At 70.3% G+C, this 57042-nt stretch carries 49 protein-coding genes and 3 pseudogenes (1 of these 52 only partly in view); 25 read left to right on the forward strand and 27 right to left on the reverse strand.

What is annotated here, in order from left to right:
- Positions 1-22 precede the first annotated feature (22 nt).
- A pseudogene (locus tag A5705_RS27550) lies at positions 23-181 on the forward strand (hypothetical protein); the annotation flags it as partial.
- 62 nt (positions 182-243) lie between these two features.
- Here A5705_RS27550 and A5705_RS24910 read toward each other — a convergent pair.
- Positions 244-882 (reverse strand): annotated as a pseudogene (locus A5705_RS24910) (FAD-dependent oxidoreductase); the annotation flags it as partial.
- 225 nt (positions 883-1107) lie between these two features.
- Between A5705_RS24910 and A5705_RS24915 the strand changes: the two are divergent.
- On the forward strand, positions 1108-1560 hold the full coding sequence (locus A5705_RS24915) for an Hsp20/alpha crystallin family protein (protein ID WP_068280641.1): 453 nt from the start codon (positions 1108-1110) through the stop codon (positions 1558-1560).
- A gap of 59 nt (positions 1561-1619) precedes the next feature.
- Here the strand turns inward: A5705_RS24915 and A5705_RS24920 are convergent, their stop codons facing one another.
- Positions 1620-2159, reverse strand: a complete 540-nt coding sequence (locus A5705_RS24920) for a DUF302 domain-containing protein (RefSeq protein WP_068280645.1) — start codon at positions 2157-2159, stop codon at positions 1620-1622.
- Positions 2160-2263: 104 nt separating this feature from the next.
- On the opposite strand from A5705_RS24920, the gene A5705_RS24925 reads away from it, so the two are divergent.
- Entirely contained in the window at positions 2264-2761 is a 498-nt protein-coding gene (locus A5705_RS24925; protein ID WP_068280648.1) for a helix-turn-helix domain-containing protein, read from the forward strand.
- On the opposite strand, the gene A5705_RS24930 is transcribed toward A5705_RS24925, so the two are convergent.
- A complete protein-coding gene (locus A5705_RS24930; protein ID WP_068281028.1) occupies positions 2758-3516 on the reverse strand; it encodes an isocitrate lyase/phosphoenolpyruvate mutase family protein in 759 nt (252 codons plus the stop codon). The two genes, A5705_RS24925 and A5705_RS24930, sit on opposite strands and share 4 nt — an antisense overlap.
- Positions 3517-3609: 93 nt before the next feature.
- Between A5705_RS24930 and A5705_RS24935 the strand changes: the two genes are divergently transcribed.
- From A5705_RS24935 to A5705_RS28295, 5 genes are all read left to right on the forward strand, one after another.
- On the forward strand, positions 3610-3915 hold the full coding sequence (locus A5705_RS24935; protein WP_067874744.1) for a hypothetical protein: 306 nt from the start codon (positions 3610-3612) through the stop codon (positions 3913-3915).
- A gap of 78 nt (positions 3916-3993) precedes the next feature.
- A complete protein-coding gene (locus A5705_RS24940) occupies positions 3994-4821 on the forward strand; it encodes a hypothetical protein (RefSeq protein ID WP_067874747.1) in 828 nt (275 codons plus the stop codon).
- A 40-nt stretch (positions 4822-4861) separates the two neighbouring features.
- Complete coding sequence (locus A5705_RS24945) at positions 4862-6793, forward strand: fumarate reductase/succinate dehydrogenase flavoprotein subunit (RefSeq protein ID WP_067874750.1); 1932 nt, start codon at positions 4862-4864, stop codon at positions 6791-6793.
- Complete coding sequence (locus A5705_RS24950) at positions 6793-7539, forward strand: succinate dehydrogenase/fumarate reductase iron-sulfur subunit (RefSeq protein WP_067874752.1); 747 nt, start codon at positions 6793-6795, stop codon at positions 7537-7539. Before A5705_RS24945 ends, A5705_RS24950 begins: the two co-directional genes overlap by 1 nt.
- A gap of 30 nt (positions 7540-7569) precedes the next feature.
- Complete coding sequence (locus tag A5705_RS28295; protein ID WP_197516896.1) at positions 7570-7725, forward strand: hypothetical protein; 156 nt, start codon at positions 7570-7572, stop codon at positions 7723-7725.
- A 91-nt stretch (positions 7726-7816) separates the two neighbouring features.
- On the opposite strand, the gene A5705_RS24955 is transcribed toward A5705_RS28295, so the two are convergent.
- Both A5705_RS24955 and A5705_RS24960 read right to left on the reverse strand, forming a co-directional pair.
- Entirely contained in the window at positions 7817-8305 is a 489-nt protein-coding gene (locus A5705_RS24955) for a flavin reductase family protein (protein WP_067874755.1), read from the reverse strand.
- A 48-nt stretch (positions 8306-8353) separates the two neighbouring features.
- Entirely contained in the window at positions 8354-9379 is a 1026-nt protein-coding gene (locus A5705_RS24960) for an isopenicillin N synthase family dioxygenase (RefSeq protein WP_369829623.1), read from the reverse strand.
- Positions 9380-9537: 158 nt separating this feature from the next.
- On the opposite strand from A5705_RS24960, the gene A5705_RS24965 reads away from it, so the two are divergent.
- Positions 9538-11373: an acyl-CoA dehydrogenase gene (locus tag A5705_RS24965; RefSeq protein WP_067874758.1), complete on the forward strand. Its 1836-nt coding sequence runs from the start codon at positions 9538-9540 to the stop codon at positions 11371-11373.
- Positions 11374-11652: 279 nt separating this feature from the next.
- Here A5705_RS24965 and A5705_RS24970 read toward each other — a convergent pair whose 3' ends face one another.
- Positions 11653-12963 carry an acetyl-CoA C-acetyltransferase gene (locus A5705_RS24970; protein ID WP_068280651.1) on the reverse strand — a complete coding sequence of 437 codons (1311 nt, stop codon included), beginning with the start codon at positions 12961-12963 and terminating at the stop codon, positions 11653-11655.
- 140 nt (positions 12964-13103) lie between these two features.
- Between A5705_RS24970 and A5705_RS24975 the strand changes: the two genes are divergently transcribed.
- Together A5705_RS24975 and A5705_RS24980 are read left to right on the forward strand one after the other, a co-directional pair.
- The gene (locus tag A5705_RS24975; RefSeq protein ID WP_067874779.1) at positions 13104-14468 is read left to right on the forward strand and encodes a 3-oxoacyl-ACP reductase; all 1365 of its coding nucleotides are present in this window, start codon (positions 13104-13106) and stop codon (positions 14466-14468) included.
- Positions 14469-14487: 19 nt separating this feature from the next.
- Positions 14488-15333 (forward strand): MaoC/PaaZ C-terminal domain-containing protein, encoded by an 846-nt coding sequence (locus A5705_RS24980; protein ID WP_067874764.1) that lies wholly within the window; start codon positions 14488-14490, stop codon positions 15331-15333.
- Between the two features lie 6 nt (positions 15334-15339).
- Here the strand turns inward: A5705_RS24980 and A5705_RS24985 are convergent, their stop codons facing one another.
- The 3 genes from A5705_RS24985 to A5705_RS24995 form a co-directional block, all read right to left on the reverse strand.
- Positions 15340-16587: a chloride channel protein gene (locus A5705_RS24985; protein ID WP_068280665.1), complete on the reverse strand. Its 1248-nt coding sequence runs from the start codon at positions 16585-16587 to the stop codon at positions 15340-15342.
- A 25-nt stretch (positions 16588-16612) separates the two neighbouring features.
- A complete protein-coding gene (locus A5705_RS24990) occupies positions 16613-17233 on the reverse strand; it encodes a TetR/AcrR family transcriptional regulator (protein WP_067874770.1) in 621 nt (206 codons plus the stop codon).
- 65 nt (positions 17234-17298) lie between these two features.
- The gene (locus tag A5705_RS24995) at positions 17299-18447 is read right to left on the reverse strand and encodes a glycoside hydrolase family 3 N-terminal domain-containing protein (RefSeq protein ID WP_068280669.1); all 1149 of its coding nucleotides are present in this window, start codon (positions 18445-18447) and stop codon (positions 17299-17301) included.
- 96 nt (positions 18448-18543) lie between these two features.
- On the opposite strand from A5705_RS24995, the gene A5705_RS25000 reads away from it, so the two are divergent.
- From A5705_RS25000 to A5705_RS25015, 4 genes are all read left to right on the forward strand, one after another.
- Complete coding sequence (locus A5705_RS25000) at positions 18544-18750, forward strand: DUF2613 family protein (protein WP_068280672.1); 207 nt, start codon at positions 18544-18546, stop codon at positions 18748-18750.
- A 72-nt stretch (positions 18751-18822) separates the two neighbouring features.
- The gene (locus tag A5705_RS25005) at positions 18823-18996 is read left to right on the forward strand and encodes a DUF2613 domain-containing protein (RefSeq protein ID WP_065443914.1); all 174 of its coding nucleotides are present in this window, start codon (positions 18823-18825) and stop codon (positions 18994-18996) included.
- 19 nt (positions 18997-19015) lie between these two features.
- Positions 19016-23254: an alpha-(1->3)-arabinofuranosyltransferase gene (locus A5705_RS25010; RefSeq protein ID WP_156763226.1), complete on the forward strand. Its 4239-nt coding sequence runs from the start codon at positions 19016-19018 to the stop codon at positions 23252-23254.
- Between the two features lie 56 nt (positions 23255-23310).
- Positions 23311-24759, forward strand: a complete 1449-nt coding sequence (locus A5705_RS25015; RefSeq protein ID WP_068280678.1) for a lipase maturation factor family protein — start codon at positions 23311-23313, stop codon at positions 24757-24759.
- A 30-nt stretch (positions 24760-24789) separates the two neighbouring features.
- Here A5705_RS25015 and A5705_RS29080 read toward each other — a convergent pair whose 3' ends face one another.
- The 3 genes from A5705_RS29080 to A5705_RS25030 form a co-directional block, all read right to left on the reverse strand.
- Positions 24790-26604, reverse strand: a complete 1815-nt coding sequence (locus A5705_RS29080) for a PE domain-containing protein (protein WP_068280683.1) — start codon at positions 26602-26604, stop codon at positions 24790-24792.
- Between the two features lie 120 nt (positions 26605-26724).
- Positions 26725-28371, reverse strand: coding sequence for an acetolactate synthase large subunit (locus tag A5705_RS25025; protein WP_067883735.1), 1647 nt, complete (start codon positions 28369-28371; stop codon positions 26725-26727).
- Positions 28372-28414: 43 nt separating this feature from the next.
- Positions 28415-28849 (reverse strand): nitroreductase family deazaflavin-dependent oxidoreductase, encoded by a 435-nt coding sequence (locus tag A5705_RS25030; RefSeq protein WP_068280688.1) that lies wholly within the window; start codon positions 28847-28849, stop codon positions 28415-28417.
- 149 nt (positions 28850-28998) lie between these two features.
- Here A5705_RS25030 and A5705_RS25035 point away from each other — a divergent pair, with 149 nt between their 5' ends.
- Positions 28999-30417 carry an NADP-dependent succinic semialdehyde dehydrogenase gene (locus A5705_RS25035; protein WP_068280693.1) on the forward strand — a complete coding sequence of 473 codons (1419 nt, stop codon included), beginning with the start codon at positions 28999-29001 and terminating at the stop codon, positions 30415-30417.
- Positions 30418-30503: 86 nt separating this feature from the next.
- Here the strand turns inward: A5705_RS25035 and A5705_RS25040 are convergent, their stop codons facing one another.
- The 3 genes from A5705_RS25040 to A5705_RS25050 all read right to left on the reverse strand — a co-directional run bounded on the left by A5705_RS25040 (position 30504) and on the right by A5705_RS25050 (position 33900).
- Entirely contained in the window at positions 30504-31445 is a 942-nt protein-coding gene (locus A5705_RS25040) for a R2-like ligand-binding oxidase (protein WP_068280699.1), read from the reverse strand.
- On the reverse strand, positions 31442-32125 hold the full coding sequence (locus A5705_RS25045; protein ID WP_067883741.1) for a TetR/AcrR family transcriptional regulator: 684 nt from the start codon (positions 32123-32125) through the stop codon (positions 31442-31444). The genes A5705_RS25040 and A5705_RS25045 overlap by 4 nt, the downstream gene beginning before the upstream one ends.
- Before the next feature lie 65 nt (positions 32126-32190).
- Positions 32191-33900 (reverse strand): acyl-CoA dehydrogenase, encoded by a 1710-nt coding sequence (locus tag A5705_RS25050; RefSeq protein ID WP_067884207.1) that lies wholly within the window; start codon positions 33898-33900, stop codon positions 32191-32193.
- 92 nt (positions 33901-33992) lie between these two features.
- Between A5705_RS25050 and A5705_RS25055 the strand changes: the two genes are divergently transcribed.
- Together A5705_RS25055 and A5705_RS25060 are read left to right on the forward strand one after the other, a co-directional pair.
- Positions 33993-34973 (forward strand): phosphotriesterase, encoded by a 981-nt coding sequence (locus A5705_RS25055; protein WP_067883744.1) that lies wholly within the window; start codon positions 33993-33995, stop codon positions 34971-34973.
- Complete coding sequence (locus A5705_RS25060) at positions 34966-36447, forward strand: AMP-binding protein (RefSeq protein WP_068280702.1); 1482 nt, start codon at positions 34966-34968, stop codon at positions 36445-36447. The genes A5705_RS25055 and A5705_RS25060 overlap by 8 nt, the downstream gene beginning before the upstream one ends.
- On the opposite strand, the pseudogene A5705_RS25065 reads toward A5705_RS25060, so the two are convergent.
- A pseudogene (locus tag A5705_RS25065) lies at positions 36413-37610 on the reverse strand (acyltransferase family protein). The gene A5705_RS25060 and the pseudogene A5705_RS25065 overlap by 35 nt on opposite strands.
- A 99-nt stretch (positions 37611-37709) precedes the next feature.
- Here A5705_RS25065 and A5705_RS25070 point away from each other — a divergent pair.
- Together A5705_RS25070 and A5705_RS25075 are read left to right on the forward strand one after the other, a co-directional pair.
- On the forward strand, positions 37710-39008 hold the full coding sequence (locus A5705_RS25070; protein WP_068280710.1) for a DUF3068 domain-containing protein: 1299 nt from the start codon (positions 37710-37712) through the stop codon (positions 39006-39008).
- A gap of 4 nt (positions 39009-39012) precedes the next feature.
- Positions 39013-40698 carry a hypothetical protein gene (locus A5705_RS25075; RefSeq protein ID WP_068281040.1) on the forward strand — a complete coding sequence of 562 codons (1686 nt, stop codon included), beginning with the start codon at positions 39013-39015 and terminating at the stop codon, positions 40696-40698.
- Here the strand turns inward: A5705_RS25075 and A5705_RS25080 are convergent.
- Entirely contained in the window at positions 40682-41836 is a 1155-nt protein-coding gene (locus A5705_RS25080) for a glycosyltransferase family 4 protein (RefSeq protein WP_067883753.1), read from the reverse strand. The two genes, A5705_RS25075 and A5705_RS25080, sit on opposite strands and share 17 nt — an antisense overlap.
- A gap of 184 nt (positions 41837-42020) precedes the next feature.
- Here A5705_RS25080 and A5705_RS25085 point away from each other — a divergent pair, with 184 nt between their 5' ends.
- From A5705_RS25085 to A5705_RS25095, 4 genes are all read left to right on the forward strand, one after another.
- Positions 42021-42788 (forward strand): class I SAM-dependent methyltransferase, encoded by a 768-nt coding sequence (locus A5705_RS25085; RefSeq protein ID WP_068280715.1) that lies wholly within the window; start codon positions 42021-42023, stop codon positions 42786-42788.
- Positions 42789-42882: 94 nt separating this feature from the next.
- A complete protein-coding gene (locus A5705_RS25090; RefSeq protein WP_067883756.1) occupies positions 42883-44352 on the forward strand; it encodes an aldehyde dehydrogenase in 1470 nt (489 codons plus the stop codon).
- A gap of 262 nt (positions 44353-44614) precedes the next feature.
- Positions 44615-44746: a hypothetical protein gene (locus tag A5705_RS28930; protein ID WP_255383006.1), complete on the forward strand. Its 132-nt coding sequence runs from the start codon at positions 44615-44617 to the stop codon at positions 44744-44746.
- Entirely contained in the window at positions 44743-45378 is a 636-nt protein-coding gene (locus A5705_RS25095; protein ID WP_369803395.1) for a TetR/AcrR family transcriptional regulator, read from the forward strand. The genes A5705_RS28930 and A5705_RS25095 overlap by 4 nt, the downstream gene beginning before the upstream one ends.
- Positions 45379-45407: 29 nt before the next feature.
- Here A5705_RS25095 and A5705_RS25100 read toward each other — a convergent pair whose 3' ends face one another.
- From A5705_RS25100 to A5705_RS25135, 8 genes are all read right to left on the reverse strand, one after another.
- On the reverse strand, positions 45408-45704 hold the full coding sequence (locus A5705_RS25100) for a hypothetical protein (protein WP_067883758.1): 297 nt from the start codon (positions 45702-45704) through the stop codon (positions 45408-45410).
- On the reverse strand, positions 45701-47194 hold the full coding sequence (locus A5705_RS25105; protein ID WP_068280725.1) for a class I adenylate-forming enzyme family protein: 1494 nt from the start codon (positions 47192-47194) through the stop codon (positions 45701-45703). Before A5705_RS25105 ends, A5705_RS25100 begins: the two co-directional genes overlap by 4 nt.
- A gap of 68 nt (positions 47195-47262) precedes the next feature.
- Positions 47263-48054: a crotonase/enoyl-CoA hydratase family protein gene (locus A5705_RS25110; RefSeq protein ID WP_068281043.1), complete on the reverse strand. Its 792-nt coding sequence runs from the start codon at positions 48052-48054 to the stop codon at positions 47263-47265.
- A 108-nt stretch (positions 48055-48162) separates the two neighbouring features.
- A complete protein-coding gene (locus A5705_RS25115) occupies positions 48163-49572 on the reverse strand; it encodes a wax ester/triacylglycerol synthase family O-acyltransferase (protein WP_068280728.1) in 1410 nt (469 codons plus the stop codon).
- Between the two features lie 44 nt (positions 49573-49616).
- On the reverse strand, positions 49617-50819 hold the full coding sequence (locus A5705_RS25120; RefSeq protein ID WP_068280730.1) for an alpha/beta hydrolase: 1203 nt from the start codon (positions 50817-50819) through the stop codon (positions 49617-49619).
- 105 nt (positions 50820-50924) lie between these two features.
- Positions 50925-51455 carry a hypothetical protein gene (locus tag A5705_RS25125; RefSeq protein ID WP_068280733.1) on the reverse strand — a complete coding sequence of 177 codons (531 nt, stop codon included), beginning with the start codon at positions 51453-51455 and terminating at the stop codon, positions 50925-50927.
- A gap of 1 nt (position 51456) precedes the next feature.
- Positions 51457-52755: a molybdopterin-dependent oxidoreductase gene (locus A5705_RS25130; RefSeq protein ID WP_067883770.1), complete on the reverse strand. Its 1299-nt coding sequence runs from the start codon at positions 52753-52755 to the stop codon at positions 51457-51459.
- A complete protein-coding gene (locus tag A5705_RS25135; protein WP_067883773.1) occupies positions 52752-53405 on the reverse strand; it encodes a class I SAM-dependent methyltransferase in 654 nt (217 codons plus the stop codon). Before A5705_RS25135 ends, A5705_RS25130 begins: the two co-directional genes overlap by 4 nt.
- A 201-nt stretch (positions 53406-53606) precedes the next feature.
- Between A5705_RS25135 and A5705_RS25140 the strand changes: the two genes are divergently transcribed.
- Positions 53607-54554 (forward strand): alpha/beta hydrolase, encoded by a 948-nt coding sequence (locus A5705_RS25140; protein WP_067883775.1) that lies wholly within the window; start codon positions 53607-53609, stop codon positions 54552-54554.
- Positions 54555-54561: 7 nt separating this feature from the next.
- Here the strand turns inward: A5705_RS25140 and A5705_RS25145 are convergent, their stop codons facing one another.
- Both A5705_RS25145 and A5705_RS25150 read right to left on the reverse strand, forming a co-directional pair.
- The gene (locus A5705_RS25145; protein ID WP_067883777.1) at positions 54562-55866 is read right to left on the reverse strand and encodes an amidohydrolase family protein; all 1305 of its coding nucleotides are present in this window, start codon (positions 55864-55866) and stop codon (positions 54562-54564) included.
- Positions 55860-57042 carry the 3' portion of a CoA transferase gene (locus A5705_RS25150; protein WP_068280740.1) on the reverse strand. Its footprint extends 8 nt past the window's final position, so only the last 1183 of its 1191 coding nucleotides appear in the window; its start codon lies off the right edge, out of view; the stop codon is at positions 55860-55862. Before A5705_RS25150 ends, A5705_RS25145 begins: the two co-directional genes overlap by 7 nt.

The following is a 57042-nucleotide window of genomic DNA, read 5'->3' on the forward strand; positions in this document are numbered from 1 at the left end:
CGTCGAGATGATGCCACGGCTGATGGCCCAGCAGATCGACGAGGCCGGCGGCGCGCTGCTGGCCCGGATGGTCACCGAGCTGGGGATCGCGGTGCACGTCGGGACGGGCACCGAGTCGATCGAAGCCGTCGAGCACTCCGACGGCTCGGCCTCGGTGCGCGTGCGCCTGACCGACGGCGAGGTCATCGACGCCGGAGTGGTGATCTTCGCCGCCGGCGTCCGGCCGCGCGACGAGCTGGCGGTGACCATCCGGGCCAGCAGCGCGCCGCCGGCCTCGTCGATCTGCTGGGCCATCAGCCGTGGCATCATCTCGACGACGTGGGTGTGCAAACCGAACTGGCGCAACGCATTCGCCGCTTCGAGCCCCAGCAGGCCGCCACCGATGACCACCCCGCCGGGCACCCGGCCGGCCTCCAGCGTGCGCCGGGCGTCGGCGCGGATGGCGTCGAGGTCGTCGAGCGTGCGGTAGACGTGGCACAGCGGCAGGTCATGGCCGGGCACCGGGGGGACGAACGCGTAGGACCCGGTGGCCAGCACCAGGGCGTCGTAGCTGTGCCGCCGGCCGTCGGCGGTGACCACCGACTTTGTCGCCCGGTCGATTTCGGTCACGCGCGCGTTCAGCAGCAGCCGGACCCGCTCGTCGCCGGCGTAATCGTTGCCGGGCAGCGCCAGCAGCGCGCGGTCCCAGCTCTCGGTGTAGGAGGTCAGGCCGACGCGGTCATAGGCCGCGTCGGTTTCCTCCGCCAAAACCGTGATGCGCCAGGCACCCTCGGTGTCGCGGGCACGCAGCGCCTCGACCAGCCGGTGGCCCACCATGCCGTGTCCGACCACAACGACGTGACGCTCGGCACAGTGCTCGCGCCAGGTTTCGGATTGGGGCATGCCACGAGGGTAGGGGCCCCAAATTAAGGCGAAATCGCGGAATGTGACGCGGGCATGACGGCGCCCTCACACCTCACAACGGCCGCTGTGAAGGTGTTCGCTGCGGGCGAACGCCCGGGTGGAACTTTAGCCGGGTCGACTCAAGTTTCTAGAAATAGCCGTCCGGCAGCGCGCCGGTCACAGCAAACTCACAACGAAGCACAAGGAAGCAGAAGGAGAAAGCCCATGAGCAACCTCGCATTGTGGTCGCGACCGGCCTGGGACACCGACCGGTGGTTGCGCGACTTTTTCGGCCCCGCGGCCACGACCGACTGGTTCAAGCCGGTTGCCGGCGGATTCAGGCCGGCCGCTGAGATCGTCAGGGACGGCGACGACGCCGTCGTCCGCCTCGAACTGCCCGGCGTGGACATCGACAAGGACGTCAACGTCGAGGTCGACTCCGAAAACGGGGTAGGCCGCCTGGTGATCCACGGCGAACACCGCGACGAGCACGCGGAGGAGGAGAACGGCCGCACCCTGCGCGAGATTCGGTACGGATCGTTCCGCCGGTCGTTCCAGCTGCCCGCGCACGTCACCAGCGAGGCCATCGCGGCCTCCTACGACGCCGGTGTGCTGACCGTGCGGGTCGCCGGCGCCTACTCCGGGACGCAGGCGCAGCGCATCGCGATCACGAAGTAGTTCGCGACCGGTAGCGGCCAGGTCCGGTGGGGCCGACGGCTCCGCCGGATCTGGCGCGTCTAGCACCCGAAGGCAGCGGCGGCATCGATTCCGATGAGCCGCAACAGGTTTACCACCTTGCGATCGAGATCCTTTCCCACCGCGGCGACCGCGGCGATGCCCAGGCTGGCGAACGCGGCGCTGGGCTGGTCCATCGAAAAGACCGCGTTGCCGTCGGCGTCCTCGTAGAGGAGCACCCGCAGCGGCGCGTACAGCAGCGCCCTGGGATCGTGGCGGAACATCGTCTCGGCGATGGTGTGGTTGCCGAGCAGGTACTCCACCGCCTTGGTGGTGTGGCCGGCCAGGCAGAACAGGGGAAGCGCGTCGATGGTGGCGTAGACCATCAGCCCGTTCGGTGCGTTGATGGCGGCGGCCGCGCGCACGTCGTCCCAGCCGCCCCCGCCCTCGCTGATCCGCTGCACGGCCGCCCGGTCGACCGGCGGCGCCGCTCGCTCGAAAGCGGTTCTGAATTCGTCGAATTCCACCCCGGTGACGACGTCGATGCGGTTCATCGGGTGCTGGGCCGCGGTGAATGCGGCCGGTGCAGCGCTGGTCGTCATTGCGACTCCTCACGGTTCGACGGCCCATCCTGGTTCGGTGAATGAACTCCGCACCGGCGAGTGTATGGTTCAGTCAACGAACCCGCAAGGCGTAACATCGGGCCGTGGCCCTTCCCCGCGAATATCCGGCCGAAAGCTGCCCCATCGCGCGGTCCCTGGAGATCGTCGGCGAACGGTGGACGTTGCTCATCCTGCGCGACGCCTTCTACGGGGCCCGGCGGTTCAGCGACCTGCAACGTCATCTCGGCATCCCGAAGGCGGTGCTGTCCGAACGGCTGGGCTTCCTCGTGGAAGAGGGTGTGCTGACCAAGGATTCGGCCGGGTACCGGGTGACGGCCAAGGGCAGGCAGCTGTGGCCGCTGATCTGGTCGATGATCACCTGGGGCAACGACAACTACGTGGACAAGCCCCACCGAAGGAGCTACCGGCACGCGGACTGCGGGGGGACGATCGGTCCGGACCGCGTGTGCCACCGGTGCGCGCAGGTTCCCGACGTCGCCGACATCGTCGCCCACCCGCCGCCGCGACCGCGCAATCCGAGCCACGACGATCCCGTCAGCCAAGCGCTCCGGCGTCCCCACCGAATGCTGGAGCCGATCTAGCCCCAGCGGGCCAGCAACTCCTTGGCGCGTCCGGCCAGGGCGGCCTGCAGGAACGGCCCGAAGCTGATCCGTGCGACGCCCAGCGGGCCAAACGATGACGGGTCGTCCTGGTCGGGCAGCGCGATCGCGTTCATCGGCAGCGGCAAGTCAACGGCCAAGCGCCGCAACGTGTCCGGGTCATGTCGGCCGACGGGGTAGAGCACGTCGGCGCCCGCGTGAGCGGCCTCGGTCAGGCGCGCTATCGCGCGTTCGACGCGGTCGGAATCGTCTCCGTCCTTGCGCAGAAAAAGGTCCGTCCGGGCGTTGATCACGACATGCACCCCGGCCGCGTCGGCGGCCGACCGCAGCGCCGCGACCAGTTCGGCGTGTTCGCCGGCCGACCGCAGCCGCTTGCCCTCGCCATGCACGGTGTCCTCGATGTTCAGGCCGACGGCACCCACGCTCAGCAGGCCCTCGATCAGACGCGCCGCCGGCTGCCCGTAGCCCGATTCGATGTCCACCGACACCGGCACCTCGACGGCGGCCGTGATCTGCGCGACCCGCGTGAGCACGTCGTCGAACGACATGCCCTCCCCGTCCGGTTTGCCGATCGAGTCGGCCAGCGGGTGGCTACCCACCGTCAGCGCGGCGAACCCCGCCTCGATGGCCAAGCGCGCCGACCATGCGTCCCACACGGTCGGCAGGATCACCGGGTTGCCCGGCTGGTGCAGTTCGAGCAACGCCGTCGCGCGCCGGGCGGTGGTTTGGTCTGTCATGGTGTCCGACATTAGGCCGCCGCGGTGGCTACTATCGGGGGCATACTGTGATCCGTGACACCGTCGAGCGCGGGGGAGATCCGAGGAGATCTGTTGACGAGCCCTACCGGCACTGCTGAACTCGCCGAACTGCACGACCTCATCGGCGGCTTGCGGCGGTGCGTGAACTCCCTGCGGGCGCGGTACGGCGAAAGCCCGGCGATGCGCCGCATCGTCATCGACGCCGACCGGATCCTTTCCGACGTCGAATTGCTCGATTCCGACGTCTCCGAATTGGATCTGTCCCGCGCCACCGTGCAGCAGTCCGGCGAGAAAATCGTCATTCCCGACACCCAATACGACAGCGATTTCTGGCGTGATGTCGACGACGAGGGTGTCGGGGGTCACAGCAGGTCCTGACAACACAAGCCCCCCGAAAATGAGGGGGTGCTCTCTGTGTACCCTTCGACCAACAGCCCGTTCGAAGAGGAACACTAGATGAGCGCACCCACGGCGAACCGTCCTGCGTCCGGTGTCTTTTCACCGACGCGCGCCAGCATCCCGCAACGGACCCTACGCACCGACCGGTGGTGGATGTCGCCGCTGCGGATCGACCTGGGCTTCGCCGCATTCCTCATCTATGCGACGGCGCGCGCGTTCCAGCAGAACTACTTCTTCGTCCCGAAGTACCACTACCTGACGCCGTTCTACTCGCCGTGCGTCAGCACGGCTTGCGGGGAGGCGCACGACTTCTGGCCCCAGATCCTGCCGGACGTGTGGTGGCTGCCCTACGCCGCGCTGACCCTGCCGTTCCTGCTGCTGTTCCGGCTGACGTGCTACTACTACCGCGGCGCCTACTACCGCACCGTGTGGCAGTCGCCCACCGCGTGCGCGGTGGCCGAGCCCCGCGTGCACTACACCGGCGAGACCAAGTTGCCGCTGATCATTCAGAACAGCCATCGGTATTTCTTCTACATCGCCGGCATCATCTCGGTGATCAACACCTACGACGCGATCATCGGCTTTCATTCCGACTCCGGTCCGGGCGGCTTCGGCTTCGGGCTGGGCAACCTGATCATGGTCGGCAACGTCGTCATGTTGTGGGTCTACACGTTGTCCTGCCACTCGTGCCGGCACGTCACCGGCGGGCGGCTCAAGCACTTCTCCAAGCACCCTGTGCGGTACTGGATCTGGACCCAGGTCAGCCACATCAACACCCGCCACAAGCTGTACGCCTGGATCACGCTGGGCACGCTGATGCTCACCGACTTCTACATCGCGCTGGTGGCCGGGGGCGCCATTCCCGATCTGAGATTTGTTGGCTGACAAGTCAATTGACGGACGATAAGACTTAGCGAGGGTTTTCATGGTTGATGTCGAGCGGCATGCCTACGACGTAGTCGTCATCGGCGCCGGCGGCGCGGGGCTGCGCGCGGTCATCGAAGCGCGCGAACGCGGCCTGCGGGTCGCGGTGGTGTGCAAATCCCTGTTCGGCAAGGCCCACACGGTGATGGCCGAGGGCGGCTGCGCGGCGTCGATGGGCAACACCAACCCGAAGGACAACTGGAAGACCCACTTCGGCGACACCATGCGCGGCGGGAAGTTCCTCAACAACTGGCGGATGGCCGAGCTGCACGCCAAGGAGGCGCCGGACCGGGTCTGGGAGCTGGAAACGTACGGCGCCCTGTTCGATCGCCTCAAGGACGGCAAGATCAGCCAGCGCAACTTCGGCGGGCACACCTACCCGCGGCTGGCGCACGTCGGAGACCGCACCGGCCTGGAGCTGATCCGCACCATGCAGCAGAAGATCGTGTCGCTGCAGCAGGAGGACCACGCCGAACTCGGCGACTACGAGGCGCGCATCAGGGTGTTCGCCGAGTGCACCATCACCGAACTGATCAAGGACGGTGACGCGATCGCCGGGGCCTTCGGCTACTGGCGCGAGAGCGGCAACTTCGTCCTGTTCGAGGCGCCCGCGGTGGTGCTGGCCACCGGCGGGATCGGCAAGTCGTTCAAGGTGACGTCGAACTCCTGGGAGTACACCGGCGACGGGCACGCGCTCGCCCTGCGCGCCGGCGCCTCGCTGATCAACATGGAGTTCGTCCAGTTCCACCCGACGGGCATGGTGTGGCCGCCCAGCGTGAAGGGGATCCTGGTCACCGAGGGCGTCCGCGGCGACGGCGGTGTGCTGAAGAACTCCGACGGCAAGCGGTTCATGTTCGACTACATCCCGCCCGTGTTCAAGGGTCAGTACGCGGAGACCGAGCAGGAGGCCGACCAGTGGCTCAAGGACAACGACTCGGCCCGTCGCACCCCGGACCTGCTGCCCCGCGATGAGGTCGCGCGCGCGATCAACTCCGAGGTCAAGGCCGGCCGGGGCAGCCCGCACGGCGGGGTCTTCCTCGACATCGCGTCCCGGCTGACGCCGGAGGAGATCAAGCGCCGGCTGCCGTCGATGTACCACCAGTTCAAGGAGCTGGCCGGGGTCGACATCACCAAGGAGCCGATGGAAGTCGGGCCCACCTGCCACTACGTGATGGGCGGCGTCGAGGTGGACGCCGACACGGGAGCGGCCACGGTGCCCGGGCTGTTCGCCGCCGGCGAGTGCTCCGGCGGCATGCACGGCTCCAACCGGCTGGGCGGCAACTCGCTGTCGGACCTGCTGGTGTTCGGGCGGCGCGCCGGCCTGGGGGCCGCCGACTACGTGCGCGCGCTGAGCAGCCGCCCCGCGGTCGCCCAGGATGCCGTCGACGCGGCGGCCAAGAGGGCGCTGGCGCCCTTCGACGGCCCGACCGACGGCGCCCCCGCCGAGAACCCGTACACCTTGCAGCTGGAACTGCAGCAGTCGATGAACGACCTGGTGGGCATCATCCGCAAGTCGGAGGAGATCTCCGAGGCCCTCGGCCGGCTGGACAAGCTCCGCGAGCGGTTCAAGAACATCCGCGTCGAGGGCGGTCGCCAATACAACCCCGGCTGGAACCTGGCCATCGACCTGCGCAACATGCTGCTGGTCAGCGAGTGCGTGGCCAAGGCCGCGCTGGAGCGCACCGAGAGCCGCGGCGGGCACACCCGCGACGACCACCCGTCGATGGATTCGTCGTGGCGCAAGGTGTTGCTGGTGTGCCGGGCAGTCGGCGAGCCCGGCGACCTGGAAGCCGCCGTGATCCCCGACATCAGCATCACGCGGGAGGACCAGACGCCGATGCGGGCCGACCTGCTGGAGCTCTTCGAGATCTCCGAGCTGGAGAAGTACTACACCGACCAGGAGCTGGCCGATCACCCAGGACGGAGAGCTTAATGACCTACAACGCCACCATGCGGGTGTGGCGCGGCGACGACACCGACGGCGCACTGCAGGACTTCACGGTCGAGGTCAACGAGGGCGAGGTGGTGCTCGACATCATCCATCGCCTGCAGCAGACCCAGACGCCCGACCTCGCGGTGCGGTGGAACTGCAAGGCCGGCAAGTGCGGGTCGTGCTCGGCGGAGATCAACGGCTACCCCCGGCTGATGTGCATGACCCGGATGTCGACGTTCGCCGAGGACGAGGTGGTGACCGTCACCCCGCTGCGGACGTTCCCGGTGATCCGCGACCTGGTCACCGACGTGTCGTTCAACTACGAAAAGGCCCGGGAGATACCGTCGTTCGCGCCGCCCAAGGACCTGCAGCCCGGCGAATACCGGATGGCGCAGGCCGACGTGCAGCGGTCGCAGGAGTTCCGCAAGTGCATCGAGTGCTTCCTGTGCCAGAACGTCTGCCACGTGGTCCGCGACCACGAGGAGAACAAGAAGGCGTTCGCGGGCCCGCGCTTTCTGATGCGCATCGCGGAGCTGGAAATGCACCCGCTGGACACGCTGGACCGGCGCAACCAGGCGCAGGAAGAGCACGGCTTGGGCTACTGCAACATCACCAAGTGCTGCACCGAGGTGTGCCCGGAAAACATCAAGATCACCGACAACGCGTTGATCCCGATGAAGGAGCGGGTCGCGGATCGCAAATACGACCCCGTGGTGTGGCTGGGCAACAAGCTGTTCCGCCGTTAAGGGCCCGCCCGCATCGGGTACCCGAACCCGATGCGAGGAACCACCAGCGTCAACGAGATCCGCACCGCGATCCGCGAGCTGTCGGTCCGCGCCGAACTCGCGCACAAGGAAGGCCGGCAGGACGACGCGGCCGAAATCGAGCGGCGCATCGCCGGCTACCGGGAAGAACTGGGCCACCGCCCCTAGGCGCCCGCGCTCATGCGCCGAGACTGCGCCCAGCGCGCCGCATCGGCGGCATGACACGCGCTGAGCGCAGGATCGATGCGGCCCAAGGCCGTCAGACGCCGAGTCGGCGCAATTCGCTGCGGTGAAAGACGATCGGCGCCACTGCGGCATCCACCGTGACCTGCGTGACCCGCAGCACGACGATCGTGTGGTCCCCGGCCGGGATCAGTTGCTCGATCGCGCTTTCCAGCCATAGCCCGGTGCCCTTGATGAAGACCGCACCGGTTTCGCTGGATACCGTCTCCAAGCCGGCGAACCTGTCGCCCGTCTTGGCGGCCAGCGTGCGCACGGCCACGTCATGGGCCTCACCCAGCACGCTGATGCCCAGCATCGGCACGCCCTTGAGTTTCGGCCAGGTCGTCGACGTGTTCTGCACGCAGAACGAAACCAACGGCGGTTCCAGCGAGACGGGGACAAAGGTGCTGGCCGCCAAGCCTTCACGCACACCATCGACTTGGGCCGCGATGGCCACCACTCCGGTGGGGAAGTGGCCGAACGCTTCACGCAGCGACGACGGCGTCAGATTGCTGTTCGAATTCACCGGACTTCATTGCTCCTTGAGCCGAGAACGGAATTCTCGCCCCCGACCCTACCTTGCCGAATATCCATGGGCCGAAGCCACATCCGGATGCGCCCGCAATCTGCTCTTCCACGCGTTGCGACCGTAGACCGGGTAAATCGGGTCCGACGGGTCGTGTTCCCTGTCGGCGAGCGCGGCTAGGTCCGCGGGCAGCGAGAGCAGCGGCAGCCGCGCGTCCAGGCGCGGGTTGAAGAAGTAGGGCACCGAGATCCGCCCTGGTCCGTCCAGGTTCACCCGGTGCTCGGTGGCGCGGAGGTAGCCGCCCGTCGCCACCTCGAGCAGTTCGCCGATGTTGACGATGAACGCGCCCGGCACGGGCGGCACGTCGATCCAGCCGTCGGCGCCACCGCGGGCGCGTCGCACCTGGAGCCCGCGGCTGCCCGGCTCGGCCAACAGCAGCGTCAGCACGCCGGCGTCGCGGTGCGGGCCCACCCCCTGCGAGCCGGCCGCGCGGGCGGGATAGCGGATGAGCTTGATCAGCGTGGCCGGCGCGTCGGCGAACGCCGCGTCGAAGACGTCGGGCGCGCTGCCCAGCGAGGCGGCCCAATGCCGCAGCAGGGTGCGGGCCACCGCGGACAGCGCGGCGTCCCACTCGGCGATGATCCCGGGCAACTCCGGCAGGGCCTCGGGCCACTGATTCGGGCCCTGCAGCCACAGGTAGTCCGGCTTGCCGGGGCCGCCGATCGGGGCGCGCTCGGGCCCGATGTCGATCTGCTCGCGCCAGTCCACCCGGCCCCGGGTCAGCTCGCCGCCCAGCCGCGTATAGCCACGGAAATGCGGGCTGCGCGCCATGGCGATGGCGTCCTTGCCGGCGTCCGGCAGGTCGAACAGGCGCCGCGCCGCGTCGAGCACCCTGCCCACCAGCGCGTCCGCCACGCCGTGGCCGATCAGGTAGAAGAACCCGACCTCGTGGGCGGCGGCCCGCAGCCCTTCCCGCAGCGGTGCCTCAGGCGCCCGAAGATCGACCACGGGCAGCGACGTGACGCGTCTCACGTCGCTCGCCGGCGCTTCGTCCCCGCAGGTCAGGGGGGCGATATCAGACTTCCCAACCGGTTGGTTAGTTAGACGCTGCAATGTAGCTCACACTCGCTTTGCGTTGACGCAAATAACGGATATATTTTAGGGCAGTTACTGGTGGGTAACTTAGACCTAGTACCCAACCACAAGTGGCATTCTCAACGAGGAGGAACGTAGTGAGCCACTACAAGAGCAACGTCCGTGACCAGGTGTTCAACCTGTTCGAAGTCTTCGGCGTTGACAAGGCTTTAGGCCAGGGCGAGTACAGCGACCTGGACGCCGACACCGCACAGGAGATGCTGACCGAGATCAGCCGGCTGGCCGAGGGGCCGGTCGCGGAATCGTTCGTCGAGGGTGACCGCAACCCACCGGTTTTCGACCCCGAGACCCACTCGGTGACGTTGCCGGAGAATTTCAAGAAGTCGGTACGCGCGGTGCAGGAGGCCGGCTGGGACAAGGCCGGCATCGACGAGGCGCTGGGCGGCATGCCGATGCCCAAGGCGCTGGTATGGGCGCTGCACGAGCACATCCTCGGCGCTAACCCGGCGGTGTGGATGTACGCCGGCGGCGCCGGCTTCGCCAACGTCATCTACCACCTCGGCACCGAGGAGCAGAAGCGGTGGGCCGTGCTCTGCGCGGAGCGCGGTTGGGGCGCGACCATGGTGCTCACCGAGCCGGACGCCGGTTCGGACGTGGGCGCCGGCCGCACCAAGGCCGTCCAGCAGGAGGATGGCTCCTGGCACATCGACGGTGTCAAGCGGTTCATCACCTCCGCCGACTCCGACGACCTGTTCGAGAACATCGTGCACCTGGTGCTGGCCCGCCCCGAGGGCGCCGGCCCCGGCACCAAGGGCCTGTCGCTGTTCATCGTGCCCAAGTTCCTGTTCGACCCCGAGACCGGCGAGCCGGGCGAGCGCAACGGCGTGTTCGTCACGAACGTCGAGCACAAGATGGGCCTGAAGGTCTCGGCGACGTGTGAGCTGTCGTTCGGCCAGCACGGCGTGCCCGCCAAGGGCTGGCTGGTCGGCGAGGTGCACAACGGCATCGCCCAGATGTTCGACGTCATCGAGATGGCCCGCATGATGGTCGGCACCAAGGCGATCGCCACGCTGTCGACGGGCTACCTCAACGCGCTGGAATACGCCAAGGAGCGCGTGCAGGGCGCCGACATGACCCAGATGACCGACAAGACCGCGCCGCGGGTGACGATCACGCATCACCCCGATGTGCGCCGGTCGCTGATGACCCAGAAGGCCTACGCCGAGGGTCTGCGGGCGCTGTACCTCTACACCGCGACCTACCAGGACGCGGCCGTGGCCGCGGCGCTGCACGGGGTGGACGCCGACCTGGCGGTCAAGGTCAACGACCTGATGCTGCCGGTGGTCAAGGGCGTGGGCTCCGAGCAGGCCTACGCGAAGCTGACCGAGAGCCTGCAAACGTTGGGCGGGTCCGGCTTCCTGCAGGACTACCCGATCGAGCAGTACATCCGGGACTCCAAGATCGACTCGCTGTACGAGGGCACCACGGCCATCCAGGCGCAGGACTTCTTCTTCCGCAAGATCGTCCGCGACAAGGGTGTGGCGCTGGCCCACGTGTCGGGTGAGATCCAGAAGTTCGTGGACAGCGAGTCCGGCAACGGCCGGCTCAAGACCGAGCGCGAGCTGCTGGGCAAGGCACTGGCCGACGTCCAGGCCATGGCCGCCAGCCTGACCGGCTACCTGATGGCGGCCCAGGAGGACGTCACCAGCCTGTACAAGGTGGGCCTGGGTTCGGTGCGCTTCCTGATCAGCGTCGGCGACCTGGTCATCGGCTGGTTGCTGCAGCGTCAGGCGGCGGTGGCCGTGGCGGCGCTGGACGCCGGCGCCAGCGGCGCCGAGCGGTCGTTCTACGAGGGCAAGGTCGCCGTGGCGTCGTTCTTCGCCAAGAACTTCCTGCCGCTGCTGGCCGGCACCCGTGAGGTCATCGAGACGCTGGACAACGACATCATGGAGCTCGACGAGGCCGCGTTCTAAGCCGGAAAACGCCGAAATCCCCCCGTTCTGTGGAACGGGGGGATTTTGCGTTTGGCGATGCCAGGGCGCGCGCACGATAAAGGCCGCCGCTGGATCCCCTCACTCCAGCGGCGGCCGGTCTAGCAACGCCCGTCCGCGCTGACGGCCGCTTGACCCAAGGGATGCCCCGTATTGCCGTCGGGGTCGGGGGGTCAGACCGCAACACGGGGCTATCCGGACCGTCGAGTACCCCGCACCCGGCATTCGTAACCGGTTGTGACCGATTTCATCCGGGGAAGGTCAGGCCTGAAGGATCGCGGCCACACCCTGGCCGCCGGCGGCGCAGATCGAAATCAGCGCCCGGACGGTTCCGCCGCCCTGCTGTTCGGCCTTCTTCTCGGCCAGCTGCTTGGCGGCCTGGGCCAGGATCCGCCCGCCGGTGGCGGCGAAGGGATGGCCGGCGGCCAGCGAGGAGCCGTTCACGTTGAGCTTGGATCGGTCGATCGAGCCGAGCGCCGCGTCGAGCCCCAGCCGCTCCTTGCAGTACTCCTCGGATTCCCAGGCCTGCAGATGCGCCAGCACCACCGACGCGAACGCCTCGTGAATCTCGTAGAAGTCGAAATCCTGCAGGCTGAGCCCGTTTCTCGCCAGTAGCCGGGGCACCGCGTAGGTCGGCGCCATCAGCAGCCCGTCGCGCCCGTTGACGTAGTCGACCGCGGCGGTCTCGGCGTCAACCAGGTAGGCCAGCGGGGTCAGCGAGTGGGCGGCCGCCCAGTCCTCGCTGGCCAGCAGCGCGACCGACGCGCCGTCCGTCAGCGGCGTCGAATTGCCCGCCGTCATCGTGGCGTCGCCGTTCTTCACCCCGAAGACTGGGCGCAGCGTCGCCAGCTTCTCGGTGCTCGCGTCGGGCCGCAGGTTGTCGTCGCGGTAGAGCCCCAGGAACGGCGTGACCAGGTCGTCGAAGAAGCCGCGGTCGTAGGCGGCGGCCATGTTGCGGTGGCTGGCCACGGCCAGCGCGTCCTGGTCGACGCGTTTGATGCCCATCTGCTTGGTGGTGATGGCGGCGTGCTCGCCCATCGACAGCCCGGTGCGCGGCTCGCTGTTGGCCGGGATCTCGATTCCGAGGGTGGCCGGCAGCGTGCCGACCAGCCGGAGGCGCTGCAGGTTCGACTTGGAGCGACGCAGTTTGAGCAGCTGGCGACGAAGGTTGTCGCCCAGCCCGATCGGTGGGTCGGATGTGGTGTCCACCCCGCCGGCCGCGGCGACCTCGTAGCGGCCGGACGCCACGCCGTCGGCCGCGGCGATCGCCGCCTGCAGCCCGGTGCCGCAGGCCTGCTGGATGTCGAACGCCGGCGTGTACGACGACAGCTCGGAACCCAGCACGCATTCGCGGGTCAGGTTGAAGTCGCGGCTGTGCTTGAGCACCGCGCCACCGACGACCACGCCGAGCCGCTCGCCGGCCAGCCCGTACCTTTCCACCAGCCCGTCCAGGGCCGCGGTGAACATGTCCTGGTTGGACGCCTCGGCGTAGGCGCCGTCGGACCTCGCGAACGGAATGCGATTGCCGCCCAGCACCGCGACGGGTCGCCTGGTCTTGTTGTCAGGGGCCACTTTTCTCTCCGTGTATCTCCGGGTACACCAGTCTTGAACCGGCCGTTAGAGGCCATACTACCCACTGTTCTTACTCTGAAGTAAGTTCGTCCCGATACGGTTGGCCTGATACCGCACTACCCATGGAAGGCAGCAGCTAAGTGGCTCCCAAGCGCTCGTCGGATCTGTTCTCGCAGGTCGTCAACTCCGGGCCCGGATCGTTTCTGGCAAAGCAACTCGGCGTCCCGCAGCCCGAGACGCTTCGCCGTTACCGCCCCGGCGATCCGCCGCTGGCCGGCTCGCTGCTGATCGGCGGTGAGGGCCGGGTGGTCGAGCCGCTGCGGGCGGCCCTGGACAAGGACTACGACGTCGTGGGCGCCAACCTGGGCGGCCGCTGGGCCGATCAGTTCGCCGGCCTGGTTTTCGACGCCACCGGGATCACCGCGCCGGCCGGGCTGAAGGCCCTGCACGAGTTCTTCACCCCGGTGCTGCGCAACCTCGGCCACAGCGCGCGCGTCGTCGTGGTCGGCACCACGCCCGACGCCGCCGGCAGCACCGACGAGCGCATCGCGCAGCGGGCGCTGGAGGGCTTCACCCGCTCGCTGGGCAAGGAACTGCGCAACGGCGCCACCGTGCAACTGGTGTACCTGTCGCCGGCCGCCAAACCCGCGGCCACCGGCCTGGAATCCACGATGCGGTTCATCCTGTCGGGCAAGTCGGCGTACGTCGACGGCCAGGTCTTCTACGTCGGCGAGGCCGACTCGACGCCGCCGGCCGACTGGGACCGGCCGCTGGACGGCAAGGTCGCGGTCGTGACCGGCGCCGCCCGCGGCATCGGCGCCTGCATCGCCGAGGTGTTCGCCCGCGACGGCGCCCGCGTGGTGGCGATCGACGTGGAGTCCGCCGCCGACGCCCTGGCCGAGACCGCCAGCCGGGTCGGCGGCACCCCGCTGTGGCTCGACGTCACCGCCGACGACGCCGTCGACAAGATCACCGAGCACCTGCGCGACCACTACGCCGGCCATGCCGACGTCCTGGTCAACAACGCCGGCATCACCCGCGACAAGCTGCTGGCCAACATGGACGACGCCCGCTGGGACGCCGTGCTGGCCGTGAATCTGCTTGCCCCGCAACGGCTTACCGAAGGCCTGGTCGGCAACGGCAGCATCGGCGAAGGTGGCCGGGTGATCGGCCTGTCGTCGATGGCCGGCATCGCCGGCAACCGCGGGCAGACCAACTACGCGACCACCAAGGCCGGGATGATCGGCCTGACCCAGGCGCTGGCGCCGGGGCTGTATGAGAAGGGCATCACGATCAACGCCGTCGCACCGGGATTCATCGAGACCCAGATGACCGCCGCCATCCCGCTGGCCACCCGGGAGGTGGGCCGCCGGATGAACTCGCTGCTGCAGGGCGGGCAGCCGGTGGACGTCGCCGAGACGATCGCCTATTTCGCCAGCCCGGCCTCGAACGCGGTGACCGGCAACGTCATTCGGGTCTGCGGCCAGGCGATGCTGGGCGCGTAGGGTTGCCGAGGAGAACGCGATGAACCAGCCAAGCGGCCTGAAGAACATGCTGCGCGCGGCGGCCGGGGCCCTGCCGCTGGTGCCCCGCTCGGACCAGCTGCCCACCCGCACGGTGGCCGTGGACGAGCTGCCGATCGACCAGGCGAACGTGGCCGAGTACGCGGGGGTCACCGGGCTGCGCTACGGCAATCACGTGCCGCTGACCTACCCGTTCACGTTGACCTTTCCCGCGATGATGTCGCTGGTGACCGGCTTCGACTTCCCCTTCGCGGCAATGGGCGCGGTGCACACCGAGAACCGCATCGCGCAGTACCGCCCGATCGCGGTGACCGACACCGTCGGCGTGCGCGTGCACGCCGAGAACCTGCGCGAGCACCGCAAGGGCCTGCTGGTCGACCTGGTGACGGACGTCAGCGTCGGCAACGAGGCGGCGTGGCACCAGGTGACCACCTTCCTGCACCAGCAGCGGACCAGCCTGTCCGACGAGCCCAAACCGCCGCCGCAGAAGCAGCCGAAGCTGCCGCCGCCCAGCACCGTGCTGCGGGTGAGCGCCGGCCAGATCCGCCGCTACGCCGTCGTCGGCGGCGACCACAACCCCATCCACACCAACCCGATCGCCGCCAGGCTGTTCGGGTTCCCGACGGTGATCGCACACGGGATGTTCAGCGCCGCAGCGGTTTTGGCCAACATCGAGGCCCGGTTTCCCGACCAGGTGCAGTATTCGGTGCGGTTCGGCAAGCCGCTGGTGCTGCCCGGCACGGCCGGGCTCTACATCGACGAGGGCGATGACGGCGGCTGGGACCTTTCGCTGCGCAACGTCGCCAAGGGCTACCCCTATCTGACCGGCAGCGTGCGGGCCCTCTAGCGCCCTTCAGGCGGGCCGGCGGCCGAGCGCCAGCACCTTCAATCCGTATGAGGCGCAAGCGGTCAGCAGGAACAGCGGGAACAGCCACAGCGGCGGATGGGCGAGCTCCCAGACGAAGATCGCGGCCCAGATCGGCGAATCCTGGGTGACCGCGAGCACGCCGGCGGCCCCCGCCAGCGACACCGCCGGCGTGTGCAGGCTCGTCCCCGCCGCCCAGTTGATCGCCAGCACCAGCGCCGACCCGGCCGCCGCGCCCGTGGCCAACGACGGCGTGAGCATCCCGCCCGCCCCGCCCGCGCGCAGGAACAGGGCCGTCAGCAGCGGTTTGAGGACAAGGATGATCACGGCCGTCGACAGCGTCATGCCGCTGGCGAGGCTGACGGTCAGGATGCTGCGGCCGTTGCCCGGCAACTCCGGCCACCAATGCGAGCAGACGCCCATCACCAGGCCCGCGGCGGCCAGCGCCGGGATCAGCACCCACGTCCGCATCACCCGGGCCGGTCGCGCCGCGGCCATCAGCCGGTTGAACGCCAGGCCCACCGCGAGGGTCAGCGGCGCGAGCATCAGCCCGTGCGCCGTCAGCAGGTACGACGACTCCGCGCTCGGCCAGGCCAGGGTGGGGTGGTCGTGCGTGGCGGCCGAGCAGGTCGCGACGGCCACGCTGGACGTCAGCAACGCCGCGCCCACCGCCCGCGGATGCCAGGTGTTCAGCATGATCCGCACGGCGAACAGCGCGCCGGCCAGCGGGACGGCATAGACCGCGCCGAGCCCGGCGCCGGCCGCGCACGCCAGCAACACCTGGCGGTCGCGGGCGGACAGCCGCTTCAACCATGCGGTGCCGAAATCGCCGAGGGCCGCGGCGAACTGGCGCGGGGCGCCCTCCCGGCCCAGGGATGCCCCGGAGCCGACGAGCAGCACCTGCAACACGGCGTCGACGCTCCACGCCAGCCGCGGGATCCGTTCGCGGTCGGCGACGGTCCGCGCGAGCGGCGGCACCTCGGTGCTGCGGCGCAGCATCCACCAGCCCAATCCGGCCAGCGCGCCGCCGGCCATCGGCCCCAGGACGCGTCGCACCGGGCTGCTGCCGGCGATCCCGGTGAGCAGCGTGCCGAAGCTGTAGTGGTAGGTGGCGTGCTCGACGAAGCGCAGCACCGCCGTGGTCGCCAGCCCGGCGACCCCGGCCAGCAGCCCCACGATGACCACCGCGCAGAAGAAGTCGACGTTGCGCCGGGGCCGTCGAGCCGAGGGGGCCACCCCACGAATGTATTGGCTAGCCGGCTCATCCGGCTTGTGAGGCGGCTTCCCGGTCCTCCGGCGTGCCCCGCAGGCCGTGCCAGAACAGGTCGATCATCAATTCGGCGGCCTCGTCGACGCCGACATCCCCGGTGGACAGCCGGTTGGCCATCGCCTCGCCCGCGCCCACCAGCGCCACCGCCATCATCTGATACTCGGCGTCCGACCGCGGGGTGCGGCTGCCGGCCCGCATCAGCTCGGCGACCAGTTCGATGATTTGCTCGCGCCCGTCGCGGACGGTGTGCGCAAACGCCTGGGAGCTGATGGCCTGGGTGTACATCACGATCCAGGACGCGCGGTTGGAGTCGATGTAGCGCATGAACGACCCGATGGCGTTGCCCAGCAGGTCTTTGGGGCTTTGGCTGAAGTCGATGTCGGCGCGCACCGCGTCGATGAACCGCCCCAGCTCACGATCCAGGCAGGCGCCGAACAGGTCTTCCTTGGAGCCGTAGTACAGGTACAGCATGGGCTTGGAGATCTCGGCCGCGGCGGCGATGGCGTCCATCGACGTCTCGTGGTAGCCGTTGACGGAGAACAACTGCACCGCGGCGTCGAGCATCTGCTGTTCGCGGACGGCACGGGGTAGCCGCTTGGTACCACCCGCCATACTGCTGCCCTTTCACCCTCTTCGGGCCCCGCTATCTGACTACAGGGTAACGACGACGCGGCGTCCTAGTGGCCACACGTTCGATTGGTGCCCTTCATCGTCGCCACCCGCACCAGCGAGTCGTTGACCGCCGGCATCGGCAGGTCGCCCGCGTCGACCGCCTTTTGCAGGCGGTCCAGGACCGCGGGCACCTCGTCGGTGGTGACCCACAGCGCGACGTCGGTGCCGGCCTGCAGCGTGCGCAGCACCGCCTCCGGCACGGGGTAGCGATCGGAGATCGCGGCCATGCTGGAGACGTCGTCGCTGAACACCGGCCCGTTGAACGGCGGCGCGTTGTAGCCGGTGCCGGTGCGCAGCATTTGGACCGCGGCGCGGCTCAGGCTGGCCGGGTCGGCGCCGGTGAGCCCGGGGACCTGCAGGTGACCGACCATCACGGCGACCGGCGTCGCGGTCACCAGCGTGCGGTACGGCACCAGGTCGACGTTCTGCAGCTCGCTCAGCGGCGGGGTCACCACACCCCCGGTGTGCGAGTCGCCGGAGCCGTGCCCGTGCCCGGGGAAGTGCTTGAGGACCGGCAGCAGCCCGGCTTCCCGCAGGCCCTGCGCGTACGCCCCCGCGTAGGCGGTGACGGTTTGCGGATCCGCGCTGAACGAGCGGTCGCCGATCACGGCGTCGTCGGGCTCGTCGCTGACGTCGACGTCCGGGGCGAAGTCGACGGTGATGCCCAGGTCGCGCATCTTCCTGCCGCGCTCGGCCGCCAGGTCGTGGACCTGCTGCGGCGTCTGGGTCTGCGCCAGCACCCGGGCCGACGGGGCCGTCCCGATCAGGGACTTCAACCGCGACACCCGGCCGCCCTCTTCGTCGACGCCGACCGCCAGCGGCAACGGGCCGGCGCTGCGCACGATGTCGGCCAGCGGGCCCTTGAAGATCGACAGGTCCGTCCAGCCGCCGACGAAGATGCCGCCGACGTGGTAGCGGTTGACCACCGCGCGGGCGTCGTCGGCGTCTTTCACCCCGACCATCAGCAGCTGCGCCAGCTTGTCGCGGGTCGACAGGGCGGCCGGGACGGCGGTCGGGTCGGCGCAGACCGGCGGCGCGGGGGTCGCCGCCGGCTTGCCGGTCGAGGCGCCGGGCGTCCGTGCGGCGTGGTGGCCACAGCCGGCAACCAGCGCTGCCGCGACGGCGAGCACGGCCAGGATCCGGGGGAAAGCCATCGGGACATGTTGTCACGGCGGGCGTTTCGTCCCGCCCGCCAGGGGGCATCAGCGGTACGTTGGCCAGAGCATTTGCCTGGCAGGGAGGAGCCGGCGATGGCGGGGTTCTCGTTGGCCGCCGCGGCCAGCATCGCGGCGGGGCTGATGATCGGCGCCGCGGCGACCGTCGGCGTCACGCTCGCCGTCGCGGACCACAAGACGGCGCCGGCACCGACCGCGCCGGCCGTGCGGAACCCCGTCGGGCCGTATCTGGTGGACTACGGCTCTCGCTGCTGGCATGGTCACTGCGTCCCGTGGCCGTGACTCGGCGGCCCGGCCGGCCGCGGCGGTTCTGCTAGGTTGGCCCTAGGTCGGACGCCACCCAGAGGAGCCATGTTGAACCGGATCATCGCGCCCGCCGCCGCGAGCGTGGTGGTGGGTCTGTTGCTGGGCGCGGCCGCGATCTTCGGGATCACGTTGATGGTGCAGCAGGACACGAAGCCGCCACTCCCCGGGGGCGATCCGCAGTCGTCAGTGCTCAACCGGGTCGAGTACGGCAACCGTAGCTAGCCCCGGGTCGCGAGCGCGGATCGCCGCACCGGCCCCCGCCCCACCGGCTGCCTCGCGCCGCTGGTTGCTGCTGGTCGGCGCCGTCGCGCTGGCGCTGACGTTCGCGCAGTCGCCCGGGCAGGTCTCCCCCGACACCAAGCTCGACCTCACCGCCAACCCGCTGCGCTTCCTCGCCCGCGCGACCAACCTGTGGAACAGCGAGCTCCCCTTCGGCCAGTCGCAGAACCAGGCCTATGGCTACCTGTTTCCGCACGGCACCTTCTTCCTCGCCGGCCACCTGCTCGGCGTGCCGGGGTGGGTGACCCAGCGGCTGTGGTGGGCGTTGCTGCTGACCGTCGGGTTCTGGGGGCTGTTGCGGGTGGCCGAGACGCTCGGGATCGGCAGCCCGGCGTCGCGGGTGATCGGCGCGGCGGCGTTCGCGCTGTCGCCGCGGGTGCTCACCACGCTCGGCTCGATCTCGTCGGAGACGTTGCCGATGATGCTGGCGCCGTGGGTGTTGTTGCCGACGATCCTGGCCCTCCGGGGCTCGACCGACCGGACGGTGCGCGCGCTGGCCGCGCAGGCCGGGCTGGCCGTCGCTCTGATGGGCGCGGTCAACGCCATCGCCACGCTGACCGGGTGCCTGCCCGCGGCGATCTGGTGGGCGTGCCACCGGCCGAACCGGCTGTGGTGGCGCTACACCGCGTGGTGGGCGTTGGCCCTGTGCCTGGCCATGCTGTGGTGGATCGTGGCGCTGGTGTGCCTGCGCCATGTCAGCCCGCCGTTCCTGGATTTCATCGAATCCTCCGGCGTGACGACGCAATGGTCGTCGCTCACCGAGATCCTGCGCGGCACCGACAGCTGGACGCCGTACGTCGCCCCCACCGCCACCGCAGGCGCCCCGCTCGTCACCGGGTCGGCAGCCGTCCTGGCCACCTGCCTGGTCGCCGCGGCCGGGCTGGCCGGGCTGGCGAGCCCCGCGATGCCGGCGCGGGGCCGGCTGGTGACGATCCTGCTGGTGGGCGTGGTGTTGATGGCCGCCGGCTACAGCGGCGGGCTGGGGTCGCCGTTCGCCCACGGGGTCCAGGCGTTCCTGGACGCCGCCGGCGCGCCGCTGCGCAACGTGCACAAGCTGGGCTCGGTGGTGCGCATCCCGCTGGCGCTGGGCATCGCGCAGCTGCTGGGCCGGGTGCCGCTGCCGGGCCGGGTGTCCGTCCCGGTGTGGCTGCGCGCCTTCGCCCACCCCGAGCGCGACCGGCGGGTGGCCGTCGCGATCGTCGTCCTGACCGCCCTGGCGGTCAGCACCTCGCTGGCGTGGACCGGGCGGCTGACCCCGCCCGGCACCTTCAGCGCGATACCCCGCTATTGGCAGGACACCGCCGACTGGCTCGACCGGCACAACACCGGGACGCCGGTCCCCGGGCGGGTGCTGGTGGTCCCGGGATCGCCGTTCGCCACCCAGGTCTGGGGCACCAGCCACGACGAGCCGCTGCAGGTGCTCGGCAGCAGCCCGTGGGGGGTGCGTGACTCCATCCCGTTGACCCCGCCGCAGACCATCCGGGCGCTGGATTCCGTCCAACGCCTGTTCGCCGCCGGGCGGCCCTCGGCCGGCCTCGCGGATACCCTGGCCCGGCAAGGCATTTCGTACGTCGTGCTGCGAAACGACCTGGACCCCGACACGTCGCGCTCGGCGCGCCCGATCCTGGTGCACCGCGCGATCGAGGGCTCGCCGCGGTTGCAGAAGGTGGCGCAGTTCGGCGCGCCGGTGGGCCCCGGCACGGTGGCGGGTTTCGTCGCCGACAGCGGGCTGCGCCCCCGCTACCCGGCGGTGGAGATCTATCGGGTCGCCTCGTCAAATGGCGGGCCCGGGGATCCGGGCGCGCCGTACCTCGTCGACACCGACCGGCTGGCCCGGGTCGACGGCGGGCCCGAGGTGCTGCTGCGTCTCGACGAGCGGCGACGGCTGCTGGGCGAACCGCCGCTGGGTCCGGTGCTGATGACGGGCGACGCGCGCGGCGCCGGGCTGGCCGCGCCCGTCGTCACCGTCACCGACACCCCGGTGGCCCGCGAGACCGACTACGGCCGCGTCGACCAGCATTCCTCGGCGATCCGGGCGCCCGGCGACGCGCGGCACACCTTCAACCGCGTCCCCGACTACCCCGTCCCCGGCGTCGACCCGGTGTTCGGCGCCTGGAACGGCGGCCGCATCACCGTGTCGAGTTCGTCGTCGGATTCCACCGCGATGCCCGACGTCGCGCCCGCGGCCTCCCCGCCCGCCGCGATCGACGGCGACTCGGGAACCGCGTGGGTGTCCAACGCGCTGCAGTCCGCCGTCGGGCAGTGGCTGCAGGTGGACTTCGACCACCCGGTGAGCAATGGCGCGATCACGCTCACGCCCAGCGCGACCGCCGTCGGCGCCCAGGTCCGCCGCATCCTGGTCGAGACCGCCAACGGCAGCACGACGCTGCGGTTCGACGAGCCCGGCAAGCCGCTCGCGGTCGCGCTGCCCTACGGCGAGACCCCGTGGGTGCGGGTCACGGCCGCCGGCACCGACGACGGCTCGCCCGGCGTGCAGTTCGGCATCACCGACCTGTCGGTCACCCAGTACGACGCGTCCGGCTTCGCCCACCCCGTCGACCTGCGGCACACGGTGCGCGTGCCCGGCCCGCCGCCGGGCTCGGCGATCGCGGCCTGGGACCTGGGCTCGGAGCTGCTGGGCAGACCCGGCTGCGCCCAGGCGCCCGACGGCGTGCGCTGCGCGGCCTCGATGGCGCTGGCGCCGGAAGAGCAGGTCAATTTCAGCCGGACCCTGACCGTGGCCGCCCCGGTGGCGGTGACACCGACGGTGTGGGTACGACCACGGCAGGGACCCAAGCTGGCCGACCTGATCGCGGAGCCGAAAACGACTCGGGCCCAAGGCGATTCCGATGTGGTGGACGTTCTCGGCTCGGCGTTCGCGGCCACCGATGGCGACCCGGCCACCGCGTGGACCGCGCCGCAACGGGTGGTGCAACACCGGTCGCCGCCGACGCTGACCGTCACGTTGCCGCGGCCCACCGAGGTCGCCGGCCTCCGCGTGACGCCCAGCCGGTCGGCGCTGCCGGCGCACCCGACGGTGCTGGCCGTCAACCTCGGCGACGGCCCGCAGGTCCGGCAACTGAAAACGGATGGGCCGCAAACCCTTTCGCTGCAACCCCGGGTGACCGACACCGTCAGCATCAGCCTGCTCGACTGGGAAGACGTCATCGACCGCAACGCGCTGGGCTTCGATCAGCTCAAGCCGCCGGGGCTGGCGGATGTGGCGGTGCTCGGCGCCGACGGCAATCCCATCGCGCCCGCCGACGCCACGCGCAACCGGTCTCGCGAGATCACCGTCGGCTGCGACCAGGGGCCGGTTATCGCCGTCGCGGGCCGGTTCGTGCACACCTCGATCCGCACCACCGTGGGCGCACTGCTGGACGGCGAACCGGTGGCGGCGCTGCCCTGCGACCGGGATCCGGTCGCGCTGCCGGCCGGCCAACAGGAGCTGCTGATCAGCCCGGGCGCCCAGTTCGTCGTGGACGGGGCCCGGCTGTCCACCCCGGCCGCCGCCGACATGCCCGACGCCCCGCTCACCGGTGCCCCCACCGGCACCTGGGGCCCGAGCCGCCGCGAGGTGCGCGCCCCGGCGTCGCCCACGTCCCGGGTGCTGGTGATCCCGGAATCCATCAACCCCGGGTGGGTGGCGCGCACCAGCACCGGCGCCCGCCTGACACCCGTCGCCGTCAACGGCTGGCAGCAGGGCTGGGTGGTCCCGGCGGGCGACCCCGGCACCATCACACTGACCTTCGCCGCCAACTCGCTGTACCGGGCCGGCCTGGCGGTCGGTCTGGCGTTGCTGCCGCTGCTGGCCGCGCTGGCGTTGTGGCGCATCCGCGGAGGCCGCCGCGACGAGGAACCCGCGCGGCCCTGGCCGTCGGGCCGCTGGGCCGCGGTCGCCGTGCTGGCGGCCGGGGCGGTGATCGCCGGCGCGGCCGGGGTCGTCGCGGTCGGCGCCGCGCTGGGCCTGCGGTATGCGCTGCGCGATCGGCCGCGCCGGCTCGAGGCGGTGACCGTCGCGCTCAGCGCCGGCGGGCTGATCCTGGCCGGGGCGGTGCTGTCCCGGCATCCCTGGCACTCCGTCGACGGTTACGCCGGACATTCCGCGGGCGTGCAACTGCTGGCGCTGACTTCGCTTGCCGTGCTCGCCGCTTCGGCGGTGACCGTGCCGGCCCGGGAGCCGCGGCCCCGCAAGGAGTGACTTTCGGCTGTTGGCTGGGGGTTTTCCGGCTGGTTGACTGGCTATACGTGACGGCCATGGGATGGTTTTCGGCGCCCGAATACTGGCTGGGCAGGCTCGTCGTGGAGCGCGGGGTCGCGGCGATCTACCTGATCGCCTTCGTCGCGGCCGCACGTCAGTTCCGGGCCCTCCTGGGCGAACACGGAATCCTGCCCATCCCAAGGTTTTTGGCCAGGCAGTCGTTTTGGCGGGCGCCGAGCCTTTTTCATCTGCGCTATTCGGATCGGCTGTTCGCGGGCGTGGCGTGGCTGGGTGCGGCGCTGTCGGCGGCCATCGTGGCCGGCGCGTCCGACCGCGCGCCGCTGTGGGCCGCGATGCTGGCGTGGCTCGCGCTGTGGGTGCTGTACCTGTCGATTGTCAATGTCGGGCAGACGTGGTACGGGTTCGGCTGGGAGTCGTTGCTGCTGGAGGCGGGATTCCTGATGGTCTTCCTCGGCAACGACCGGGTCGCGCCCCCGGTGCTGACGCTGTGGCTGGCGCGGTTGCTGTTGTTCCGGGTCGAGTTCGGCGCGGGACTGATCAAGCTGCGCGGCGACCCGTGCTGGCGCGACCTGACCTGCCTGTACTACCACCACGAGACCCAGCCCATGCCGGGGCCGCTGAGCTGGTTCTTCCATCACCTGCCGAGGCCGCTGCACCGAATCGAGGTGGCGGGCAACCATTTCGCCCAACTGATCGTGCCGTTCGGATTGTTCGCGCCGCAGCCGGTGGCCGACGTGGCCGCCGTGATCGTGGTGATCACCCAGCTGTGGCTGGTGGCGTCGGGCAACTTCGCCTGGCTCAACTGGGTGACGATCCTGCTGGCGTTCAGCGCGATCGACGACTCGGCTTTCGGGATGCTGTTTCCCGTGCCCGCGCATCCCGCCTGGCCGGCGCCACCCCTGTGGTTCGCCGGCCTGGTGATCGTGTTCGCCGTCACGGTGCTGTTCCTGACGTACTGGCCGGTGCGCAACATGCTCTCCTCCCGCCAGCGAATGAACATGTCGTTCAACCCTTTTCACCTGGTGAACACCTATGGGGCGTTCGGTAGCATCGGCCGCGTCCGGCGCGAGGTGGTGATCGAGGGCACCGACGACAACCAGATCACCGCCCACACCGCGTGGCGAGAGTACGAATTCAAGGGCAAGCCCGGGGCTCTGCGCCGGCTGCCCCGGCAGTGGGCGCCGTATCACCTGCGCCTGGACTGGCTGATGTGGTTCGCCGCCATCTCGCCGGGGTATGCGGGGCCGTGGCTGGTGCCCCTGCTGCAGCGGCTGCTGCGCAACGACCGCCCGACGCTGCGCCTGTTGCGGCGCAATCCATTCCCGGATTCGCCGCCCACCTACGTGCGCGCGCGGCTGTATGAATACCGGTTCACGACGTGGCGGGAGTTGCGGCGGGAGCGCGCCTGGTGGCATCGCACGCTCATCGGTCCATACGTGCGGCCGCTGGCCCTGCCGGCTGAGACAGCACCGCGCAACCGTTGAACCCACGCGACCGACGCGGCGATGCCGGGCTCAGGTAACGGGATCGAAGTACAAGGTCCCACCGGTGGTGCTGTACGAGAGGTAGATCGGTATCCCGTCGGGGGCCGGGGTGCCAGGGGCGGGGCCGGCGGTGAGGCCCGTTCCGACGTCGGGGTAACCCGAGAAGGGAAAGATGCCGGAATTGAACCCACTGCTGACAATGCCTATGCCGCCGTTGCTGACCACCTGGTACAGCAAAGTGCCACCGCTGGTGGGGTCGCCAACGTAGACCGAGATGACATCTCCGGCTGGCACGTGGGTGGTGCCGACCGGAGTGTTGCCGGGCATCGCGGTCGAGGGGACGACCCCGTAGATACCACCGCTGTCGATGTACCCGACCGACGGGTTCACCGTGGCGCCGGTAGTCGCGCCATCCGTGATCGATATGTAGAGGTTGCCGGAAACCGGCGCTCCGGGAACCGTGGCGTACGGAGTCGCCGGGAGGGTCAGCGGGTTGGCTCCGAACTGCAGCGCGTTCCCCGGATTGTTCAGGAGCACACCCTGATTGAGCGTTCCCGGTAGCGCCTGCACGGGGCTGGTGCCCACCACAACACCCGTGTTCACCCCAACACCCATCTTCGGTGTCGCATAGGTGAGGTCGATGGGGGCCGGAACGCCGTTCGTATATTGCGTCCCGGAGGTCATCACGCCGATGGTGGTTGGCGCGGTGACGATTCCGTTGCCGTAATCCACCGGCGCCATGTACGTGTTGTAGGTGAACACGTCGTAGTTGTCGGCGAAGCCGTAGTGGGCCGTGGTGAGTCCCGTCGCGGTGGGCGGGCCGAGGATCGACAGATTGACGTCTTGCGGCGGAACCAGGATGCCCAGTGAGCCGGTGTCGACGATCACCGGAACACTCGGTCCGCCACCCATGGAGATGTTCACGATTTCGCGGGGGACGATGACGGTCGGCGAGTTGTAGGGCAGCTTCTCATAGGACAAGGTGACGCTGGGCGGGCCGCCGGTGCCGCCGGCGTTCCCGCTCGTGCCCAACAGGCCGCCGAGGCCGCCGGCGCCGCCCTCGCCTCCGGGGACTCCCCCGGCGCCACCCGAGACGCCGCCGGTGCCACCCGGTCCGCCGTTGCCGACGAACAACCCGCCGGCGCCGCCGGTTCCGCCGGTGCCCCCGAGTTCGCCGCCCAGCCCTCCGGGTCCGCCCGTGCCGAACAACAGCGCGCTGCCGCCCGTACCGCCGACGGCGAAGGCTCCGCCGATGCCGCCCGGGCCGCCATTCCCGTACAGCAACCCCCCGGCGCCGCCGACCCCGCCGGGCGCGAACCAACCGCCCAGCCCGCCGGCGCCGCCGGTGCCGATCAGCCCGGCCGGCCCGCCCGGGCCGCCGCGCACCCCGGTTGCGAGGCTGTCGCCGCCGCTACCGCCATTGCCGATCAGCCACCCCCCGGGTCCCCCCGGCGTGCCCACTCCCTGGGTGGTGGTCGTGCCGTTGACCCCGTTGCCTACCAGCGGGCGCCCGGTCAGCGCCACGAAGGGTGCGTTGACTGCGTTGAGCAGAAGCTGCCCGACGCCGGCCGCTTCGCTGGCCGCATACGTGGCGGCGCCCGCATTCAGGGTCTGCACGAACTGGCCATGAAACGCCGCCGCCCGCGCGCTCAACGCCTGAAACGCCATGCCCTGCTCGGAAAACAGCGACGCCACCGCGGTAGACACCTCGTCGGCCGCGGCCGCCAACACCCCCGTGATGGGTGCCGCCGCGGCCGCGTGCGCCGCGTTCATCGTCGAGCCGATACCCGCCAGACTTGCTGCCGCGTCTTCGACCAGTTGCGGCGCCGCGACCGTGAACGCCATGGGACACCTCCGGTTGCCCGTGCGACCGAGCTGCCCCCGCGTTCAGCAATGAATTGATGTTAAGCACCTGAAGTGGCGGATGCCATCCTTCGGGCCACAATCGACTTGCTACAGAAACGGTTACAGCGTCTCGTCCAGCTCGCCGAGCCGGTCGGTCAGCCGCAGGTTCTCCGAGTAGTCGACCGGACAGCAGATCAGCGACACCCCGTCGTCGTCGAGGGCGGCCCGCAGCGTCGGCAACAGCTCCTCGGCGCTGTTGATCCGATAGCCCTTGGCGCCGAAGCTTTCCGCGTAGGTCACGATGTCGGGGTTGCCGAATTTCACGTAGTAGTGCTCGCCGAGTTCGAGGTCCATCTTCCATTCGATGAGGCCGTAGCCGCCGTCCTCCCAGATCAGCACCACGAGGGGAATCCGCTCCCGGACGGCGGTCTCGATCTCCTGGGAATTCATCAGGAATGCGCCGTCGCCGACGACGGCCAGCACCTTGGCGTCGGGCCGCGCCAGCTTGACGCCGAGCGCCCCGGGCAGGGCAAATGCCATGGTGGACAAGCCGTTTGAGATCAGGCAGGTGTTGCGCTCGTAGGTCGGGTAGAGCCGGGCCATCCACATCTTGGTGGCGCCGGTGTCGACCAGCACGACGTCGCTGCGGCCCAGCGCCTCGCGGGTGTCGGCGACCACCCGCGCGGGTGCCAGCGGGTAGCGAGAATCCTGTTGTCCCCGAGCGAATTCCTCGGCGAGCAGGCCCGACCCGGGCACGTCGGCGGCGTGGGTGAAGGTGTGCCCGGCGAGTGCGTCGGTGAGCGCATTGAGGGAATCGCTGATGTCCCCGATGATCCCGACGTCGACCGAGTAGTGCGCGTCGACCTCGGCGGGGAAGCGGTGAACGTGGATGATCCTCTTGTCGGCCTGCGGGTTGATCCGGACCGGGTCGAACTCCTGCAGTTCGTAGCCCACGGCGATGACGGCGTCGGCGTTGTCGAAGCCGAAGTTCACGTAGTCGTGCCGCATGAACCCCAGGGTGCCGATGCTGTTGGGATGGTCGTCGGGCATCACGCCCTTGCCGTGGAAGGTGTTGGCCACCTGGATGCCGAACTCCTCGGAGAACCGGACCAGGGCCTTGGTGGCGTCGGCGCGCGCGGCGCCGTGCCCGGCCAGCACCACCGGGCGCTGCGCCTTGCGCAGTATCTCGACGGCGCGCTCCACCTGCCGCGGGGCCGGCGCGTCGGGGCGAACAACGTTGCGCGGCAACGGCTTCAGGTCGTAGTCGGTCTCGTCGGCGTCGATGTGCTCGGGCACCGCGAGATAGACAGCGGCCGGGCGTTCGGTCTCGGCGACCTTGAACGCCTTGCGGACCATCTCCGGGATGGCCCGCGCGGTGGGGACACCCGCGGCCCACCGGGTGATCGGCGCAAACATCGACACCAGGTCGACGTATTGGTGCGACTCCTTGTACTCCCGGTCCTGGCCCACCTGCGCGGAGATGGCGACCATCGGCGTGCTGTTGGTGGTGGCGTCGGCGACGCCGAGCTGCATGTTGATCGCGCCGGGGCCCAGGGTGGCCGACACCACCGCCGCGCGTCCGGTGACGCGCCCGTACATCTCGGCCATGAAGGCCGCGCCCTGCTCGTGCCGCGTGAGCACGTACCGGATGTGTGATGCGGCCAGCGCCTGCACGAAGCGGATGTTCTCCTCGCCGGGCAGCCCGAAGACGACCGAGACGCCCTCGTTCTCGAGGCACTTGACCATCAGTTCGGCCGCTTTGCTCATCCGGCACCTCCCTTCTCGCCACCCTAGCGGCGACGGTGCGGCGTCAGTCGCGGTGCGGCCCGGCCGGCAACAGCGCGAGAACCGGGATCGTGCGGCTCGTCTTGCGTTCGTATTCCGCGAACCCGGGGTACCGCCTGGCTTGTTCGGCGTATTTCTCGTCGCGTTCGGCGCCCTCGAGTTCGACGGCGTGCACGTCGAGGTGCTCGTCACCCACCTCGATGCTGGCGTCGGGGTGGGCGACCAGGTTCCAGTACCAGGCGGGGTTGCGGTCGGCTCCCGCCGCGGAGGCGAAGACCAGGTAGCGGTCCCCGTCGCGCAGGTACATCATCGGGCTCACCCGTTCCTCGCCGCTGCGCGCGCCGATGGTGTGCAGCAACAGGACAGGGGCGCCCTCGAACTGTCCGCCGACCCGGCCGTGGTTGGCGCGAAACTCCTCGATGTTGCGTCGATTGAAGTCGCTGACGTCGCTGTCGGTCATGGTGCCTCTTCGAAGAAGATCGGTCCAGGGTCGGGTGGTCGGACGAGCGTGCCCGCAGCCTTCCTACCCGCGGCCGAGCCATAAGAGTCGCGGAAGTGGCAGGCTGGTAGGGGACGCTTCTATAAACCCAACCACACGAAGGACTCAGCGTGCCCATCGCCACGATCAACCCGGCCACCGGCGAGACAGTCAAAACCTTCAGCCCGGCAAGCGACGACGAAGTCGACGCGGCCATCGCCCGCGCGTACGCCCGGTTCCGGGACTACCGCCACAACACCACCTTCGCCCAGCGCGCAAAGTGGGCAACCGCCACGGCCGACCTCCTGGAAAAAGATGCCGACGACACCGCCGCCATGATGACCCTCGAGATGGGCAAGACCCTGAAATCGGCCAAGGCCGAAGTGCTGAAGTGCGCCAAGGGCTTTCGCTACTACGCCGAAAACGCCGAGCAGCTGCTCGCCGACGAGGCGGCCGACGCGGGAAAGGTGGGCGCCAAGCAGGCCTATACCCGCTGGCAGCCGCTGGGCGTGGTGCTGGCCGTGATGCCGTGGAACTTCCCGCTGTGGCAGGCCGTCCGGTTCGCCGCACCGGCGCTGATGGCCGGCAACGTCGGCATCCTCAAGCACGCGTCCAACGTGCCGCAGTGCGCGCTGTACCTGGCCGACGTGATCGCCCGCGGCGGCTTCCCCGACGGCTGCTTCCAGACGCTGCTCGTGCCGTCGGGCGCGGTGGAGAAGATCCTGCGCGATCCCCGCGTCGCGGCGGTCACCCTCACCGGCAGCGAACCGGCCGGGCAGTCGGTCGGCGCGATCGCCGGTGACGAGATCAAGCCCTCGGTGCTCGAGCTCGGCGGCAGCGACCCGTTCATCGTGATGCCGTCGGCCGACCTGGACGAGGCGGTCAAGACGGCCGTCACCGCCCGCGTGCAGAACAACGGCCAGTCCTGCATCGCCGCCAAGCGGTTCATCGCACACGCCGACATCTACGACGAATTCGTCGAGAAGTTCGTCGAGCGGACGCAGGCGTTGAAGGTCGGCGACCCGACCGACCCCGACACCGACGTCGGACCGCTGGCCACCGAGTCGGGCCGCGACGACGTGGCCAAGCAGGTCGACGACGCGGCCGCGGCCGGCGCGGTGATCCGCTGCGGCGGCAAGCCTTTGGACCGGCCGGGCTGGTTTTATGCGCCGACGGTCGTCACCGACATCACCAAGGACATGGCGCTGTACACCGAGGAGGTGTTCGGGCCGGTGGCCTCGATCTATCGGGCCGCCGACATCGACGAGGCGATCGAGATCGCCAACGCCACCACCTTCGGCCTGGGCTCCAACGCCTGGACCCGCGACGAGGCCGAGCAGCAGCGCTTCATCGACGACATCGAGGCCGGCCAGGTGTTCATCAACGGGATGACGGTGTCCTACCCCGAGCTGCCGTTCGGCGGCGTCAAGCGGTCCGGCTACGGCCGCGAACTCGCGGGCCTCGGGATCCGCGAGTTCTGCAACGCCAAGACCGTGTGGGTGGGTTCGTCCGAGACCGGCGACGCCGCCGGCGGCAGCAAGGTGGAGTAGCCGGGCCGCCGAACATGGGGTTCAGGGACTTATCGCGACGACGTTTCGTACGTGGCGCCCACGTTCGGCGAGGGTCAACCGAGGGTCTAGGCCGACGCGCCGGCCAGCGCCTTCTCGTCCTCGTCGGCGAAGGTGTCCTCGAGCGCCAGCGGCGAGTAGTCGAGGTCGATCTCGCCGACCGGCCGGCCGCGGGCGCTGGAGATGGTGCCGAACCGCCGCATCCCCTTGTCGGCGCTGTACTGCATCAGCTCGTCCTCGGTGATCCCGAACGGCATCGGGTCGTACAGGGCGAAGCTCTGCTGGACGGCCTCCAGTGCCATGGGGAGAAGCTCGTTCATGCGGGTTTCGAACACGCCCCAGTTGGCGTCGTCGGCGGCGACGTGGCGGCGGCAGGTGAAGGTGCCCCACGCCATGTGGCGCCGCTCGTCGTCGCTGATGCGCCGGATCAGCTCCTGCATGCCCGGCAGGATGTTGCGGTCCACGCAGATCTTGTGCCAGATGTAGTAGCCCGTCAGCGCCAGCATGCCCTCGACGATGTGGTTGTAGGTCACCGCAGCCCGCACCTGCGCGGCCGGCGACGGGTCGGTCGACAGCGCGCCCAGGCAGTCCGGCAGCTCCTGGTAGAAGATCTGCCGGTATGCGACCAGGGGCTCGAGGAAGCCGTGCAGGTCGTCGGTGATGCCGACCGCGTCCAGCCACATCCGGAACACCTGCGTGTGCTTGGCCTCCTCGAACGCGAACTGCGTCAGGTACATCTCGTCGCCGAGCCGGCCCTCGGCCCGCATGGCCGCCATGAACGGCTGGATGTCCTCGGTCACCGCCTCCTCGCCGGCGATGAACTCGGCGCACAGCCGGGTAGCGAAGTGGCGCTCGACGTCGGTGAGCTTTTCCCAGTCCGCGCGGTCCCGGGAGAAGTCGATGTCGGCGGGATCCCAGAATTTCGCGTTGCCGCCGGCGAAGAGCTTGAGCGGCAGGCTGTCCCAGTTGAGCCCGCCCTGGGCGAGCGAGCCCGAGCGTGAACGTGTCATGTGATCTCCTCAAATAGTGCCGGCCTCGGGCTGACGGCGTGCGCCGAGAACGCGGCCGCCAAGACGGCGACGATCCGGCGCACCGCCAGCGCCGGCTGCTCCGGCGTGGGCTCGTCGAGCCCGAGTATCGGGTCCAGGCCGCGCATGTAGGGGGCCAGCGCAAGGTGCGGAAAGATCAGCAGCAACAGCGAGAGCAGCACGTCGGTGTCGGCGTCCGCCTGCAGGTCCCCGCGGGTCTTGGCGGCATGGACCAGCGGCCGCAACACCTCCAGGTAGTGCCGGTGGATCACGTTGCGCACGCTGACGCGCGCCTCGGTGTCCACCTCGAGCGTCGCCGCGGCGTGCAGCGCTCGTTCGTGCGGGTGCTCGGCGTAGTACGCCACCCAGCCGTCGAGCAGGTCGGTGAGGTGCTCGAAGAACGGGCGGCTCGGGTCGAGCCTGACGATCAGGTCCTCCATGTACGCCCGCACCCGCTGGCTGCCCATGTCCGCGATGAACGCGTACAGGTCCCGCTTGTCGGCGAAGTACTGGAACAGGCTGCCCTTGGCGACGCCGGCCCGGCGGGCGATGACGTTGAGGCTGCCCCCGGAGAAACCGTGCGCCCCGAACTCGGCCTCCGCGGCCTCGATGATCGCCGCGCGTCGAGCGGGGTCGACGCGCGCCCATGTCACCGTCGGCAATGCGGCCTCCTAGCGTCGATGACCACCGGTCATTCTACGGTGAGCCACGTCACAGTCAAGCGGTGTCAGGGCCGCATGGCGTACGCGCCGTTGATCGGCAGCACGTGTTCCTTCCAGATCTGGTCGTAGCGCGCGGGGTCGTGGGCGGGACGCCGGATCATCCGCATCGCCAGCCGGGCCTGTTCGTCCGTCGTCGCGGGCTTGTCGCTCAGCTCGACGGCGTAGGCGTTGAAGTCCCGCACCAACACGGCGAAGATCGCGTCGATCAGGGCGTCGTCCACCCCGGACAGCGGGGCCTCCTCGAGTATGAGCTGCGCATACGGCACGGTCGCGAACAGCTGGCCGACGGCAAAGGCGAAGTCAATGTCCTTCTGCTGCACGGCATCCGGGGTGGCGCTGGCCAGCATCTCGGTGAGCACATCGACCTGCTCGCGCAACAGCGCGACGTTGGGCAGGCGGGCGAAGCTGTCGAACGGCGCGCGCCAGTCGGAGAACCGCACCTTGCCCAGCCCCCCGGTGGGCCCCTGGGCGAACAGGAACGTGTCGTCGGCGGCGTCGTCGCGGCGCGCGATGACGGGCAGTTCGGCGTCGGGGGCGAACAGGAAGTTGGGCATGAACTTGCCGAGCAGCCCGATGTTGATGTGGACGGTGCCCTCCAGCCGCGGCAGCAGCCCGATCTCGCGGGTGACGGCCTCGAAGAAGGTGTCCTTCTCAACTCCCTTGGCGGCGATCACATCCCACAACGCGGTGATGACCCGCTCGCCCTCGCTGGTGATCTTGGCCTTGGTCAGCGGGCTGTAGAGCAGGTAGCGGCGGTCGGCGGCCGAGGCGCTGCGCATGTAGTCGCAGGCGCGGGTGGCGACCAGTTTCATCGCGATCAGGCGCACGTAGGCGTCGGTGAGCAGCCGCCGCACGTGCGAGAAGTCGGTGACCACGGTCCCGTAGAGGTAGCGGTTGGCCGCGTGGGTGACCGCCTCGTACATGGCGTGGGTGCACATGCCGACCGCGCCCCAGCCCAGGTTGTACTTGCAGACGTTGACGGTGTTGAGGGCGGCGTGGAAGGCGTCGGGACCGCGGTGCAGGATGTCGGCCTCGGTGACGGGGTAGTCGCGCAGCGCGTAGTTGGCGACGAAGTTCTGCGAGTTGACCACGTTCTTGATCAGCTCGTAACGGTCGTGCTGGGAGTCGGCGGCGAAGAAGACGTATTCGTCTTCCCCACCTGAAGTGCCGGCGATCTTGCCGAAGGTGGAGACCATCCGCGCCACGTTGGCGTTGCCGATGTAGTACTTCTCGCCATTGGCGACCCAGCCGTGCTCGCTGGGCGTCAGGATCATGTCGGTCTGGTAGACGTCGGCGCCGTGCGTCTGCTCCGACAGCCCGAAGGCGAACACCTCGCCGGCCTCCAGCTGGGCCGCGGCCTTGCGCTTGGCGTCCTCGTTGCCGCTCATCCAGATCGGGCCCAGGCCCAGCGCGGTGACCTGGAACGGATACCAGTAGCTCAGGCCGTAGAAGCCGACGATCTCGGCGAACTCGCTGAGCCGGTAGGTGTCCCAGCGGCAATCGTCCGCGCCGTATTCCGCCGGCGTCAGCAGGGAGGCGAAGATGCGCTCGCGCCCGATGTGGTCGAGGAAGTCGGAGTACCAGACGCGGTTGTGGTCGTCGGACTTCAACCGCGCCTTGCCGCGGGACTCGAAGAAGTCCACCGTCGCGGCCATGATCTCCCCGGAGCGGCGGTCCGGGTAGCGGCGTTGCAAGTGATTGGGGTTGAGCAACATGCGGTGACCGTACTGCACCGGCGCCGCCGCGGGAACGCACCGGACAAAACACCTCTGTCGGTCGGGCACCGAGTCGACCTAGAGTCGATCACGTGTCAGAACTCAATACCGCCCGCGGCCCCATCGATACCGCCGATCTCGGCGTGACGCTCATGCACGAGCACGTGTTCATCATGACCACCGAGATCGCGCAGAACTATCCCGAAGCGTGGGGCGACGAGGAACAGCGGGTGGCCGACGCCATCGACCGGCTCAACGAGCTGAAGTCGCGCGGGGTGGACACCATCGTCGACCTCACCGTGATCGGGCTGGGCCGCTACATTCCGCGCATCGCGCGGGTCGCCGCGGCCACCGAGCTGAATATCGTTGTGGCGACCGGGCTTTACACCTACAACGACGTGCCGTTCTACTTCCACTACCTCGGCCCGGGCGGGCAACTGGGTGGTCCGGAGATCATGACCGACATGTTCGTCCGCGACATCGAGGAAGGCATCGCCGACACGGGCGTCAAGGCCGGGATCCTCAAGTGCGCCACCGACGAGCCCGGCGTCACCCCCGGCGTGGAGCGGGTGCTGCGCGCGGTCGCGCAGGCGCACAAGCGCACCGGGGTGCCGATCTCCACGCACACCCACGCCGGGCTGCGGCGCGGGCTCGAGCAGCAACGCATCTTCGAATCCGAGGGCGTCGACCTGAGCCGGGTGGTCATCGGCCACTCCGGCGACACCACCGACGTCGGCTACCTCGAGGAGCTCATCGCCGCCGGCTCCTACCTCGGGATGGACCGGTTCGGCATCGATGCGATCGCGCCATTCGAGGACCGGGTGAACATCGTGGCGCAGATGTGCGAGCGCGGGCACGCCGACAAGATGGTGCTCTCGCACGACGCCAACTGCTACTTCGACGCGCTGCCCGAGGAGCTGGTGCCGCAGGTGATGCCGAACTGGCATTACCTGCACATCCACAACGACGTGATCCCCGCCCTCAAGGAGCGCGGGGTCACCGACGAGCAGCTGCACACCATGCTGGTCGACAACCCGCGGCGCATCTTCGAGCGGCAGGGCGCTTATGAGTGAACCGGTTGCACCCATCGGTTCACAGATTTCGGCGCTGGCCGCCCTCGCCCCCGACGAGCCGGCGGTCACCTGCGATCGCGTGACCCTCACCCGCGCCGAACTCGACCGCTCCACGAACCGGCTGGCCCGCGCGTACGCCGACCGCGGCGTCGGCGTCGGCGACTACGTGACCATGGTGCTGCCCAACTCCGTCGAGTGGATCCAGGCGGCGGTGGCGTGCTGGAAGCTGGGCGCGGTGCCCCAGCCGCTGTCGGCGCGGTTGCCGGACGCGGAGTTGCGGGGGCTGCTGGAGTTGCGTCCGCCCGCGTTGCTGGTGGGCCGCGAGCACGCCGGAATACCAAGCGTCCCAGCGGGTTTCACGCCAGACCCGGCGCTGTCCGACGCCGGGTTGCCCGAGGCGGTCTCGCCGGTGTGGAAGGCGATGGGCTCGGGTGGCAGCACCGGTCGGCCCAAGCTCATCGAGTCCGGCGGCGACAGCCGCATCCCGGCCGCCATCGGCTACCCGCTGGGCGCGCAGGAGGGCGACACGACGCTGGTGCCGATCCCGTTGTCGCACAACACCGGTTTCACCACCGCGACGCTGGCGCTGCTGATGCGCCACCACCTGGTGGTGATGAGCCGGTTCGACCCGCACCGGTTCCTGCGGCTGATCACCGACCACCGCGTCACGTTCCTGACGACGGTGCCGACGATCATGCAGCGCTCGCTGCCCGTCTACCACGCGGACCCCGATTCGTACGACCTGTCGTCGCTGCGGCGGTTCTGGCACATGGGCGCGCCGTGCCCGCCGGCCATCAAGGAGGCGTGGATCGAGCTGCTCGGCCCCGAGGTGGTCTGGGAGCTCTACGGCGGCACCGAATTACAGGCGCTGACCTTCATCTCCGGTGATCAGTGGCTGAGCCACCGCGGCTCGGTCGGGGTGGTGGTCGCCGGGGAGATGAAGGTGCTCGACGACGGCGGCAATCCCTGCCCGCCCGGGGTGGTGGGCGAGATCTACATGCGCCCATCGCCCGGCAGCGCGCCGACGTACCGCTACATCGGCGTGGAGGCGAAGAGCCGCGACGGCTGGGACTCGCTGGGCGACCTCGGCTACTTCGACTCCGACGGGTTCCTGTACCTGTCGGACCGCCGGGTCGACATGTTCACCGTCGGCGGCCGCAACGTCTACCCCGCCGAGATCGAGAACGCGCTGTCGGCGCACCCGGAGGTGCTGTCCTGCCTCGTCGTCGGCCTGCCCGACCCGAACGCCGGCGACCTGGGCCAGGTGCCCTATGCCCTGGTGCACGCGGCCGAGGGCTCCACGCTGGACGCCGAAGGCGTGAAAAGCTTTCTGCGCGAACGGATCTCGTCATACAAGGTCCCGCACACCGTCGAGTTCGTCGACACCCCGCTGCGGGACGACGCCGGCAAAGCGCGGCGATCGGCGGTGCGCGAGGACGTCATGGCGCGATTGCGTCCGCCTCAGCGTCTGTGACCTGGCTGGTGTCGGTGCCGCGCTTCTCCCAGCGGCGCAGCGCCTCCCGGCAGGGCGACTCGACCAGGCCGTAGCTGACGGCGGCGATCGCCCAGCCGAAGACCAGCGTCAGCGCCAGCACCGAGGGCATCCGGCCGGTGAAGGCGAAGATGCCCAGCACCGGGAACACCATGTCCAGCGCCGCCAGGTGCCAGATGAACAGGCCGTACGACCAGCGCCCCAGCGTCACCATCGTCATGCTCCCCAGCACCCGGTGCGGGGTGTCCGGCCGGTCCAGCACCAGCGGGGCGACGAGCGCGAAGGCCACCAGCGCGCCCATCGCCGTCTTGACCGCGAACTGCGCGGCGCTGCCGACCGCCAGGCCCGCCGGGCCCGCCAGCGGGGAGGCCGCGACCAGGTAGGCGGCCACCGCGATCGCGGCCATCAGCACGCGATGTCGCGCCAGGCGGTGCGGCAGTCCGATTCCGCTGTGCACCCATTCCGCCAGCAGCATGCCCGCGGCGAACCACGAGAAGAACGCCGGCGGCCAGTCCAGCGGGTTGTTCCACGTCCCGCTGTCGAGCGGCACCCAGGCCCAGGCGAGGCTGAGGGCGGCCAGCGCCGCGATCGCCGGCACCCGGGCCGCCGCCGGCAGGCGACGGGCCAGCAACGCCAGCACCGGCAACGCCAGGTAGAAGCTGACCTCGACGGAAAGGCTCCACATCTGTGTCAGGCCACCGGTCAGGGTGAGCGGCACATAGATCTGGGTGAGCGTGAGGTTGGCCAACCACACCGTCGGGCTGGCGTGATCCGAATCGGGCAGCAGGGTCAGGATCACCACGACCGCCACCACATAGGCCGGCATGATGCGGACGGCCCGCGAGCGCAGGTAATGCCCGGTACGCGGACGCGGCGCCAATCCCCGTGCCGCGGCGGCGTGCCCGCGCCACAGCAGGAACCCCGACAGCGCGAAGAACACCGCCACCGCCAGGTCGAAGCGGCCGAACAGCCGGCCGGCGACGCCGGTGGAGTGGCCCGTCTGGAAGGCGACGTGCGTGACGACGACGCCCATCGCCGCGCACGCGCGCATCCCCTCCACGGCGGGCAGGAAGCTGCGGATCCCACCCACCCGCTGGCCATCGGTCACGATCACAAGTGTGCCTGTCGTGTGGTGGCCGGCGAATCGGGTATTCGGCGCGGGGCTGCAGGGTTGGTAAGCCGGGGCCTTAAATTCTGCTGTTAGGGTCGAACGGGTTTGGGGACCACAAGGAGGGCGCAGCAACGTGAACCGAGCAGTCATGTTGCGATACGCCGCATGCGCGATCATCGGGCTCGGGGCCGCCCTGCTGATCGCGGCGCTGCTGCTGTCGACGTACACCAGCAGCAGGATCACCAAGATCCCGCTTGACATCGACGCCACGCTGATCAGCGACGGCAACGGAACCGCGCTGGACGCCGCCTCGCTGTCCAGCGACCACCTCGTCGTCAACCAGAACGTGCCGCTGGTGTCCCAGCAGCAGGTCAGCGTTGAAAACCCGGCCAACGCCGACGTCGTCACGCTGCAGGTCGGCACCTCGGTCCGGCGCACCGACAAGCAGAAAGACAGCGGCCTGCTGCTCGCGATCGTCGACACCGTCACGCTCAACCGCAAGACGGCGATGGCCGTCTCCGACGACACCCACCCCGGCGGCTCCGTGCAGAAGCCGCGCACCGTCAATGACGAGAGCCCGCCCACCGCGATGCCGCTCCGCCACGACGGGTTGTCCTACCGGTTCCCGTTCCACACCGAGAAGAAGACGTACCCCTACTTCGACCCGATCGCGCAGAAGCCGTTCGACGTCAACTACGACAACCAGGAAGACGTCAACGGGCTGACCACCTACAAGTTCACCCAGAACGTCGGCTACAACGCCGACGGCAAGCTGGTGGCCCCGGTGGCGTACCCGACGCTGTACGCCGACCAGACGACGGACTCCAAGTTCACCGCTTCCGCGGCGATGTGGGGCGTGCAGGGCGGCGACCCGAACGAGCAGATCACCATGACCCGCTACTACGCGGCGCAGCGGACCTTTTGGGTGGACCCGGTCTCCGGCACCATCGTCAAGGAGACCGAGCACGCCAACCACTACTTCGCCCGCGATCCGCTCAAGCCGGAGCTGACGCTCGCCGATTACAAGGTCACCTCGAATGAGGACACCATCGAGGCGCAGGTCAACGCCGCGCGCGATGAGCGGGACCGGCTCGCGCTGTGGTCGCGGGTGCTGCCGATCACGTTCACCGCGGTCGGCCTGATCGCGCTGATCGGTGGCGGGGTGCTCGCAGCCTTCAGCCTGCGCACCGAGAGCGCGCTGACCGACCCCGGGCTGGACCGCTCCGATCAGGAGTTCTTCGGACGCACCGGCCCCGAGGAACCGGTGCCCGGCGCCGAGGCCGAGACCGAGAAGCTGCCCACGCAACGCCCGGCCGCGGATCCGGAGTCGCCAGGTGCTGACCCGCCGACCCTGGAGGCCGACGAGCCGCCCGAGCCGGGGCCGCCCGAGCCGGGGCCGTCCGAAGCCCCCGGGCCGACCGAACGGGCCTAGCTCCCTGGAAGCGCTCACCGCGCGCTTGGCCCGACCGGGGTACGCGCTGTTGCTGGCGCTCCTGGTGGTCTCCCCGCTCCTGGCGCCCGGGTACCTGCTCCTGCGCGACGCGGTGTCGACGCCGCGGTCGTACCTGTCCGACACCGCCCTGGGGCTGACGGCGGCGCCGCGCGCGACGCCCCAGGACTTCGCGGTGGCGCTGGCTTCGCGCCTGGTCGACGGCGGGGTCGTGGTGAAGGCGCTGCTGGTGGCGGGGTTGTGGCTGGCGGGCTGGGGCGCCGCCCGGCTGGTCGCCGCGGCGCTGCCCTGCGCCGGCGCGCCGGGCGAGTTCGTCGCCACCACGCTGGCGATCTGGAATCCATATGTGGCCGAACGGCTCCTGCAGGGCCACTGGAGCCTGCTGGTGGGCTACGGCTGCCTGCCCTGGGTCGCGGCGGCGATGCTGCGGCTGCGGGACTCGGGGTCGGGCTGGTTCGCGCTGGCGTTCTGGATCGCGCTCGCCGGGCTCACCCCGACCGGCCTGTTGCTCGCCGCGGCGGTGGCGCTCGTCTGCGTGGCCGCACCGGGCGCGGGCCGTCCCCGGTGGCTGTGCGCCGCGGTGGCTTCGGGCGTCGCGCTGGTGGTCGCGGCGCCCTGGCTGACCGCGGCGGCGACGGGTTCGCCATCCGCCCCCGACGCCGCGCCCGGGGTCACCGCGTTCGCGCCGCGGGCCGAGCCCGGCCTGGGCACCCTCGGCAGCCTGGCCAGCCTCGGGGGCATCTGGAACGGCGAGGCCGTACCTTCCTCGCGGGCAACGCTTTTCGCGGTGTCGTCGGCCGTGGTGCTGCTGGCGGTGGTGGCGGCCGGGTTGCCGGTGGCGGCGCGCCGCCGCGCGGCGGTGCCGCTGCTGGCGCTGGCGGCGGTGTCGGTGGTGTTGCCGGCCGTCTTGGCGACCGGCCCGGGCCGGCACGCGCTGGCGGCGCTGGTGGACGCGTCGCCGGGCTTCGGTGTGCTGCGCGACGGGCAGAAGTGGGTGGCGCTCGCGGTGCCGGGGTACGCCCTGGCGGGCGCCGGCGCCGTGGTGACGCTGCGACGGTGGTTGCGGCCCCCGGTGGCGGCGCTGGTCTGCTGCCTGGCGCTGATCCTGGCGTTGCCCGACCTGGCGTGGGGCGTGTGGGGCAAGGTCTCGCCGGTGCGCTACCCGCCCGGGTGGGCGGCGGTGGCGGCGGCGATCAACTCGGATCCGCGGACGGTCGCGGTGCTGCCCGCCGGCACCATGCGGCGGTTCTCGTGGTCGGGCCCGGCGCCGGTGCTGGACCCGCTGCCCCGCTGGCTGCGCGCCGACGTGCTGAGCACCGGGGACCTGGCCATCTCCGGGGTCGTCGTGCCCGGGGAGGGCAATCGCGCCCGCGCCGTGCAGGACCTGCTCCTGACGGGGCCCGATCCCGCCGCGCTGGCCCCGGCCGGCATCGGATGGCTCGTCGTCGAATCGGACAGCGCCGGCGACCTGGGCGCGGCCCCGCGCACCCTCGGTGCGCTGACGCCGGTCTACCGCGACAACGAGTTCGCGCTGTATCGGATCGGCGGCGACACCGCCGGCGTCCCGCCCGCCCGGCGCACCGCGGCACTGATCGCGCACCTGGCCTGGCTGGCCGTGCTGATCGGCTCGGCCGCCGGCGCGGGGCTCTCCCGGGTCAGACGACGCCGCTGACGAACTCGCCGGCCCGAACGGCTTCGAGCACGCCACGCATCGCCTCGGCGCTCTGCGTCCAGGAGAACTCGCCGCTGCGCGCCTGCGCCTTGGCGCCGAGTTGGTCGCGCAGCACCGGGTCGGACAGCAGCTGCTCGAGGCGGTCCGTCAGTTCGGCGCGGCTGTCCACCAGCATCCCGGTCACCCCGTCGACGATCGAGTCGGCCAGGCCGCCCGACGAGCGGTAGCCGATCGTGGGCACCGCGTGCTGGGCCGCCTCGACGACCGCCAGCCCCCAACCCTCCTTGCGCGACGGCAGCACGTGCACCCAGGAGCTTTGCAGCACATGGTGTTTGGTGAGGTCGTCGACGTGGCCGTGGAAGGTCACCGCCCCCGTCATGCCGAGCCGTTGCGCGTGGTCGACGAGCCGCTGCCGCCACCAGCCGTCGCCGACGATGTCGAGATGCAGACCCGGCAGGCGCGGCCGCAGCGCCGCGACGGCCTCCAGCGCGTCCTCGATCTGCTTGTGCGGCACCAGCCGAGAAAGCACGGCCACCCGCGGCGCCGCCGAGCGCGGCCCGGGCAGCGATTGCGGGGGCGCCTCGTCGAGGCCGTTGCGCACCACGGCGATCCGCTCGTGGGCCACACCCAGCGCCACCAGATCGCGGGCCGACGGCAGCGACACCGTCACGTACTGGTTGCGCCGGTTCAGCCGCGGCGACAGCCACGACTCGACGAACCAGCCGATCCGGCCGAGCAGGGGCCCCGCCACCGGCCACTGCTCGCGATGGCAGTGATGCACCAGCACCGCGACCCGGCGGCCGTACACCAGCCGGGCGAGGAACGGCAGTCCGTTCTGGGTGTCGACGACGACGTCGGGACGCGCGCGGCGCAGCGGCCCCAGACCGAGCCGCGCCAGGCCCATGGCCAGCAGCGCCCACACGTATACCGAGTACCGGCCCCCGGCGCGGTCGATCCGCACCCCGTCCACCACTTCGCGCCGGGCCGCGCCCGGATAGCGGGCGGTGCGGAGCGTGACGGCGACCCCCGACGCGGCCAGCTGCGCCCCGACCCGCTGCAGATACGCTTCGCTGCCGCCGCCCTGCGGGTGCCCGGTGTCGCGCCAGCACAGCAGCAGGACGGAGCGGAGAGCAGACATTACCGGCCAGCGTAGCCCGGTGACGATGCGCGCCGCGGTCTCGCCCGGCGTTGCCCCATCCGTCACATCCGCGCCTGGCTGGAAGGATGTTGTTCGTGTCCACCTCACAGCGACCCGTCTCGGGGCACAGAGACCCGTGTGGTGTGTGTGGCCAACGCGACCGGCGGGTCGTGGGGAGCCCTGGGTGGGCGTGACCGACCTCTTCGCGCGGCGGGCGACGCTTCGCCGGTCGCTGCGGCTGCTGTCGGAGTTCCGCCACGAGCGGTCCGACCCGGCGCGCTTTTATGCGGCGCTGGCCGCCGACACCGCCGCGATGGTCGGCGACCTGTGGCGGGGCCGCCACGGCGAACCGCCGGCGGGCCGCACGCTGCTCGACGTCGGCGGCGGCCCGGGGTATTTCGCGGCGGCCTTCGCCGGGGCCGGTGTCCGCTACCTCGGCGTGGAACCCGATCCGAGCGAGATGCACGCGGCGGAGCCGGCTTTGGCGCGCGGGCCGGGCGCGTTCGTCCGGGCTTCGGGCATGGCGCTGCCGTTCGCCGACGACTCCGTGGACATCTGCCTGTCGTCCAACGTGGCCGAGCACGTGCCGCGCCCCTGGCAGCTCGGCGGCGAGATGCTGCGGGTGACCAGGCCGGGCGGGCTCGCGGTGCTCTCCTACACCGTGTGGCTCGGCCCCTTCGGCGGCCACGAGATGGGTCTGAGCCACTACCTCGGCGGCGACCGCGCCGCCGAGCGCTACGCCCGCAGGCACGGTCGTCCGGCCAAAAACAACTACGGGTCGTCGTTGTTCGCGGTGTCGGCGGCCGACGGCCTGGACTGGGCGGCGAACACGGGCGCGCTCATCGCGGCATTTCCCCGCTACCACCCGCGATGGGCGTGGTGGCTGACGTCCGCGCCGGGGCTGCGCGAGTTCCTGGTGAGCAATCTCGTGCTGGTGCTCGCACCCCGGTAATGAAACGTGTTCTCGTTTTGCGTCGGCTTCGGTAGGGTGGCGCCATGCGCGCCGGCGACGATGCAGCGCGGAGCAATGAGGAGGAGCGGCGCAGATGCCCGACGTCAAGACCGAATACGACAAACTTTTCATCGGCGGCAAGTGGGCGGAACCGTCGACCTCCGAAGTCATCGAGGTGCACTGCCCGGCCACCGGCGAGTACGTCGGCAAGACGCCCCTGGCCGCGGCGGCCGACGTCGACGCCGCCGTCGCGGCGGCGCGCGCCGCGTTCGACAACGGGCCCTGGCCCACCACGCCGCCGAAGGAGCGCGCGGCCGTCATCGCCAACGCGCTGAAGTTGATGGAGGAGCGCAAGGACCAGTTCACCCAGATCCTTGCGGGCGAGACGGGTCAGCCGCCGACCGGCATCGAAACGATGCACTGGATGAGCTCGATCGGCGCGCTGAACTTCTTCGCCGGCCCGGCGGTCGACCAGGTCAAGTGGAAAGAGATCCGCAACGGCGGCTACGGCCAGAGCATCGTCTATCGAGAGCCGGTCGGCGTGGTGGGCGCGATCGTGGCGTGGAACGTGCCGCTGTTCTTGGCGGTCAACAAGCTGGGCCCCGCGCTGCTGGCCGGCTGCACCGTCGTGCTCAAGCCGGCCGCCGAAACACCTTTGAGCGCAAACCTTTTGGCGGAGGCCTTCGCCGAGGCCGGGCTGCCGGACGGCGTGCTGTCGGTGGTGCCCGGCGGCATCGAGACCGGACAGGCGCTGACCTCCAACCCCGACGTCGACCTCTTCTCCTTCACCGGCAGCTCGGCCGTCGGCAAGGAGATCGGCCGGCGCGCCGCGGAGATGCTCAAGCCGTGCACCTTGGAGCTCGGCGGGAAATCGGCGGCCATCATCCTCGACGACGTCGACCTGGCCGCCTCGATCCCGATGCTGGTGTTCTCCGGGATCATGAACACCGGGCAGGCCTGCGTGGCCCAGACCCGCATCCTGGCGCCACGCTCGAGGTACGACGAAATCGTCGATGCGGTAGGCGGTTTCATGCAGGCGCTGCCGGTGGGCCTGCCGTCGGACCCGGCCGCCCAGATCGGGTCGCTGATCTCGGAGAAGCAGCGCGCCCGCGTCGAGGGCTACATCGCCAAGGGCATCGAGGAGGGCGCCCGGCTGGTGTGCGGCGGCGGCCGCCCCGAGGGCCTGGACAACGGGTTCTTCGTGCAGCCAACGGTTTTCGCCGACGTCGACAACAAGATGACGATCGCCCAGGAGGAGATCTTCGGGCCGGTGCTGAGCATCATCCCCTACGACACCGAGGACGACGCGATCAAGATCGCCAACGACTCGGCGTACGGGCTCGCCGGCAGCGTGTGGACCGCCGACGTGCCGCGCGGCATCGAGATCGCGGAAAAGATCCGCACCGGGACCTACGCGATCAACTGGTACGCCTTCGACCCGTGCTGCCCGTTCGGCGGCTACAAGAACTCCGGCATCGGCCGGGAGAACGGGCCCGAGGGCGTCGAGCACTTCACGCAGCAGAAGAGCGTGCTGATGCCGATGGGATACACGGCCGACAGCTGACGCGCAGTGGATGCGCCCGGTGTGCGGCCGGCCGCACGCTGGCGGTGACGCTGCGCATCTCACGCATCTCACGCCTCGGGATTATGCATCAGAGCATAGATTTGCCCCGAGTGACGTTCGCGTCAAAAAGTATTGTGACGGCGGCCACACGACGTTTGCCGTGCTGCTGGACTTACTTAGGGAGTAAAACTTGCTTACTTGACCGATGTCTTATATGCTTCTCAGCATAATCTAGGGCCGCGCTCAGGCCGGGAGAAAAACAATGTGGATCATCGAACTCAACGTCGCCGGCTACCGGTTCACGCGCGAAATGCCCGACTTCAAGCGCCGCTCCTTCCGCTTCGGCCCGCGTAACATGCACTGGCCGGTACCGCGGCATTCGCACGCTGCATGATGCCGGCTTCCACCGACGCGAAGGCGGAGTCCACGCCGACCAAGCGCTGCGACACCCGCAAAAAGATGTTGGTCAGCGCCGCCGAGGTGATGCGCGAGCGCGGGGCCGCCGGGGTGACCATCGATGAGGTGCTCGCCCGCAGCGGCGCGCCGCGCGGCTCGGTGTACTACCACTTCCCCGACGGACGCAATCAGATTCTGGCCGAGGCGCTGCGCTACTCGGGCGACTCCGTCACCGCCATGATCGACGACGCCGCCGGCTGGGGCGCCAAGGCCCTGCTGCGCGAGTTCGTTGAGTTCTGGGAGCGTCTTTTGACCGAGAGCGACTTCGCCGCCGGCTGTGCCGTGGTCGCCGCGGCGATCGGCTCCGACGACGCCGAGCTCAAGCTGTCCGCCGAGGCCGGCGCGATCCTCGGCCGTTGGTGTACCGCACTGACGCGGGCGTTCGGCAACGACGGCTTCGCGGACGCCGACGCCGCGTCGCTGGCGGTCATGTCCATCGCCGCGCTCGAGGGCGCCGTCGTGCTGTCCCGCTCGACCCGCAGCACCGGCCCGCTGCACCAGGTGGGCGACCAACTCGAATTCCTGATCAAGGCGAGGGAATTCGTCATTCGCAACAAGATCGGGCAGTAGTCCACCGCCCCGCCGGGCGCTGAGCGCCGTTAGTCGCTGGCCGGCAGCGGCTTGACCTCCTTGAGCTGCAGCGCGGTCGCACCGACGCTCAGGCTGCCGGCGCCCGGCTTGGTCACCAGCACCTCGGCACCGGTCTCGTCGACGTAGCGCTTGCCCATCACGGTGCCGTCGGCGAAGTTCGGGTCGAGCTCGCCGGACCGCTCGCCGCCGATCGGCACCATCGGCGCGCCGCCGCAGCGCAGGTCGTCGAGGCTGTCGGCGCTTCGGACCACGATGACCTGGGTGTCACACACCTGGCTGGCGAGGCGGGTTCCGTTTTTGATCATGTGTGCAGTCCTTCCAGCTGTTCGACTATCTCGCGGCGCAGCACCTTGCCGGTGGGCGTGGTCGGCAGTTCGTCGGCGAACACCACCCGGTCGGGGGTTCGCGACCCCCGCAAGTTCTTGCGCACGTGCTCGCGGAGTTCCTCCGGGTCGGGGTCGATGCCCGCGGCGGGCACCACCACGGCGACGATCGCCTGGCCCCACTGCGGGTCGTCGACGCCGACCACCGCGACGTCGTGCACGTGGGAGTGCTCGATGAGCACCTCCTCGAGCTCGGCCGGCGCGATGTTCTCCCCGCCGCGGATGATGGTGTCGTCGCTGCGGCCACCGATGAACAGGTAGCCGTCCTCGTCGAGCAGGGCGATGTCGCGGGTCGGGAACCAGCCGTCCTCGTCGAGCACGGAGCCGATCCCGGTGTAGCGGCCGGACACCTGCTCGCCGCGCACGAACAGCTCACCGGTTTCGCCGGGCCCGAGCACCTTGCCGTCCTCGTCGCGGATCTGCACCTCGATGCCGGGCACCGGCCGGCCGACCGATCCCAACCGCCTGGCCGCGTGCGGAACCGTCGCGGCGTGCGCCTCGCGGTGGTCGTCCGGGCCGAGCACCGCGATCGTCGAGCTGGTCTCGGTCAGGCCGTAGGCGTTGACGAAGCCGACGTGCGGCAGCAGTTCGAGCGCCCGGCGCACCAGCGGCAAGCCCACCTTCGAGCCGCCGTAGGCCAGGTTGCGCAACGACGGCAGCCGGTGACCGCCGGCCTCCAGCGCGGTGACGATGCGGTCGAGCATGGTCGGCACCACCGTCGCGGTGGTCACCTGCTCGTCGTTGATCAGCCGCACCCATTCGTCGGCGTCAAAGTTGGGCAGATACACCATCTTTCGGCCGGCGTACAGGTTCGACAGGGCCGCGCCGACCCCGGCGATGTGGTAGGGCGGCACGCAGATCAGCGCGGCGTCGGTGGGCGCGGCCGACTCGAACTCGACCGTCCCGGTGACGTAGCTGGTGAGGTTGTTGTGCGACAGCTCGACGGCCTTGGGCTGCGACGTCGTGCCCGACGTGAACAGCACGACCGCCACCGACTCCGGGTCGGGAAATTCGGCCGCGGGCTCGGCGGCACCGGCCGCCGACAGGAACTCATCGGACGCCATCACCCGGCCCGACGCGTCGGAGACCATGTCCCGGTAGCGAGCGTCGACGACCACGAGCGGCTCGGGCAGCCGCTCGATCAGCGCCCGGATCCCGTCGGCGGACAGCCGGTAATTGAGCGGGGTGAAGGCCACCCCGGCGCGCGCGCTCGCGAAGATCAGCAGCGGCAGCATGGCGCCGCCGACCCCCACGTACGCCACGTGCTTGGCCGCGGACGCCGCGATGACACCGGCGCCCCCGTCGGCGAGGTCGCTGAGCTGCTGCGTCGTCAGCCGGGTGTCCCCGTCGACGAGCGCCGTGCGCCCGGGGTTGCCCGACGCGGCCATCTCCAGCAGCAGCGAAATGCTCATCCTCGGTCTTTCCGGATCCCCACGACGTTACAAATATTAGTCACAGTGTAACCCGTCCGGCCGGCCGATCACGTGCCCGTCCACCGCGGCGGGCGCTTTTCCGCGAAGGCGATCGCACCCTCTTTCGCGTCGTTCGACACGAACACCGGCGCCAGGATCTTGTTCTGCTCCGCCCACATCGACTCCGGGGTCCAGCCGCGGGACTCGACGATGATCCGCTTGGTGGCCGCGACCGCCAGCGGGCCGTTCGCCGCGATCTTCTCGGCCAGCGCGATCGCGGCGTCCAGCGCCTCGCCCGGCTCGGCCAGGACGTTGACCATGCCCAGTTCGTGGGCGCGCTCGGCGGAAAGGTTGTCCCCGGTGAGCGCCAGCTCCATCGCGATGGCCGACGGGATGCGCTGGGGCAGCCGTAGCAAGCCGCCGCCACCGGCCACCAGGCCCCGCTTGACCTCGGGTATCCCGAAGGCCGCGTCGGTGGACGCCACGATCAGGTCGGTGGCCAGCGCCAGCTCCGTCCCGCCGGCCAGCGCGAAGCCCTCCACGGCCGCGATGAGCGGCTTGACGGGCGGCCGCTCGGTGAAGCCCATGCCGCGGCCCTCGACGATGGGCACCTCGCCCCGCGCGAACGCCTTGAGATCCATTCCGGCGCAGAACGAGCCGCCCGCGCCCGTCAGGATCCCGACGGACAGGCCGGTGTCGCCGTCGAGCCGATCCACGGCGTCGGCCAGGCCCCTGCTCACCGCGGCGTTGACCGCGTTCTTGGCCTTCGGACGGTTGATGGTGATGATCAGGATCCGATCCCGTTGTTCGACCAGGACCTCGGGTTCGGAATCGGTGGCCGCTTCGTTGCCGGTGCTCACGGTGCCGCACAGCTCCTTCGGGTAGGGGTGGCTGCTTATCCGACCGATGGTAGCGGTCGGCGGAAATGGCATTGGCACCAGGCGAGAGCCCGGTTTCCGGGGCGGGTCTCAGGCCGGCGCCATCGCCGCCTCGACGACCGTCAGCTCTTCGGAAAGCCCTGCGGCCCTGCGTATCTCGATGAAGTCGGCGACCATGGCCTCCGTCACCTCGTGCGGGTCCTTCAGCGTGGCGCCGTCGGACAGCACCGAGATGTTGATCTGGTCGACGTAGCTCCACACGGTGATGTTCAGGCCGCTGCCGGCGGTCAGCGGGCCGACGGAGTAGATCTCGGTGACCAGCGCGCCGCCGACCCGGCCCCGCTCGGGCGGGCCGGGCACATTCGAGATGTTCAGGTTCAGGATCTTGTTGTGTCCGTCGCGCCCGGACGCCCACCGGAAGAATGCGTGGGTGGGCGCGGGCGGCATGTAGGCAGCCCACCGGCTGACCAGCTCCGGCCCCATCAGCTGGTTGCTTTCCTTGGCGGCGATCGCGTTCTCGTGGCTGCACTGCACCCGCTCCAGCGGGTCGTCGGAGTCGGTCGGCAGGCCCACCAGCACCCCGGTGAAGCGGTTCCCCGAAATCCGCTCGGGCGAGAAGTCGAAACTCATCGGCACCGACGCCAGCAGGGGCTCGGCCTTGCCGTCGTAGCGCAGCAGCAACGTGCGCAGCGCGCCGGCCGACATGGCGAGGACCATGTCGTTGATCGTCGCCCCCAACCGCTTGCCGGTCTCCTTGACGTCGGCAAGCGCGAGGGTGGCGGTGGCGAACCGGCGCTCGGGCGTGATCTTGTGGTTGATGAAGGTCGGCGGCGGCTCGAACGGCCGGGTCAGTTCCGGTGACAGCTTGCGCGAGCTGCGACGCACCCGGCCCAGGCCCTCGGCGGTATAGCGGACCGTGTGCGGGATGCGCCCGAGGTGACGGAGGTGATCGGCGAAGGCCGAACTCATCAGCTGCCGCGCGGTCGGGGCCGGGTCCGAGTGGTACGGCCGGCCCTCGGGCCCGGGCTGCAGGTCCATGCCGCGCGCCATCAGGTTCGCCGAGGCGACCCCGTCCGCGAGCGCGTGGTGGATCTTGCCGACGACCGCGATGCGGTGGTTGGCCAGCCCCTCGATGAAGTACATCTCCCACAGCGGGCGTGTGCGGTCCAGCGGGGTGCTGGCGATCCGCCCGATCGCCTCGTCCAACTCCCGGCGGCCGCCGGGCGCGGGCAGCTGCCACGGGCGGATGTGGTAGTCGAGGTCGACCTCGCAGTTCTCCCGCCACATCGGATGGTGGAACTTGAACGGGACCTCGACGAGCTGGTAGCAGAACGGCTCGAGCTTGTTCAGCCGACCGCCGATCACCTGGCGGAAGGCGTCGATGTCGAAGTCGCGTCGATCCGGCGCGAGTTCGATCACCGCGGCTTTGATGGTGTGCATGTGCACGTTCGGCGTCTCGCTGTACAGCAGTACCGCGTCCCAGCCGCTGAGCCTCTTCACCGGTGCCCCTTACCCATAGGGGGACATTACCCAGCGGCGGGAGCTCAGATAACCTCTTTCGCGCCGATCCGTGTTTTGGTGCGGTAGACGTGGTTGAGGAACAGCGATGCGGCGTGCGCCGCCGCACCGGCCCGCTCCCCGTCGATGAGGTCGTACCCGTGACCGGCGCCGGGCAGCTCCAGGTAGCCGACCATGGAATGCGAGACGGCGCGCAGCCGCTCGACGAAGCTGCGGGCCTGCTCGACCGGGATGATGCTGTCCCGGCTGCCGTGAATCACCAAGAACGGCGGCGCATTTCGATGCACGCGCGCGATCGGTGAGGCGTCGCGGAACACCTCGGGGTGCCGGGCGATCGACTTCCTGACCACCACGCGTTCCAGGAAGTCGACGAACCGGGCGCGTTCGGGAGTGGAACGGTCCTCCCAGTCGTAACGGCCGTAGATCCCGACCACCGCATCCACCGAGCTGTCGGCGCCCTCGGGCAGCTCGGCCCGGTGCGCGGGGTCGTCGGGGGCCAGCCCGGCCAGCGCGGACAGGTGGCCGCCGGCCGAACAGCCCGCCACCGCAACGAAATCGCGGTCGCCGCCGAACTTGTCGACGTTGGCGCGCGCCCACGCGATGGCGGTCTTGACGTCGGTGATGTGCCGAGGCCAGCGGTGGTGCGGCGCGACGCGGTAGTCGATCGCCAGGCAGACCCACCCCTGTTCGGCCAGCCGCGACATCAGCGCGGAGCCCTGGCCCATGCACCTGCCGTGCACCCACGCGCCACCCGGAACGAAGATCAGGACGGGTGCGGGTTGCGCGGGCAGGTCCTTGCGGCGCCAGACGTCGAGCACCTGCGCGGGGCTGTTCCCGTAGTGGACGCCGCGACGGTACAGGTAGCGGCGCCGGCGCATCGCCTCCCAGATCGGTGGCGTCCGCTCCGCGACGGGCCATTCGAGTTCGAGGTCGGCGGCCGAGACGATCCCCCGCAGGGCCGCGACGGACACCTCCTGGATGCTCTCGCGGCCCGGCCGGGGGCTCTCGTCGCGGGGCGCCGGGCGACGCATGCTCATCCCCGAGAAGTAGTCGGGTGCGTGGCGGGCGCCCCAGATGCCCATCGCCGTGAGCCCGCCCAGGGGCTCGAGGTGCTTGCCGACGACCGGCAGAGAAGCGCCGATATCGCTCAGGGCCAGCATGTAGTCCGCGGGTCCCGCCCGCAGCAACCACTTCACGCAGGGTGTCATGCGGGGTCCCCTCGCAGTCATGTACGGACTGTACCCCCGCGCGGACCGGCGAAACTGACGATTGCGTAAAGCTTCCTTTCGGCGCCGGCGAACGGCTGCGCCCGCGATTAGCCAGGCCGCGCCGGCTTACTGCTCAGACCGATTTGGCGGTTCGCCGCGCTGGGCGCCGGCGGCCCGAAAACGCAGCCCGGCGAGTCGCGCGGCGTAGCACAGCGCGCTCGCCGCGAACATCGCCGCGGTGAGCAGCAGCCACCTGCCCAGAAACGGCTGCTGGGTCTGCCCGGTGGCCGCCTGGTAGGTGGGCGCGCCCTGCTGGATGATGCCCGGGAGAAAGATCAGCAGCGTCAGCCCGGCGCCGAGGGCGGGGACCCGAATGTGGTTGCGCGCGCCGACTTTTGGAGGGCTCGACCGGGCGGCGCGCTGCCACAGCAGCCGGTCGGCCAGCGCGTAGAGCGGAAAGAGCAGCAGGTCGTGGGCGATCACCGCGGCGGCCAGCCAGACGGCGATCGACTGCCACCAGGTGCCCGAATTCCACAGCGTCACCGGCCGGAAGGTGGCCAGAACGTAGCCCAGCAGCGCGAAGCCGGACAGCATGGTCAGCAGATGCAGCGGGTGCGCGCCGTAGGCGGCCGCGAAACGCGTTGACAGCCCGGACATTTCAGTTCGGTTTGAATTCGATGGCGGTGACCCATTTGGTATTGTGCACGCCGGGCAGCGCGGGAACGACGATCCTGGCCGGATAGCCGTGATCCAGCGACAGGTCGGCGCCGTTGACCCGCAGCGCCAGCACGGCGTCCGGATCGCCGATCTGGTTGGCCTGCAACGTCGCCGCGCCGAAGGCTCCGCCCCGCTGCAGTGACGTGACGCGGGCCGCGCGGGGCGCGGGCACCCCGGCCAGCCGGGCCAGTTCGGCCAGCCGGACCCCACTCCAGGACTGCACCGTCGACCATCCCTCGACACAGGCGATCGGCAGCCGCGCCCCATGTTGGGGCAGGCCGGCCAGCGTGGCCCGGTCCAGCACCACCTCCGAGGGGCCGCCGCGCAGCGTCAATCGCCAACTCGCGCCGACGCTTTCGGGCGCGATCCCCGCGGCGGAAGCGGTCTTGTTGACCGGGAAGTCACCGCGGCCGCGCGGCAGCAGCAGGGCCGCCCGGCGGGAGGCGCCGCCCAGCGTCTGGCCGGCCGTCAGCACGGCGACGAGCAGGGCGCCGGAGCCGACCAGCGCCAGGGCGCCGCGCCGGCTCATCGTCGGCTCCGCCGGATCCGCCGAGACCAGCCCGTCGGGGTCGGGCGGTTCCGGGCGGGTATCGGTTCGGTTGGTGCGCAACACCTCTCGCAGCGGCATCGACCGCAGCCCGGTGAGCATGCGCGGAATCTTGAGCGCGATGTGCATCAGGAAGCCCGCGATCATGACCCAGGCCCCGAAATAGTGGGCGTCGTAGAAGCTGAACCCGAAGATGTAGTCGTACTGGATGTTCAGCACCCCGGTGACGATCTCGAACAGCACGCCACCGACCAGCATCAGCAACGACAACCGCTCCAGCACCTGCGCGAGGGAGCGCGCCGGCGGCCACACGAACAGTTTCGGGATCACCGACCACAGCTTTGCCAGCACGACCGGGATGATCACCAGGCCCAGCCCCACGTGCAGGCCCTGGGTCAGCCGGTACAACCACGACGGGCGGGTCGGCCAGGCGAAGGCCGGCAGCCGCAGCCAGCCGATGTCCGACGGGATGGCCTGTCCCAGTTGCGGTCCGTAGGCGATGTAGGACAGCAGCCCCGTGACGATGACGATCGGCAGCGCGACGAGCAGCACCAGCCCGAACACCGAGGTCAGCCACGGACCGCGCAGGGGGCTTCGAAACTGGAGGGGCAAGCGGTTCAGCCGCCGCACGCCCGGCGGGGGGTGCCCGTCGAGCGCACGCCACAGCCGGGCGGGGTACCCGTAGTCGCTCACAGGGCGGCCAGGCTCGCGACGACCCGCCCGCCGATCAGCCGGACGCCGGTCAGCGTCAGCCCCACCTGTGCGGCCAGGGTGGCGGCGCTGTCCACGCCGACCGACGCCCACCGGAACCAGGGCCCGACGTCACCGGCCGTCTCCAGCCGCACCCAGCGCGGACGGATGCCGATGGCCTCGGTCTCGAACTCGGCGATGCACCGCCCGCCGCGACCCAGCAGCTCGGCGGCGCGGGCCAGGATCCGGCGCGGATCGCCGCCGAGGCCGACGTTGCCGTCGACCAGCAGAACCGTCTGCCAGCGACCCGTTCCGGGCAGCGGCTCGAAAACATCGCCGAGTATCGCGGGCGCGCCGCCGCGCCCGGCCAGGCGGATCGCGGTGGCGGACCGGTCGATGCCCAGGGCGGGCACCCCGCGGCGGATCAGCCTGGCAACCAACCGGCCGGGCCCGCAACCCAGCTCGATCGTCGGGCCGGCGCACATCTGCGTCACGGCTTCGTCGAACACGTCGTCGACGGCGTCGCGCGGCACGTTGTCCGGGCATCGGTCGCCCAGCCAGCGGTGCGCCGGCAGCGGGCGAACCTCGCCGTCCTCGTGCCGGACCCAACACCTCTCGCCACCGAGCGCCCGATCGTAGAGATGCCCCAGCATGTCATGCCTCTCGCATCGTGCACGGCCGGGCGGCCCGGACGCGCCTCTGCCCCGGTGGGGGGTGTGTACGCGAACCCGCTTCGCCGGCACGCTGATGGACACGGGGTGCGCCGGCATTTCGATCAACGGGATTCCTACCCCGATCTTCGCTTGGCTAACCCAGCGGTTCACGGGAGTTATTCGGTGCCGGAACAAGCCCGGATGGATACTGGATCGGTGCCGAACGATGACGTTCACGACAGCGACGCTCAACACAACGACGTTCACCCCGACCTGCGCCTGTTCGCCCGCATCGTCCCGCGGCACCTGATCGGGCCCCGCACCCTGCCGGTGCTGCGGTCCCTGAGCGCCGTGACGGGGCGCCGGGGCAAACCCGGCGCGTCCGACGTCGAGGTGATCACCCTGGCGTCGGGGGCCGGTGTCCGGCTCTTCCGCCCGGTCGGGGTGGCCGCGCCGACCCCAGGGCTGGTATGGATCCACGGCGGCGGATACGTGATGGGCACCGCCCAGCAGGACGACTGGCTGTGCCGGCGGTTCAGCTCGAGGTTGGGCATGACCGTCGCGTCGGTGGAATACCGCCTGGCGCCCGAACATCCGTATCCCGCGCCGCTGGAGGACTGCTATTCGGCGCTCACCTGGCTGGCCGACCTGCCGGCGGTGGACCGCAACCGGGTGGCGATCGCCGGCGGCAGCGCCGGGGGCGGCCTGGCGGCGGCGCTGGCGCTGCTGGCGAGGGACCGCGGCGAGGTCAGTCCGGTATTGCAGCTGTTGGTGTACCCGATGCTGGACGACCGGAGCTCGGCCGCCGCGGCGAGCCCGCACCATCGGCTGTGGAGCACGCGCAGCAACCACTTCGGCTGGCAGGCCTATCTGGGCGGCGCCGACCCGCGGGTCGCGGTGCCGGCGCGCCGCGAAGACCTGAGCGGACTGCCGCCGGCGTGGATCGGCGTCGGGACGCACGACCTGTTCCACGACGAGGACCTGGCTTACGCCCGGCGCCTGATCGACGCGGGCGTGCCGTGCCACGTCGAGGTGGTGCCGGGCGCCTTCCACGGCTTCGACGCGGTGGCCCGCAAAGCCGCGGTGTCGCGGCGCTTTTTCGACAGCCAGTGCGACAGCCTGCGCGCCGCGCTCGGCCAGGCCGCCTGAGCGCGGGTCACATCGCGAAGTACACGAGCTCCCCGCCGATGACGGTGGCCGCCACCATGCCGGCGTCCAGCTCGGCCAGCACCGTGGCCGGCGGCTCGGTCAGCACGCACAGGTCGCCCGCCTGCCCGGTGTCCACGGTCCGCGCCCGCCCCGGCTGATCCGGCCGGCCCAGAAACATCGTCAAAGCCGTTAGCGCCGAGACACATTCATTCGGGTTGAGGACGGCGCCGCCGGGCGTGGTGCGGTACACCGCGGCGCGCATCGCCGTCCACGGGTCGCCGTGACCGAACGGCATGTCGGTCGACAGCGCCACCGGCACCCGCGCGTCCAGCAGGGAGGCGACCCGCCACAGCTGAGGGTGCTCGGCGGCGGGGACGTCGGCGAGGTAGTGGTCGCCGCGCTCGGCGACGAAGTTGGGCTGGGTCACCACGGTGACCCCGAGTTCGGCGAGATCCGCCAAGTTCTCGTCGGGCACGACGGCGGCGTGTTCGATGCGGTCCCGCGGGTGGCTGCCGGCCGCCCGCAGGGCCGCGATGGTGACCACCAATTGGGCGGCGGTCACGCAGTGCACGGCGACCGGCCGGTCGTCGCCGTGCTGTGCGGCGACCCAGGCCGTCAGGGCGTCCAGGTCGAGGCGGTCGTCCTGCAGGATCTTCTTACCCGGGGACAGGAAGCTCGGACGGGGCCGGAACTCACCGCGCCGGTGCGACACCAGCAGCGCGACCATGTCGTCGGCGGCGAGGTCGGGGGTGGCGTCGGTGACGCCGGTGACGCCGGTCGCGGTGATGCGGCGGGAAAGTTCGGCAAGGTCGGTTTCGCGCTGCGCCAGCGCGTCCGACCAGCCGCGGTCGGCGCTGCGCAGCCGGCCGTCGGGGTGTTCGGGCAGGCCGACCCGGCCCAGCGCCTCGGAGTTGAGCATCCACAGCGCCCCGCTGCGGTGCTGGATGCGCACGGGGACGTCGCGCACGAGCGCATCCAGGGCCGCCCGGTCCAGCTCCCCGGCGACCGACTCGTGGTAGCCGACGGCGCGGATCCATCCGTCGGGCCCGGGGGTGGCGTTCGAGAGCAGCTGCGTCAGTTGCTCTTTGGTGGTGACTCCGGGTGGCCCGACCAGGAAGGAGTCCAGCGCCGACGCCGCCGACCGCACGTGCACGTGGTGGTCGTGCAGGCCGGGCAGCACGGTTCCGCCGCCGGCGTAGAGCACGCCCTCGCCCTTGCGCGCCGCGAGGCCCTCGCCCATCTCCTCGATCTGCGCGCCGACCCGGATGTCGACGGTTCTGCCGTCCAGCAGGGTGCCCCGGTGAATCAGCATGACAAGCAACGCCTTTCGGCGACCAACCGGCGGACAGCCTCGTTGTCGGCGCAGAGCCCGGCCGCCCGACCGAGGGTCGCGGGCGCCCGCGGCGGCGGGGCCGGGTGCGGCGCTTCCGATGCGGCGGTGGGCAGCGCAGCGTAGCTCGCGGCCACTGCGGCCATCGACGCGTGGATCAGCTCGCCGCCGCCGCGGCCCAGCGATTCGGCGACCGCCAGCGTCGCCTCCAGGCCCGTCAGCGGATCGGCGATGGCGTCGCCGCAGAACACCGGCCCTTGGAAACCCGGGCGGGCGGTGCCCACCAGGCCGCCACCCACCGCGGCGTCGTCCCCGAACGCCGGCCTGGGATCGTCATATCCGGTGATCCGCAACCAGATTCGGCCCGCGCGCGGCGCCACGTGGTCCGGTCCCAGCCCGCGCCGCGCGAGCGCCGCGGGGCGCGAGCCCTCGATCACGACGTCGGCCACCGCGAGCAGCTCGTGCAGCTCGTCGGTCTGGGCGTCGAAATCCAGGCAGTAGGACAGCTTTTCGGCGTTCATCCAGTCGTAGAAGGCGCGGCTGCCCGCTCGGGTGCCGTCGGGGCGGCGCGGGCTTTCCACCTTGACGACGGTGGCCCCGCCACGCGCCAGCAGCCGCCCGCACAGCGGGCCGGCCCACATCGAAGACAGGTCGGCCACCAGCAGGCCGGCCGGCTCGCGCGGCGTTGCCGGGGCACCGATCCGGCTCATCCGCGGCGGGCCGGGCGCGGCCTCGCCGAGGCAGGCGACCGGGAGGTCGAGCAGGCGCGCACGCTCGACGATCGCGCCCGCCGGATGCGTTGCGGCCCAGCGCCGCAGCGCCGGCCACGGATCGGCGGGCGCCTCGTCAACCGCCAGCAGCGCGGGCACGGCGGCGACGTCGTCGGGGCGCGCCAGCGTGATCGCACACCACCCGTCGGCCGCAGCGAGCAACCGGGTGGCGCCGCCGGCCGACACCCGGCCCGCGCGGGTCAGCCCGAGCAGCGCGGCGCGCCCGGCCAGCAGGGCCGCCGCGTCGACGGCGATGCCCAACCGGCGGCCGACGGCCGCGGCCACGTCCTCGGCGCGGGCCAGCACGTTGGCGCGGGAGAAGTCGGGCGGCCCGTCCGGCATGCCCGTCAGGTAGGCCAGCCCGCTGCTGCCCCACCCGGTCGACGTC

The organism is Mycobacterium sp. E787, assembly GCF_001668725.1.
Classification (GTDB): Bacteria; Actinomycetota; Actinomycetes; order Mycobacteriales; family Mycobacteriaceae; genus Mycobacterium.

What these genes read in the sequence shown, in the direction of transcription:
- A5705_RS25145 (WP_067883777.1), bottom strand. Translation starts at nt 55,866, where the DNA reads ATGCTGATTCACCGGGGCACCCTGCTGGACGGCAGAACCGTCGACATC.
- A5705_RS28930 (WP_255383006.1), top strand. Translation starts at nt 44,615, where the DNA reads ATGTGGATCATCGAACTCAACGTCGCCGGCTACCGGTTCACGCGCGAA.
- A5705_RS25015 (WP_068280678.1), top strand. Translation starts at nt 23,311, where the DNA reads ATGGGATGGTTTTCGGCGCCCGAATACTGGCTGGGCAGGCTCGTCGTG.
- A5705_RS25025 (WP_067883735.1), bottom strand. Translation starts at nt 28,371, where the DNA reads ATGAGCAAAGCGGCCGAACTGATGGTCAAGTGCCTCGAGAACGAGGGC.
- A5705_RS25050 (WP_067884207.1), bottom strand. Translation starts at nt 33,900, where the DNA reads ATGTTGCTCAACCCCAATCACTTGCAACGCCGCTACCCGGACCGCCGC.
- A5705_RS24995 (WP_068280669.1), bottom strand. Translation starts at nt 18,447, where the DNA reads ATGGCTTTCCCCCGGATCCTGGCCGTGCTCGCCGTCGCGGCAGCGCTG.
- A5705_RS25135 (WP_067883773.1), bottom strand. Translation starts at nt 53,405, where the DNA reads ATGCTGGGGCATCTCTACGATCGGGCGCTCGGTGGCGAGAGGTGTTGG.
- A5705_RS25125 (WP_068280733.1), bottom strand. Translation starts at nt 51,455, where the DNA reads ATGTCCGGGCTGTCAACGCGTTTCGCGGCCGCCTACGGCGCGCACCCG.
- A5705_RS24930 (WP_068281028.1), bottom strand. Translation starts at nt 3,516, where the DNA reads ATGACAGACCAAACCACCGCCCGGCGCGCGACGGCGTTGCTCGAACTG.
- A5705_RS24915 (WP_068280641.1), top strand. Translation starts at nt 1,108, where the DNA reads ATGAGCAACCTCGCATTGTGGTCGCGACCGGCCTGGGACACCGACCGG.
- A5705_RS25080 (WP_067883753.1), bottom strand. Translation starts at nt 41,836, where the DNA reads ATGTCTGCTCTCCGCTCCGTCCTGCTGCTGTGCTGGCGCGACACCGGG.
- A5705_RS25060 (WP_068280702.1), top strand. Translation starts at nt 34,966, where the DNA reads ATGAGTGAACCGGTTGCACCCATCGGTTCACAGATTTCGGCGCTGGCC.
- A5705_RS29080 (WP_068280683.1), bottom strand. Translation starts at nt 26,604, where the DNA reads ATGGCGTTCACGGTCGCGGCGCCGCAACTGGTCGAAGACGCGGCAGCA.
- A5705_RS24945 (WP_067874750.1), top strand. Translation starts at nt 4,862, where the DNA reads ATGGTTGATGTCGAGCGGCATGCCTACGACGTAGTCGTCATCGGCGCC.
- A5705_RS25040 (WP_068280699.1), bottom strand. Translation starts at nt 31,445, where the DNA reads ATGACACGTTCACGCTCGGGCTCGCTCGCCCAGGGCGGGCTCAACTGG.
- A5705_RS28295 (WP_197516896.1), top strand. Translation starts at nt 7,570, where the DNA reads ATGCGAGGAACCACCAGCGTCAACGAGATCCGCACCGCGATCCGCGAG.
- A5705_RS24950 (WP_067874752.1), top strand. Translation starts at nt 6,793, where the DNA reads ATGACCTACAACGCCACCATGCGGGTGTGGCGCGGCGACGACACCGAC.
- A5705_RS25095 (WP_369803395.1), top strand. Translation starts at nt 44,743, where the DNA reads ATGATGCCGGCTTCCACCGACGCGAAGGCGGAGTCCACGCCGACCAAG.
- A5705_RS25000 (WP_068280672.1), top strand. Translation starts at nt 18,544, where the DNA reads ATGGCGGGGTTCTCGTTGGCCGCCGCGGCCAGCATCGCGGCGGGGCTG.
- A5705_RS24920 (WP_068280645.1), bottom strand. Translation starts at nt 2,159, where the DNA reads ATGACGACCAGCGCTGCACCGGCCGCATTCACCGCGGCCCAGCACCCG.
- A5705_RS25030 (WP_068280688.1), bottom strand. Translation starts at nt 28,849, where the DNA reads ATGACCGACAGCGACGTCAGCGACTTCAATCGACGCAACATCGAGGAG.
- A5705_RS24940 (WP_067874747.1), top strand. Translation starts at nt 3,994, where the DNA reads ATGAGCGCACCCACGGCGAACCGTCCTGCGTCCGGTGTCTTTTCACCG.
- A5705_RS25140 (WP_067883775.1), top strand. Translation starts at nt 53,607, where the DNA reads ATGGATACTGGATCGGTGCCGAACGATGACGTTCACGACAGCGACGCT.
- A5705_RS25100 (WP_067883758.1), bottom strand. Translation starts at nt 45,704, where the DNA reads ATGATCAAAAACGGAACCCGCCTCGCCAGCCAGGTGTGTGACACCCAG.
- A5705_RS25105 (WP_068280725.1), bottom strand. Translation starts at nt 47,194, where the DNA reads ATGAGCATTTCGCTGCTGCTGGAGATGGCCGCGTCGGGCAACCCCGGG.
- A5705_RS25090 (WP_067883756.1), top strand. Translation starts at nt 42,883, where the DNA reads ATGCCCGACGTCAAGACCGAATACGACAAACTTTTCATCGGCGGCAAG.
- A5705_RS25120 (WP_068280730.1), bottom strand. Translation starts at nt 50,819, where the DNA reads ATGACTGCGAGGGGACCCCGCATGACACCCTGCGTGAAGTGGTTGCTG.
- A5705_RS24990 (WP_067874770.1), bottom strand. Translation starts at nt 17,233, where the DNA reads ATGGCGGGTGGTACCAAGCGGCTACCCCGTGCCGTCCGCGAACAGCAG.
- A5705_RS24980 (WP_067874764.1), top strand. Translation starts at nt 14,488, where the DNA reads ATGAACCAGCCAAGCGGCCTGAAGAACATGCTGCGCGCGGCGGCCGGG.